This is a genomic window from Streptomyces mayonensis (assembly GCF_018982965.1).
GTDB classification, from domain to species: Bacteria; Actinomycetota; Actinomycetes; order Streptomycetales; family Streptomycetaceae; genus Streptomyces; species Streptomyces mayonensis.
Genome location: NZ_JACBYP010000019.1, coordinates 1 through 56,629, shown reverse-complemented (window position 1 = coordinate 56,629; position 56,629 = coordinate 1). Strand labels below are relative to the sequence as shown.

The following is a 56,629-nucleotide window of genomic DNA, read 5'->3' as shown; positions in this document are numbered from 1 at the left end:
AAGAAGCCCGAAGGACGCACCTACACCTCCGCCGAGGCCCACCACGGCGTCGCCATCGAACTGAGCGACGGCCGGCTGCTCTCCACCCTCGGCAACGAGGAGAAGCGGACCGGCGCCCTGGTCCTGGACGAGGACGACAAGGAGATCGCCCGCAACGAGGACTGCCCCGGCGTGCACGGCGAGGCCACCGCGCAGGGCGAGGCGGTCGCGGTCGGCTGCGAGGACGGCGTCCTGATCTACAAGGACGGCAAGTTCACCAAGGTGGACGCGCCCGACGACTACGGCCGCATCGGCAACCAGTCCGGCAGCGAGGAGTCCCCGGTGCTGCTGGGCGACTACAAGACCGACCCGGACGCCGAACTGGAACGGCCGACCCGCGTCTCCCTGATCGACACCAGGACCGCGAAGCTGCGCCTGGTGGAGCTGGGCACCAGCTACTCCTTCCGCTCCCTCGCCCGGGGACCGCACGGTGAGGCACTCGTCCTCGGCACCGACGGCGCCATCCACGTCGTCGACCCGGACAAGGGCACCGTGGAGAAGAAGATCCCCGCCGTGGGCAAGTGGCAGGAGCCGCTCGACTGGCAGCAGCCCCGGCCCACCCTCTTCGTCCGCGACCACACCGCCTACGTCTCCGAGCCCGGCAAGAAGGCCCTGCACGCCATCGACCTGGAGTCCGGCGAGAAGACCAAGTCGGTGACCCTGCCGCAGGGCACCAACGAGCTGACCGGCACGGTCGCCGGCCACTGACCGGTCCGGCCGAGCGGCGCACGCGGCAGGGGCGGCCCGGGAACGCCGGGCGGCCCCTGCCGCGCCGTTTCCCCGTTCAGCCGCCGCCGGGGCCGGGGACCGCGGGCGCGCCCAGGACGGCGAGCAGGGCGTCCGCCGGGAGGGCCGGCACCGTCCGGCCGCCGAAACCGGTCGTCGTGGTCGCCGCGAGCAGGGAGTTGAGCACCGCCTCCTCGACCCCGTCGAGCACCGCCTCGAACAGCGGGCCGAGGTCGGCGTCCGCCACCAGGGCTCCCGGATCCGGGCGGGTGGAGAAGGCGACGGCGTAGTCGCCGCTGCCGTGGCTGTACGCCGCGCCCGTGCGGGCCAGCGCGAACACCGCGCGCCGCGCCATCCGGGTGAGCCGGCGCCCGTCCAGCGGGGCATCGGTGGCCACCACGATCACGCAGGAACCGGCGTCCGCCGCCGTTCCCGGGCCTCCCGCCCCGACGCCCACGGACTCCGGCGGGACCGCCCGGCCGAGCACCCGCAGCGTGCCCCCGAAGTTGGCCTGCACCAGGACGCCGACCGTGAACCGCCTGCCGCCCGCCTCCGGGACACGGGACGCCGTCCCGACGCCCGCCTTGAAGCCCAGCGCGACGGTGCCGGTGCCCGCTCCCACGCACCCCTCGGCCACGGGCCCTGCGGAGGCCGTCTCCAGGGCCTCCCGTACGTGCTCCTCGCGCACGGGACGGGAGCGGATGTCGGAGAGCAGGCCGTCGTTGCACTCGCCCACCACGGGATTGAGGCTCCGCACCTCCTCGCAGCCGGGCCGCCCGAGCATCCAGCCGACCAGGGCGTCCGCGACCCGGAAGGCCGACAGGGTGGAGGTCAGCAGCACCGGGGTCTCCAGCGCGCCCAGTTCGGCCAGCTGGGTGGTGCCGACCAGCTTGCCGTAGCCGTTGCCCGTGAACACCCCGGCCGGCAGCGGACGGTGCGGGCCGACGGCGCCGGGCACGACGGCGGTGACCCCGCTGTGCACGTCGGGCGTCCGGCGCACGGTGGTGTGACCGACCCGGACACCCGGCACGTCGGTGATCGCGTTCAGGGGCCCGGGGGCACCGGACCCGACGACGATCCCGAGCTCACGCGCCCGGGGCCGGGGGCTGCCGGACGGGGGCGTCGGAGGAGAAAGTGGTTCCATACGGCCGGACGGTACGCGCCCGGTCGGGCGCCGCGAGCAGGGGTGCCGTGACGGTGGACGGGGTGGAGGCGGCGGGCGGGGCGGCGGCGGACGGCGGCGCGGCCGCCGAGCGCGCGAGGTCGTGTTCAAGGTCGTCCAGGGACCGCCGGACCGCCTCGATGCGCCGGAGCAGCAACGGGTGCTCCACCGAGGGCGGCCCGGGGCGCGGGGGAGCGTCCGGCGGCTGCTCCCCGTCCAGCTCCCGCGCCTCGTCCAGGGAGGTGAGGACGACACCGATGAGCACGTTGACGAGGACGAAGGACGCGAGGAGGACGTAGGAGGCGTAATAGAGCAGGCTCCAACGGGAGATGCCCAGGCCCGCGTGGACCGCGTCGCCGATGCCGTCCAGGGTCATCAGCAGGAAGAGGGTGAGCACCGCGCGCCCGAGGGAACCGTAGTGTTCGGGGTCCTGCCGGCCGAAGAAGACCCAGCCCACCATCGCGTACACGTACAGCAGCAGCGCGCCGACCAGCAGGAAGCTCAGCGTGCCCGGCAGGCTGCGGACCACCGCGAGCAGCACGATGCGCAACTGCGGCAGGAAACGCGCCGTGCGCAGCACCCGGGCCAGCCGCAGCAGCCGCAGGACCGTGGTGTTCTCGCGCACCACCGGCAGGAACGCGCACAGGACCACGGCCAGGTCGAACATGTTCCACGGGTCCCGGAAGAAGTCGCGGGGCCGGTCCGCGTGCGCCCCCAGCCGCAGCAGGATCTCCACGGTGAACGCGGCGAGGCAGACGTGCTCGGCCAGGCGTAACCAGTGGTGCCACGCGGCGACCAGTCCGGAGTACGTCTCCACCCCCAGCAGTGCCGCGTTGACGAGGATCAGCGCGAACACGGCGACGGCGAACCACCGCGCGTCGACGACGGCCCCGCACCGCCGGGCCAGGGCCCGGCGGCGGGCGTTGACTTGCTCTTCGGGCATCGTGCTGCCTCGTCTCCCTCACGTGCGCGGCACGCCCCCGACCTGCCCGGTCGAGCGGCCGGCCTGCCGACGATCATGTCCAGGAGGCATTTTCTACAGCACTGTAGTTTCCGCCGTGAGGCCAGGTGGTCAGGTCGTGGCCGCCTCCCGGCGCTCCGCGCGGCGCAGCGCCGCGAGGTCCGGATCCAGCGCGGGCACGGCGGCCAGCAGCTGCCTGGTGTACGGGTCGCTCGGGGACTCGTAGATCTCGTCGGCCGGGCCGTACTCCACCACCCTGCCGTGCCGCATCACCGCCAGCCGGTCGCTGACGCGGCGTACCACGGCCAGGTCGTGGGCGATGAACACCAGGGCGAGACCCAGCTCGCGCCGCAGTTCGTCGAGCAGTTCCACCACCTGTGCCTGCGTCGTCACGTCGAGCGCGGAGACCGGTTCGTCGCACACCAGGACGCGCGGCCCGGCGGCCAGCGCGCGGGCGATGCCGACCCGTTGCCGCTGGCCCCCGCTGAACTCGTGGGGATAGCGGTCGTGGTGGGCCGGGTCCAGACCGACCCGCTCCAGCAGCCCGGCGACCCGGGCACGGACGGCCGGGCCCCGTTCGCCGCGCGCCCGCAGCGGGTCGGCGACCGACTCACCCACGCTGCGGCGGGGGTTGAGCGAGGAGACGGGGTCCTGGAAGATCATCTGGACGTCCGGGCGCACCCCGGACACGGCCACCCCCTCGTGGCGGACCAGACCCGCGGTCGGCTCGAGCAGTCCCACCAGCATGCGGCCGAGCGTGGTCTTGCCGCTGCCGCTCTCCCCGACGACGCCCAGGGCCTCGCCGCGGCGCACCTCGAGCGACACGTCGTCGACCGCCGTGAACGCCTTCGCCCCGCGGCCGAAGACCCGGCGCAGCCCGGTGGCCTCCAGGACCGCTGCGCCGGACGCCGGCCCCGCCGGCCCCGCCGACCCCGACGGCGCCGTCCCGGCCAGGGCGGCGGGCCGGGGCACGTCCACCCGGGGCACGGACTTGAGCAGCGCCCGGGTGTACGCCGCGGCCGGGGAGCCCAGGACGGAGCCGACGGGGCCGTGCTCGACGGCGCGGCCGTGCCGCATGACCAGCACCTCGTCGACGTTCTCCGCGGCGACCCCCACGTCGTGCGTGACGAGCAGCAGCCCCATGCCCGTCTCCTCGCGCAGCGTGTGCAGCAGGTCGAGGATCTGGGCCTGGACGGTGACGTCGAGCGCGGTGGTGGGCTCGTCGGCGACGAGGAGGTCCGGCCCGCAGGCCAGGGCCATGGCGATCAGGGCCCGCTGGCGCATGCCGCCGCTGAACTCGTGCGGGCGAGCCCGCGACCGGCGCCCGGCGTCGGGGATGCCGACCCGGTCCAGGACCTCCACCGCGCGCGCCCGGGCCGCCCGGCGCGACGCAGGGTGGTGCACGCGGTACACCTCGGCGATCTGGTCGCCGACCGCGTAGTACGGGTCGAGGGACGACAGCGGGTCCTGGAACACCATCGCGGCCCTCGCGCCGCGCAGGCCCCGCAGCTCCCGTTCGGACGCCGAGCTCACGTCCACCCCGGCGACCCGGACCGTGCCGTCGACGACGGCACCCGTGTCCCGGTGCAGGCCGAGGAGCGCGGACGCCACCGTGGACTTGCCGGAGCCCGACTCGCCGACCAGACCGAGCGCCGCGCCCTTCTCCAGCCGGAAGGACAGGTCCTCGACGGCCCGTACGGACCCGAACGCGACCGACAGACCGGTGACTTCGACCAGACTCACGACAGCACCGTCCTCCGGTCGGCCACCGCGAACAGCACGTCCGCGACGGCGTTGGCGAGTACCACGAAGAAGCCGGTCAGCAGGACCATGCCGACGACGACCGGCAGGTCCACCACGTTCACGGCGTGCACCAGCTCCCGCCCGATGCCCGGCAGCCCGAACAGCGACTCGGTGAGCACGGCCCCGCCGAACAGCGAGCCCAGGTCGTTTGCGTTCAGCGCGATCAGCGGCCCGACCGCGCCGCGCAGCGCATGCCGGCCCACGATCCTGCGCTCCCCGACGCCGTAGGCACGGAAGGTGCGCACATGGTCCTCCGCCAGTGTCTCCAGCATGGCCGACCGGGTCAGCCGGGCGTACTTGGCGGCCTCGATGAGGGCCAGCGACAGCCAGGGCAGCAGCAGGTTCCACGCCCACTGCTCGGGATCCTCGGTGAACGGCACGTACTGCGGGAACGGCAGCAGCTCCAACTGGCCGCAGACCACGATCATCAGCAGCAGGCCGATGACGAACACGGGCGTGGCCCAGCCGGCCAGCGTGACGCCCGTCAGGATCCGCTCGTCCAGCCGTCCGCGCCGCCAGGCGGCGAGAACTCCGGTGCCCACCCCCAGCAGCAGCCACAGCACCATCGCCCCGAGCGCCAGCGAACCGGTGACCGGCAGCTTGGCCCAGATCAGCTGCGTGACCTGCTGGTCGCTCTGGTACGACAGGCCCAGGCACGGCGCGGAGCAGTGCTCCACGGAGGTGCCGGTCGAGTAGTCGTGGCCGACGAACAGGCCCTGGAGGAAGTGCAGGTAGCGGACGTACAGCGGGTCGTCGAGCCGCAGTTGCTCGGTCACCTGCCGCACCTGGGCGGGCGAGCAGCGCGGCCCGCAGGTGATCTGGGCGACGTCGCCGGGAGCGGCGTAGAAGACGACGTACACGATGACCGAGATCGCGAGCAGCGTGACGACGGCGCCGAGGGTGCGGCGCAGCGTGAAGCCGAGGAAGCCGTGCAGGACGCTCATGCCCGCGCCTCCTTTCGGCGGCCGGTGCCCACGGCGAGCCGGGATGCCGCCCGCGGGTCCAGGGCGCGGCGCACACCGTCGCCGAGGACGGTCAGGGCGAGCACGGTGACGAACAACAGGCCCGCGGGCAGCAGCAGATACTGCGGCGCCGCCTGGTACCAGACGTTCGCCGACGTGAGCATCTGCCCCCACGACGGCGTCGGAGGCTTCACTCCGGCGCCGAGGAAGCTCAGCGCGGCCTCGGCGCTGATGTTGACCGGTACCAGGAGCGCGGCGTAGGTGATGACCGGCGCGGCGAGCGCGGGCAGCAGCTCGCGGCGCGCGATGTGCCAGGAACCCCACCCGCTGAGCCGGGCCGCGGCCACGTGGTCGAGCTGCTTGAGCGTCAGCGTCCCCGCCCGCACGATCTTGGCGACGGAACCCCATCCGATCAGCCCGATCACGCCCGCGACCAGCACCGGACGCGGGAAGCCGCCGGGCACGACCGCGAGCAGCGCCAGGGACATCACCATCAGCGGCAGCGCCACCACCACGTCGGTGAACCGGCTGAGCGCCTGGTCCACCCACCGGTTGCCGAGCCCCGCCGCGATGCCCACGACGACGCCGACGGCCACCTGCACGAGCGTCGCAGCCAGCGCCACGCCGAGCGAGACCCGGGCTCCGTGCACGAGCCGGGCGAACAGGTCCCGGCCGGTCTGCGGTTCGACGCCGAGCCAGTGCTCGCCGCTCATGCCGCCGAGCGCGCCGACGGGCACCCCGCCGCGCGCGGAGTCGACGAGGCCGGGGTGGTACGTGGTCGGGTTCTGCCCCTCCAGCGCGGTGAGCAGCGGAGCGGCGAGCGCGACCAGGACGAGCAGCGCGACGACCGACGCCGCCACGAGGGCGGCCCGCTGCGCGCGCAGCCGCCGCCAGAACTGTCGGGCCCCCGAGGCGGGGGCGAGCACCATGCCGGTACCCGCCCGCGCGCCCTCGGAGACCACTTGGGCCTCGCTCATGGGACTACTTCACCGCGACCTGGGAGACGTCCAGCACACCGGTCCAGTCGCTGATCACGACGTTCTTGACGTCCTTGCCGTACAGCCGCTTGTACACGGGGTGGAACAGCGGCACCGTCAGCGCCCGCTCACCGATCCTCTTGTCCAGGGCGCCCCAGCGCTTCGCCGCCTCGTCGAGGTCGGTGAGCTTGTTGATGGCGTCGATCTCGTCGTTGACCGACTTGTCGTCCAGGAAACCGGTGTTGAAGTTGGCGCCGTCCCGCACGATCTGCCGGCCGTCGAAGATGGGGGCCAGGAACGGCCCGCCGGACGGCCAGTCGGCACCCCAGTGGGCCAGGAAGAACCCGGGCTCGGTCTTGCTGCCGTGGATGGTGTCCTTGTAGTCGTTGTCCTCCAGGCCCTCCAGCTGCACCGTGATGCCGGCCTTCTTCAGCGCGTCCTGGAGGGCGGTGGCGATCTCCGGGCTGGTCTCGAAGTCCTTGGCGTTGGAGTGGGTGAGCGTCACCGTGAGACCGTCGGCGTGACCGGCCTCCTTCAGCAGCTCCTTCGCCTTGGCCGGGTTGCCCGACTCGCCGGCCGGGAAGTGGTCGTAGGCCGTGTACCCGAAGGACTTCTGGTTCGGCAGGTAGGTGGTCGCGGGCTCGGCGAGCGAGGAACCGCCGGCCGCGTTGATCACGGAGGTGCGGTCGACGGCGTAGGCGATCGCCTGGCGCACCTTCGGGTCGTCGAAGGGCTTCACCTTCGGGTTGAAGGCGATGTAGTTGGTGTAGCCGAAGTGACCGGTGCCCACCCGGGCCGCCAGCTCCTTGTCGCCGCTGACCTTGGCGAGTTCGGCCGGCCCCAGATTGGTGTCGGTGGTGACGGCGGCCGCGTCGGCGCCCTGGGAGGCGGACAGCCGCTGGTTGATGACCGAGGAGTCCAGACCCGAGCGGACGTCGATGCGGTCCGGATAGGCCTTGCGCTCCGCGTCGGTCTTCTCGGACCAGTGCTCGTTGCGCTCCAGGACCAGCCGCTCGCCGTCGTTCTCGTTCCGGACGACCTTGTACGGCCCGGAGGAGACCGGGTGCTCCTCGTACTTGGTGCCCTTGTCGGCGGACTTCGGCACCGGCGTGAACTGTGTCTGGGTGGCCAGGAAGGGGAACTCGCCCTCGGGCTTGTTCAGGTGGAAGACGATGGTGCGCTCGTCCGGCGTCTCGATCGAGTCGAGGCCCTTGCCCTTGTCCTTGTAAGGCCCCTGGTAGTCGGCCCCGCCGATCAGCCAGTCCCGCAGGTAGGGGGCGCCGCCGGACAGCTCGGCGGCGAAGGAGCGCTCGATGCCGTACTTGACGTCGGCCGAGGTGATCTTCGTGCCGTCCTCGTACTTCAGGCCCTCCTTGAGGGTGTACGTCCACACGGTGGCGTCCTTGTTGGGACGGCCGGTGTCCGTGGCGAGGTCGGGCACGACCTCGGTGCCCTTGGCGCCGTCCTCGCGGTTGCGGGTGGTGAGCGTGCGGAAGACGAGCGAGGGGACGTTGCCGCCGCCGGACGTGTACAGGCGCGCGGGGTCGAAGTCCACCTGCGGCTGGGCGTTGAGGACGGTCAGGGTGCCGCCCTTCTGCGGATCGCCGTCGGCGCCGCCGGTCTTGGCATCGTTGTCCTCGGGCCCGCAGGCGGCCGCACCGGCCGTCACGATCAGGCTCACGGTCAACGCGGCGGCGGCGCGGCGCGTTCTGCGGGACGGATGACGCATCGGAAGACGACCTCTCGGAAGAACCGTCCCGGATCGCGGGACGACGGTGACACGGGGAAGGAGTTGTCGGAGGAATCCGCCCCGGCACGGGCACGCGGACCGCCGGACACCGACCGCCCCACGGCACAGGCGCGGGAGGCACGGGAAGGCGGGGTCGTGAGGTCGAGGAACGCGACGTACGCGCCGGAGGCGGACGTCAGCGACAGATGATGTCGGCCACGCAGAGCGGGGTCACGCCGATCAGCGCCAGCTCGATGGCGGCGCGTGCGGAGGCGTGGGCAGACGACATGACTAGGAATATGAACGAACCGGCGAAGGATGTCAAAGCAGGGAACGGCCGCCCCGTCTCCGGCGCGGCTCACGCGGCACCGGTGCACCGAGCCGTGGCGCCCTTGGCGCACCGCCGCGCAAAGGGCCGGGCCCCCTCCGTTCCGCGGAGCGCGCTCGTTCCGTACGATGTCGCCATGATCCGCAGCCTGTGCCGCCTCGCCGCCCCGCGGTTCCGCGCGCCCCTGCCGTACGGCTGTTGTTGATCCCCACCGCCTGACCGCCCCTGCACCGGGCCCTGTTGACCGGTTGACTGCTCGTCCCGGTCGTCGCTGTCCCGCCCGCACACCCTCACCCCGGCGCGCCCTCCGGCGGGGACGGGCACTTCCTCCACTCGCGCAGAACCGCTCCTGTGCGCCCCTCCTGCGAAAGGCAGGCCGTCATGCGTACGTCCGAATCCGCCTACGACCGCCGCAGACTCCGCCAGTGGCTGGCCGGCGAGGCGCGGGCCGACGGCGTCTCACGGCGCGACATGCTCCGGCTCCTGGCCGCAGCGGGCCTCGCCGGTGCCGCCCCCGTCGCGCTCGGCACACCGGCGGCCGCCGCCGCGCCCGGCATCGTCAAGCCCCTGCCCGACGACCGGTTCACCGTCCGCGGCACGAACGCCGAGACCCGGTTCGCCGCACTGGCGGGGACCGGCTACCACACGCCCAACGACCGCTTCTTCGTCCGCAACCACACCGCGACCCCCACCCTGTCGGCGTCGGACTGGGCCCTCACCGTCCACGGCGACGGCCTCACCCGTGACCGCACCGTCGACTTCACCCTGGCCGACCTCAGGAAGCTGCCGTCCGTCACGCACAGCGCGTTCGTCGAGTGCGCCGGGAACGGCCGCAGCTTCTTCACCAGTCAGCAGCGGCAGCCCGTCAGCGGCACCGCCTGGACCCTCGGCGCGATCGGCGTCGCCCGCTGGCGCGGGGTCCGGCTGGCCGACGTCCTCGGGCGGGCCGGGCTGAGCAGGCGGGCCGTGGACGTCCTGCCCCGCGGCCTCGACGCCGACTACGTCACCGACGACGGCACCAACCTGGGCCGGGTCCGCCGGCCGCTGCCCCTGTCCAAGGCCCTCGACGACGTGCTGCTCGCCTACGAAATGAACGGCGAACCCCTGCCGCCCGACCACGGCCACCCCGTACGCGTCCTGGTCCCCTCCTGGATCGGCATCGCGTCGGTCAAGTGGGTGGGCGACATCGAGGTCTCCGCCGAGCCGCTGTACTCGCCGTGGAACACCGACTTCTACCGCCTGTTCGGCGACGCGTACCCCGACGAGGGGAGTGCGCCGCTGACCCGGCAGACGATCAAGAGCGCCTGGGAGCTGGACGGGCAGGCCGACCTGAGGGCCGGTGTCGCCCACCGCCTCACCGGCCGCTCCTGGTCTGGCGCGGGCGGCGTCGTACGCGTCGAGGTCAGCACCGACTCGGGCACCACCTGGCGCGCGGCCCGGCTGCACGACGCACCCCGGCGCGACGGCTGGGTCCGCTGGTCCACCCACTGGCGGCCGCCGGCGCCCGGACCGTACACCCTGCTGGCGCGCGCGACGGACACCACGGGCCGTACGCAGCCGGAGGCCACCGTCCACAACACACAGGGCTATCTGTTCGACGCGGTCGTGCGGCACCCGGTGAACGCGGTCTGACACCACCGGCACGCCGTGGGACGGGCCCTCGCCGGCGCCCCGCCTCACGGCGCCCGGAACGGCCCGCGGCACCGCGCGCGCTCCATGTCCACCCGCGCACCGTGCATCGGTGTGCCCTCGCCTCTGAGCAGCTCCGGTGCCCGGCCGCCGTGGCAGGAGGCGGGCGTCCCGTCCGCGTACACCACCCGCCACCACGGCACGTTCTCGTCCAGCAGCGACATGGCCCGGCCCACCTGCCGCGGTCCGGCACCGATCCACTCACCGATGTCGCCGTACGAGGCGACGGACCCGGCCGGGATGCAGGCCACGGCCTCCCGCACGTCCTCGACGATCCCCTGCGCCGTCACGGCCCCGGCCTCCTTCCCACCTGCCGGCTCACGCCTCCGCCCTGCCAGGATCGCACCCGGGGCCGGGCGGCGCCGAGCGACCAGGGCGGGGGCCGGCCGGTGACGCATCCGGCCGTGCGACGCCGTCGGCAGTGAGCCCGCCGACGCGCACCCGGCCGCGGTCGGCGAGCATCCGTCGGCGGATGCGCAGGACCTCCGGGCCGACCGGACGCCGGTCCACGCTCCGCCGGCGGAGCAGGCGTGCCGCGATCGCGAACCGCTCGTCCCACGACCCGGCGGTCCGCAACTCGTCCTCGGCCTGCTGGGCCTCTGAGGCCGAGCAGCTTCATGCCGTCGAGGACGAGGAACCCCACGTGTGCAGGTCCACTGTCATGACTTCCTCCGCGAGTTGATCGGCACAGGCGGAAATGAGGTATGTCCGACACCGGCGTAAGGTGACTGGCGGGGCCAGGACCAGCTTCGACCGCACGTACGGGAGGACCAGGCATGGGTACGGTCACCACCACCGACGGCACGACCATCTTCTACAAGGACTGGGGTCCCCGCGACGGACAGCCGATCGTGTTCCACCACGGCTGGCCGCTGACCGCCGACGACTGGGACACGCAGATGCTGTTCTTCCTCTCCCACGGCTATCGCGTGATCGCCCACGACCGCCGCGGCCACGGCCGTTCCGGCCAGCCGTCGGGCGGCCACGACATGGACACCTACGCCGCCGACGTCGCGGCCGTGACCGACGCGCTGGACCTGCGGGACGCGGTCCACATCGGCCACTCGACCGGTGGCGGCGAGGTCGCGCGCTACGTGGCGCGCGCCGGCGCCGGCCGGGTGGCGAAGGCCGTGCTCGTGGGTGCCGTGCCCCCGGTCATGGTCAAGTCCGAGTCCAACCCCGGCGGCACGCCGATCGAGGTCTTCGACGGGTTCCGCGCGGCGCTCGCCGCCAACCGCGCGCAGTTCTACATCGACGTGCCGTCCGGTCCGTTCTACGGCTTCAACCGCGAGGGCGCACAGGTGTCGCAGGGCCTCGTCGACAAGTGGTGGCTGCAGGGCATGACGGGCGCGGCGAACGCCCACTACGAGTGCATCAAGGCGTTCTCCGAGACCGACTTCACCGAGGACCTCAAGCGGATCGACGTCCCGGTCCTCGTCGCACACGGCACGGACGACCAGGTCGTGCCGTACTCCGACTCGGCGCCGCTGTCGGTCGAACTCCTGCGGAACGGCACGCTGAAGTCGTACGAGGGCTTCCCGCACGGCATGCTGTCGACCCACCCGGACGTGCTCAACCCCGACCTCCTGGCCTTCGTGAAGGCGTAGCCCGGCCGCCGTGAGGGAACTGCCCGGGGCGGCACCGGGCGCGGCGGGTGCCGGGTCAGAGGGCGGCCCGGGCGAGGAAGCCGCGGATGAGGTCGGCGATCTCCTCCAGATGGGTTTCCAGGGCGAAGTGCCCGGTGTCGAGGAGGTGGATCTCCGCGTCCGGCAGGTCGCGCCGGAAGGCCCGCGCGCCGTCGGGTCCGAAGATCTCGTCGCCGGCTCCCCACACCGCCAGGAGCGGTACCCGGCTCTCCCGGAAGTACTGCTGGAGCCGGGGGTACAGGGCGACGTTGGACGGGTAGTCGCGGAACAGCGCCAGCTGGACCGCGTCGTTGCCGGGGCGGGCCAGCATGGCCTGGTCGAGGGCCCAGGTGTCGGGGCTGACGAGACTCGGGTCGGCGACCCCGTTGACGTACTGCCAGCGGATCATCTCGGGGCTCAGCGCCTCCCGGACGACGGCCTCGGTCTGGGGGTCCGGGTTGTCCGCGTAGGCGAACAGTCCGTCCCAGAAGTCCTTGACGAAGCCGTCGGTGTAGGCGTTGCCGTTCTGCGTGACGATCGCGGTGATGCGGTGCGGGGAACGGGTGGCGATCCGCCACGCGACCGGCGCTCCGTAGTCCTGCACGTAGACCGCGAACCGCTCCACGCCGAGGTCGTCCAGGAGGCTCAGGGTCACGTCGGTGAGGGAGTCGAAGCCGTAGTCGAAGTCGCCGGTGGAGGGCGCGGCCGAGTGGCCGAAGCCGATCATGTCGGGGGCGATCACGTGGTACTCGTCGGCGAGCCTCGGAATCAGGTTCCGGAACATGTGCGAGCCCGTCGGGAAGCCGTGCAGCAGCACGACGGCCGGGGCCTGCGGGTCTCCGGCCTCACGGTAGAAGACGTCCAGGCCGTCGACGGTGGCGGTCCGGTGATGCACGGTGGCACTCATGGCAACCCCTTAGGAGGCGTTTAGTGGTTAGGTTGAGTGCAGCACTCCCGCAGTAACCTGTCAAGTGATGGTTAGGGGTTAGGTTTGTTGGCTGGGTCTGATGTAACCTGCCAATGCCGGGCAAAGGGTTAGGAGGCAGGTGGTGAACGCCGACAGGGCCGGGGAGGACGCCCTCCTGGAGCTGCTCAACACGACGCCCGTGGTGGAGGGGGCGGTGCGCGACGCCCTGGGTGGGCCCGCCGACGGCCGCGCCTGGGCGCGTGAGCACGGCGGCACCGGGGCGGACGAGGAGGTCGCCCTGCTGGTGGCCGCGCGGGACGCCCTCCAGGACGTCGTCCGGGGGCGGCGCGATCCGGAGTGCCTGAACGAGTTCCTGGCGGGTGTCGGCAGTGTGCCGCACATCGCGGGCGGCGGGCTGGAGTGGGTGCTTCAGGTGCCCGACGCACGCCGGCTCACGGTGGAGCTGGTCCTGACCTGGGCGCGCGTCGAGGAAAGCCGGCCGGGGCGGCTCAAGCCGTGCGGCAACCCGGAGTGCCGGCGCTTCCTGCTGGACCGCAGCAAGCCCAACAGCGCCCGCTGGTGCTCGATGGCCGAGTGCGGGAACAGGATGAAGGCCCGCCGGCACTACCGGCGGGCCAGGGAGGCCGGAGCCCGGTAGGTCAGGCCGCGGCCGCCCTCTCGTGCTTCTCGTGTTTCTCGTGCTTCCAGAACCCCGAGAAGGTGATGCGCTCCTTCGGCAGGCCCAGGCGGTGCAGGTGCCTGCGGCCCTCGGTGGCCAGGGACGACTCGCCGACGACGAAGGCATACCCCGTCGCCGCCGCCCGGGTCAGGCGCCGGAGTTCACGCAGTGCGGCGGCCCCGGGCACCGCGGAGCTGTCGCGGCGCACCACCCAGGAGACGGTCACGCCGGGCGGCGCGTGCAGTTCGCGGCGGTCGGCCTCCGTCGGGATCTCCTGGATGAGCCGGCCCACCGTGTCGCCGGGGAGCGAGCGCAGGATGCCCGCGGTGGCTGGCAGTCCCGTCTCGTCGGCGACGACGGTGACCTCGGAGGCGTCCTGCGGGCAGTCGAAGAGGATGCCCTGGTCGAGCACGGCGAGCGCGTCGCCGGGCCGGGCGTTGCAGGCCCAGATCGCGGCCCTGCCCTCGATCTCGCCCGTGGGGCCGCGGTGCACGACGAAGTCGATGTCCAGCTCGGCCGTCTCCCGGCGGAAGCCGGCCACGGAGTAGTTGGCACAGTGCGGACGCTCGTCCTCGGGGATGGCCAGGTACGGCTGCCACCACTGCGCGCCCGTGAACTCCGGCAGCCGCAGTTCCCGTTGGTGGGGGAGTTGGAGGAAGAGCCGGAACCAGTGGTCGTACCCGAGCCACGGAAAACCGCCGAGCCCCGGTCCGGTGACCGTGACGCGGTGCATGGACGGGGAGACCCGCTCGGTCCGCACGACACGGGCACGGAACATCTCGGGCTGCTGGGGCGTGAGCCGACGAACCTTCGCCATGCAGGCAAGGCTAGCCTAAGTTTCACGCGGTGCCGAGTCCGGCTCCGAGTCCGGCTCCGAGTCCGGCTCCGAGTCCGGCTCCGAGTCCGGCTCCTGGCCCGGCGCCAAGTCCGGTCCCGGGTCCGGCGCCAAGTCCGGATCCGTGCCGGACTCCGAGTGCGTGATCTCCAGACGCGCCGCCCGGGTGCGGTCGGACGCGGGGCCCGTCTCCAGTTCGACGACGCCCGGCTCGACGGCGGGGCGCAGGTCGCGTCCCACCGAGGCCAGCGTGGCGGCGTCCACCTCGAAGACCGCCTCGGCCTCGTCCCCGGGCGCGACACGGAGCCGGACAAAACCCCGCAACTCCCGGACCCGCGGCCAGGACGTGCCGCCCGAGAGGCGGCGCACGTAGAGCTGCACCGTCTCGTCGGCCGGCCGCGTCCCGGTGTTGCGCACGGCGACCCGGCAGACCAGGTCGGGTGCGCCCGGGGCGACGCGGGCACGCGACAGGCGCGGGGCCCCGTAGACGACCGTCGTGTACGACAGGCCGTGCCCGAAGGCGTGACGCGGACCGGCGCTCTGGTCGGCGTAGCCGCGGTAGCGGTGGTCCTTGCCGTTGTAGTGGACGGGCAGTTGGGCAGCCGAACGCGGCACGGAGACCGGCAGCCGCCCGCGCGGCTCGGCGTCGCCGAACAGCACCTCGGCCACGGCCCGCCCGCCCCGCGGACCCGGATACCAGGCGCTCACCACCGCGTGCACCGGCGCCTCCAGTTCGGGCAGGGCGTGCGGGCGGCCCTGGACCAGCACCACGACGACCGGCGTTCCGGTCGCCGACACCGCGTCCAGCAGGGCGCGTTGGGCCGGCGGCAGCGAGAGGTCCGCCAGGTCCACGCCCTCTCCGCAGGTCATGCCGGCCGGGGCACCGGAACCGGTGACGGCCGCCCCGTTCGCCTCGAACGCGGTGTCGGCGGAGCGGGCACTGGACCCGCCGAGCACCAGCACGGCCACGTCCGAGGCGGCCGCCGACGCGGCCGCCGACGGCACCAGCGACACGTCGTCCCCGACCAGGGCGCACCCCGGCGCCGTCACCACGTCGACGCCGGGCCCGGCCGCCGCGCGTATGCCCTCCAGGACGGTCACGCCGTCGCCGGGCCGCTGCGGCGCCGTGTAGTCGCCGATCTGGTGCGGCAGGCAGTCCGCGTTGGGCCCGACGACCGCGATGCGCCGCAGCGTGCGGGGCAGCGGAAGCACACCGCCCTCGTGCGCGAGCAGGGTCACCGAGGCACGGGCGAGACGCTCGCCCAGCTCGGCGGCCTCCGCGCGGTCGGGAGCGTCCGGCCCGGCCGACGGCACCGGCTGCTCGAACAGGCCGAGGCGGAACTTGAGCGTGAGGACCCGCTCCACCGCGGCGTCCAGGGCCCGCACCGACACCAGACCGCGCTCCACGGCCTCGCCCAGCCGCGTGAACGAGTCGTCCCACAGGCTGAGATCGCACCCCGCGTCCAGTGCCAGCGCCGCCGCCCGGACCGGGTCGCCGGTCAGCCGCAGCAGCCGGTCGACGGCGGTCCCGTCCGCCATCACGAGCCCGTCGAACCCCCACTCGTCGCGCAGCACGTCCGTGAGCAGGTACCGGTTGGCGACGCACGGCAGACCGTCGAACTCGTTGTAGGCGGCCATCACCCCGGCCGCGCCCGCCGCCACCCCGGCCCGCGCGGCGGCGAGATGGACCTCGTGCAGTTCGCGCACTCCCAGCTCCGTGGCCGGGCTGTTGCGTCCGCCGACCGTCGCGCCCTGGCCCGCGAAGTGCTTCAGCACGACGGCCACACCCGCCCGCCGCGCCCCCTCGACCAGGGCCTCGGTCATCCGCGCGGCGAGGTACGGATCCTCGCCGAAACACTCCTCGCTGCGCCCCCAGCGCGGATCGCGCACCAGGTCCAGGGCGGACACCAGCGCGATGTGCGCGCCCCGCGCCCGCAGTTCGGCGGCCGCCGCGGCCACCGCATCGGCGTACAGCTCGGGGTCCCAGGTGGCGCCGGCGGCCAGGTTGACGGGCAGGACCGTGCCGTCCAGGGCCTGGTGGCCGTGCGGCATCTCCTCCACCAGCAGCACCGGGATGCCGAGCCGGGTGTGGTCCACGACGTGCTGCTGGACGGCCGCCGCGGTCCGCGCCCCGTCCCGCGCGTCGAGACCGTCCTCGAACCCGACGCCCGACCAGGGATCGGCCCGCTGCAGTCCGTAGAGCGCGCCCATGCCGTCGAAGGCGGCAACCTCCTTGCGGAACGCGTCCGTGAGACGGTGGCCGCCAGGGGTGCGCTCGTAGGCGTGCCAGCCGTACATGCGCTGGTTGACCTGGCCCACCTTCTCCGCCGGCGTCATCCGGCCCAGGAGGTCACGGACGCGCTCGGGCACCGCGGCCGCGGGGTCGCGGTAGAGCGGGACCGTCATCGCAGCTCCAGGACGGCGACCCCGTACGCGTCGAGCCGTACGTCTCCGACCGGTTCGCCGTCGGCCAGAGCGTGCAGCGTTCCCGCGGCCGCCGGGCGGACCACGAGCGGCTCCGGGCTCTGGCTGACCAGCCACACGAACCGGCGGCCGTCGGCGTGCACGAGTACGTCCGCCGACACGTGCGGATCGGCGACCGTCACCGGCCGGCGCACGCCCGCCACCTCGGCGAGCGCCGCGTACAGGCGGTGCGTGACGTCCGGGTTGACGCGCGCCGTACGGGCGGCCATGTGCTCCAGCGGATAGGTGGCCAGCACCGTGCGGCCCGCCCCCGTCTCGTGCACCACCAGCGCCGGACGCCCGTGGGCGTCCACGGCCACCACCCGGCCCGCCCGGGGCAGCACGGGCAGGTAGGCGCGGCTGTCCTCGTTCCCGGCGACCGGGAAGCGCAGCACCTCGCCGGCCTGCAGGCCGCCGAAGTCCTCGGTGAACGTCATCTCCAGCACGTCGTCCGCGATCGGCTCCGCCACGCCGTACGACAACTGCAGCTCGACGCCGAAGAACCCGTCCAGGTCGTCGAACCAGGGGCCGCGGGTGGCCGGGTGCTCGCCGGAGCAGAAGGACAGGTACACCGTGGCGCCCCCGGCGGCGCGGCGCGCCAGCTCGCGGCGGGTGCGGGTGGTGAACTGGCGGGTCGCCGGCAGCAGGTACAGCGACGCCTCGCCGGGCAGCCCGTCGGCCTCCCGGGTGAAGGCCACCGGCAGGTCGGCGGCGCGTGCGGTGACGTAACCCTGGTGCAGGGAGGTGAAGATGAGCGGCCGGTCGGCGGGGCGGCTGTAGGGGTAGCCGCGTTCGAGGAAGGCCGGCACCACCAGCGCGGCGTCGGCGTCCGACCGGGAGCAGCGCGGAAGGTCCACGGCCTTCAGCACGTCGGCGAAGGCCGCCAGTTCACGCAGCGGCTCCTTCGGGGCGCCGGTGGAGTCGGTGATGCCGAAGTGCATCTCGAAGGGGTGGTGGTCGTAGGGGGACTGCTCCCACAGGTCGTCGTAGTCGGTGTTGTTCCAGGCCATCCAGCCGGTCGCCCCGCCCAGCAGGGAGTTGTGGAGGGTCTGGCGGTAGTAGACCCCGGCGTTGGCGGCCGAGACGGTGTCGGTGGAGAGGCCGAACTCCTCGAGCACCACGGGCTGTCCGGTCACCGCGGCCAGCTCGCACTCGAAGGCCGCACGGTAGTGCTGGCGCGGCCGGTCGGTGTCGGAGCGGTACACGTGCGGGCCCACGAAGTCGACGTACTCGGCCGTCTCCCGCAGCGAGAAGCCGTTGTCGCGACCGGTGACCTCGATGCCCCACGCGCCGTCGCCGAGCGACACGGGCTGTGTCGCGCCCGTCGCGCGGACCGCGTTGCACATGGCCTGCGCCCAGGCCGTGACGACGTCGGCGGACGGCGGGTCGACCTGGTGGATCCGCCCGTAGCCGGGCATCTCGTTGGTGATCAGCCAGCCGGTGACCGCGGGGTGGTCCTTGAAGCGGCGCGCCATCTGCGAGACGAACCACGCCTGGCGGCCCACCATCCACACGTCCTCGTACAGGTCGCGGTCGCCGCGCCAGACCGGGTCCCAGTTCTCACCGGACATGTGCCCGACGATGAAGGTCGGCACGGTGCCCATGCCCGCCTCGCGGTGGGCGTCGAGGAAGTCCGCGAACCGTTCGCACAGTTCCTCGTCGACACGGCCCGGCTCCGGATGGAAGTCCGGCCAGTAGAAGAAGGAACGGGTCATGTTCAGGCCGTGGTCGTTCAGTACGCGCAGTTCCGCACGCACGGTCCGGGGGTCGTAGTTCCGCCACATCAGCGGACCGCCGGTACGGGACCAGAAGTTGGCGCCGAGCCAGGGCAGGACGTCGGGCTGGTGGGTGAGCTGGGCGCTGTGGCGTCGCATGGTCCTTCTCGGGTGGTGGGGGTGCGGTGTCGGGATGCAGGGAGGGACGGTGGGGTGCCGCGGCGCGGCGCGGACTTCTGCGGGATCAGCCCGGGGCGGGCCCCGTGGACTCGCGGACGACCAGCCGGGGCCGCCCGGTCGGGGCGCTCTCCTCGACCGGCTCGCCGCACAGGGACAGCAGCATGCGCGCGGCGGCCGCGCCGACCCGCTGCACCTGCTGGTCGACCGTGGTCAGCCGGGGATGGAGCCAGCTGCCGAGCGGCAGGTTGTCGTAGCCGACCACGGACACGTCACGGGCCACGGCCAGACCGGCGCGCTGCGCGGTGCCGATGCCGCAGACCGCCATCGAGTCGTTGGCGTACACGATCGCCGTGGGCCGCTCGGCCGCGTCGAGCAGGGCCTCGGTGGCGCCCACGGCGCGGCGTTCGCTGAAGTCGGTGGGCAGCACCGCGAAGGGACGCAGCCCGGCCTCGCGCAGGGCGTCCTCGAAGGCCGCCCGGCGCACCCGGGTGTGCTGCAGCTCGGGCGGCCCGCTGACGTAGGCGACACGCCGGTGGCCGAGGGCCAGCAGGTGCGCGACGGCCTCGCTGATGCCGGCACCCTGCTCACGCAGCCCGACCCGCGGCACGACGGCCGTGTCGTCCGGCGAGCCGAGCAGCACCGCGGGCAGCCCGAGACGGGCCAGCAGCGCGGGCCGCCCGTCGTCGTCGCGGGCGTCCGTGAGCACGGCGCCGTCCACCCGGCCCTCGGCGGCGAGGCGCTCGTACAGGCCGTTCTCCTCGCGGTCACCGCTGACCAGGTGCAGCAGCAGACCGTAGCCGCGCGGCGCCAACTCGCCCTCTATGCCGGTGATCAGCTCGCTGAAGTGCGGGTCGGAGCCCAGCACGTCCGTGGGCCGCCGGACCACCAGGGCCAGGCTGCGGGTACGGGCGTTGCGCAGCGCCGCCGCCGGGGCGCTGGGGCTCCAGCCCAGCTCCAGCGCGGCGTCCAGGATCCGCCGCCGGGTCGCCTCGGAGAGCCGGCCCTTGTTGTTGAAGGCCTGGGAGACCGCGGCGGTCGACACCCCGGCCGCGGCGGCGACCTCCTTGATCGTCGGCCGCCTGCCCGGCCGTTCGCTGGTGACGTTCACATCTTCACCGCCCCGCTGACCAGGGCCTGCTGCATGCGCTTCTGGAGCACCGTGTAGACGATCCACACCGGCACCAGGGTCAGCACCGTGCCCGCCGTCAGCACGCCGTAGTCCGTCCCGGTGATCGACTTCAGCGTGGGCAGCGCCACCTGCACCGTGCGCTGCGCCGGGTCGGGGCCGATGATGACCAGCGAGTACAGGTACTCGTTCCAGAAGGTCAGGAAGTTGAGCAGCAGCACGGTGGCGATGCCCGGCAGGCACATCGGGGTGTAGACGTGCCGCAGCACCGCGAAGGTGGACGCCCCGTCCAGGCGCGCGGCCTCCTCCATCTCCGGCGGGATCGTGCGCATGAACTGCACCAGGATCACCACCGACAGCGGCAGCGCCGTCGCGGGCAGGAACAGCACCATGAAGATCCGGGTGTGGAACAGCCCGGTGGCCGCCGCCAGCAGGAACGTCGGGAAGAGCGCAGCGAACGTCGGGATCAGGAAGCCCAGCGAGAAGACCTTCTCGACCACGCCCGCCAGCCGCCCGGTCGAGCGGGCCAGCGCGAACGCGGCCGGAATCGCCAGCAGCAGGGTGAGCGCCAGCGAGAACACCGTCACCAGCGCGGAGTTGACGACCGCGAGCCCGAGGTCCGCGCTGTCGAACGCGGTCCGGAAGTTGCCCAGCCCCAGGGAGGAGGGCGGGGCGAAGGGGTGCGCGAAGATCTCGTCGTTCGACTTGAAGGCCGAGGCGAGGAAGTAGTACAGCGGGACGACGAGCAGCACCGCGTACGTCCACACCAGGATGTGGGCCGGGAGCCAGCGCTTGCCGAGCTTCATCTGTGCTGCTCCGATCAGTAGTTCTGGCGGAAGACGCGGCGGATCGTCAGCAGCCCGACGAGACCGAGGAGGAAGAGGAGGACGCCGACGGTCTGGCTGTAGCCGAGGTCGGCGGCGATGAACGCCTTCTGGTACACGAGGAACGACAGCGTGGTCGACGACGTCCCCGGACCCCCCTGCGTCAGCAGCAGCACGTGCTGCGCGGATCCGAACAGCGTCCACAGGAACTGGAGCATCGTCACCACGCCGACGTAGTCGCGGATCACGGCGAAGTGCACCGACCACATGGTCCGCCAGTGCCCCGCCCCGTCCAGCTGGGCGGCCTCCCCGAGTTCGTCCGGCACACTGCCCAGCCGGGCCGCGAACAGTACGGCGGTGAAGCCGATGCCGGCCCAGACGTCCAGGGCGATCAGCGCCGCCAGCGCCGTCGAGGGCGAGGCCAGCCAGGCGTCGGTGAGCGAGCCCAGGCCCACGCCCTCCAGCGCCCCGTTGAGCAGTCCGTCCGGTGACAGCGCGGCGTAGAAGACCATCGCCTTCGCCGGTGTCGAGATCAGCCCCGGGACGAAGAGCAGATACCGGATGACCCGGTGGCCGGGCGGGCGCTGGGCCACGTAGTAGCCCACCATGTACGCGCACACGATCATCACGGGCAGGGCGACGGCCAGCTGGACGGCGGTGTTGCGGACCGCGTCCCAGAACACCGGGTCGTCCAGCACCACCCGGACGTTGTCGAGGCCCGCGAAGGACACCGGCTGGAGCATGCCCGGCCAGTGCAGGGCCGCGATCACGAAGATCGCCAGCAGCGGCCCGACCATGAACACCAGGTACCAGACCAGCGCGGGCACTGCGAGGACGGTACCGCCCTGCCGGGGGCCGCGGCGTGCGGCGGCGGGGGAGGCCGGCGGGTCGGAGCGACGGGCCGCGCTGCCGTCCGGCGTCGTGGTGAGGGTCGTCATGCGGTGACTCCCGGAGAACGGGTGGCGGAAACGGAGGGGGACCGGGCGACGGACACCGACGGGTGCCCGGCGGAGGGGCCGCGGAAGTGCCGGGCGGGGGCGGGGCCGGACTCGGTCGTGCGGCTCATGCCGAGCGGTACGCGGACTCGAGCGCGGCCCGCACCCGGGCCGCGCTGGTGCCCCGGGTGAAGGACGTACTGGTCGCCGTGATCAGCGGCTGTGCGGCGGCCGGCGGCACGTACACGTCGGGCAGCAGCACCTGGCTCACCTCGGGACCGAGCCGCTGGGCCGCCCCCACCAGCGGGAAGCCGGTGCTGACGGCGTCCGTGCGCAGGGCCATGTCCCGGCCGCTCTCCGTCACGAACCGGGCCACGATCTCGGGCCTGTACATGAACCGCAGGAACTTCTCCACCTGCTCGATCTTGCGGACGCCGTTGGGACTGATCCAGAAGCCGATCAGGGTGTAGGCCCGGATGACGGTCGGACCGTCGTGTGCGGCGCCGTCGGCCAGCGGCCAGCCGCCCACCTCGGTGTGCCGGGCCACCTCGTCGGGCACCTTGGCCAGGGCCGAGGACATCGCCGACTGGATGGCCGCCTCCTCGGTGTTGAACTGCGTCGCCATCGAGTCGGACGTGAGCCCCTGCGCCTTGTCGGCGAACACGCCGGCGTCACGCAGGTGCGTGAAGTACTCGATGCCCCGGCGTGCGCCGCGTCCGCCGAAGTCGCCGGTGGTGTAGACGTGCCGGGCCTCCTCCTGGGACAGGAAGGTCTGGATGATCTGCGCCATCAGCTTCTGACCGGTCCAGTCGTTGCCGCCCACGGTCACGGGGGCGAGCCCCTTGGCGCGCAGTCTGCGGGCCGCGGCGATCAGCTGGTCGCCCGTGGTGGGGATCGCGTCGACACCGGCCCGGTCGAGCAGGGCGCGGTTGTAGGCGACGGGCCAGTTCGTGGCGAAGTAGGGGAACGCCCTGACCCGGCCCTCGTCGTCGGTCCAGTCCGCGAGGGCGGCCGGCAGGACCCGGTCGCGCAGCCCCCACGCGTCGAGGTAGGGGCCGACGTCGACGGTCGCGTCGACGTCCGTCCAGGCCAGCGTCTTGTCGTAGAGGTTGACCATCACGACGTCGGCCTCCTTGCGGGCCAGTCGCGAGGTCTCGTAGACCTGGGCGAGGTCGTCGCCGTTGACCAGGTTCTTGACCCCGACCCCCGGATTCTCCTCGCGGAAGAGGTCGACGGCCGCGAGATAGGTGGGGGAGCCCGGCGCGGTCGTGCCGAGCTGGGTGTGGACGACGAGGGTGTCCGGGTCGGAGTCCGCCGACGCCAACGACGAACACCCGGACAGAGCGGGCAGGGCAGCGGCCGCGGCCAGGCCGGAACCGGCGGCGAGCAGGTCGCGCCGAGTCAGCGATGAGCGCACAGGGGTGGTCTCCAACCAAGCGGTTAACGATTGGTTAATCGATGTACCTCGTGAGGTGCGAGGACTGTATGGAGTGGAGACACCGCGGTCAAGGGGGTGGCGCGGGGAAGTTCGCGTCCGGGCCGTCCGGGCCGTCCGGGGCGGGCCGGCCGTCGCCGGGGTAGCGTCAGGCCGGCGCGGCGTCCTGCACGGGCACGCCCAGCCGGCCGGCCAGTGTGGTCAGGGCAGCGCCGAGCGGGAGGGCGACCCGTACGAGGGCCTCCCGGTCGCCGCGGGTCGGGTCCCGGTTGACGATCAGCACCGGCTTCCCCTCCCGGGCCGCCTGCCGCACGAAGCGCAGCCCGGACATCACCGTCAGCGAGGACCCGAGGACCAGCACCGAGGCCGCTTCGCGGACCAGCGCGCGGCAGTGCTCGACACGCGGCGGCGGCACCGCCTCGCCGAAGAACACCACGTCCGGCTTGAGGACGCCGCCGCAGACCGCGCAGGGCACCACGCGGAAGTCGCCGACCTGCTCGTCACTGAGGTCGGCGTCGCCGTCCGGGTTGATCCCGGCCGCCACCGGCGAGAACCCGGCGTTGGCCTCCTCCAGGCGCAGCGCGAGTTCGCGGCGCGGACTGAACGCCCCGCAGGACAGGCAGACGACCCGCGACAGGCTGCCGTGCAGCTCCACGGCGTCCTCGCTGCCGGCCGCCTGGTGCAGTCCGTCCACGTTCTGGGTGATCACACCCGTGAGCAGGCCGCGGCGTCCGAACGCCGCCACGGACCGGTGCCCCGCGTTGGGGCGGGCACCGCCGAAGGTGCGCCAGCCGAGGTGGCTGCGGGCCCAGTACCTGCGCCGTGCCCGGGGACTGCCGGTGAAGTCCTGGTAGGTCATCGGCGTGTGCCTGCTCAGGCTCCCGCCCTCGCCCCGGTAGTCCGGGATGCCCGACTCGGTGGAGATGCCCGCGCCGCTGAGCACCAGGACCCGTCCGGCGCGCAGGGCGTCGGCGACCGGAGCCAGGTCGGTGGTGCCCGGCGGCAGGTCGGCGTCCGGGGTCCAGCTCAGAGTCGGCCGCATGCGCATGCGGCAAGGGTACGGAACGCGCCGTGGGTACGGGCGTGGTGGGAAGCACACCCGGCGCGCTCGTGCGGGCAGCGCGCCGCGGCACCCACGGAGATGCCCCTGCCGGAGCCGCGGCGTACCTCCTGCGGGGGCCACGGGAGCTGCGGGAGCCGGGGGAGCCACGGGAGCCGGGGGAGGCACGCCGCGGGGGTGCACCACGGGACGTGCCACGGAGGCACGGGGACCTGGAACACTCGGGGGCCGGGGAGGACCCCGGGAACCAGGGAGGGCCCCAGGGACCGGGAGCGCCCCGGGACCAGGGAGAGCCCAAGGACCCGGGAAGCCCCAGGGACACACGTCCCCATGGCGTGGGGCCCGTCTCCCTGCCGCCCGGACGGCGCCGCCCCGACGTGCCCGCCCGCGAGCCGGGTGACAGACTTGCACTGTCCGGGGCCGACGGATCCCGACGGGATTCCGGGGGCGGCCCGGACCGGGAGTGGTCGATGTTCCGCAAGAGTCCCGCACCCGACGGCGAAGCGCTGCTGGCCCGGCTGGCCTCGCTGACCACCCAGACACGGGAGCTGGCCGAACTGCGGCGCTCCCAGGTGGAGCTGGCGATCGCCCTCCAGCGCGACATGCTCCCCGCGGACCTGCCCATGGTCCCCGGCATCCACCTGGCCGCCTGCTACTCGCCCGCGTACGCCGGACTGAACGTCGGCGGCGACTGGTACGACGCCTTCACCCTTCCCGACGGCCGCATCGGCCTCTCCGTCGGGGACGTCCAGGGACACGCCGTCGACGCGGCGGCGTTCATGGGTCAGGTCCGCGTGGGCCTGCGGGCGCTCGCGTCCGTGACGAGCGAACCGGGCTCCCTGCTCGCCTGCACCAACGAACTGGTGATCTCCCTCAACAAGGATCTCTTCGCCACCTGCACCTTCCTGCGCTACGACCCGGCCACCGGCCTGCTGGAGAGCGCACGGGCCGGCCACGTCCCCTGCGTCCGGGCCACGGCGGACGGCAGGGCGGAGGTCTGCCGGGACGAGGGCGGACCGCCCCTCGGCGTCCTGGAGGGGAGCGAGTACCCGGTGACGCGCTACCGGCTTGCCACCGGTGGGGTGTTCGTCCTGGTCACCGACGGCGTGGTCGAGGGGCCCTCGCTGAGTCTCGACGACGGACTCGAACGAGTGGTGCGGCTGGCGGGCCTCGCCGCCGTCACCGGCATGGAGGCACACTCGCTGGCCGCCGCCGTACTCAGGAACGCCGAGCTGATCGGACACGAGGACGACGCGGCCGTGCTCGTCGTCGGCCACGACGGGCGCTCCGTTACGCCGTAGGGCCCCTTGCCGTGCCCCCTCGTCTCGCAGCAGCGGCGGCACCGGTGTCTGATGGCTCCTGTGCTGGGTGTCCGGGCATGGCCGCGACCGGTCCTCCTCGCCTGCGGAACGCTGCTGCTCGCCGGCTGCTACTACGCGGCGGGGCGGCTCGGGCTGTCGCAGCAGCTCGGCGCCGACGGCGCGGTCGTCACCCCCATCTGGCCGGCCAGCGGCGTCGCCGTGGCAGGCCTGCTGCTGTTCGGGCCCTGGTGCGTGCCGGGCATCGCCCTCGGCGTGCTGCTGGTCGTCCTCTGGCTGGGCAGCCCCGGGGCCGAGGCCGTCGGGATCGTGGCGGGCAACACCGCCGGCCCGGTCGTCGCCCACCTGCTGCTGCGCACGGCCGGGTTCCGCCTGAGCCTGAGCAGGCTGCGCGACGGACTGGCGCTGGTCTTCCTCGGGGCGCTGACCGCCATGCTGGTCAGCTCGGGAACGGGCGTCGGCATGCTGCTGTGGTCCGACAAGCTCCCGACGGACCACCTCGGGGTCGTCTGGCTGGCCTGGTGGGTCGGTGACGCCATGGGCGTCGTCCTCGTCACCCCGCTGCTGCTCCTGCTCCACCACGCCCGTCTGCCGCCGCTGTCGCTGCGCTGGGCCGAGGCGCTGGTGCTCGCCGTCGTCGTGTGCGTCCTGGTGCCGCTGATCACGTACAGCCCGGTCAGCGTGTTCTTCCTGGTGTACCCGCTGCTGATCTGGTCCGTGCTGCGCTTCCAGCTCGCGGGCGGCATGTCGTGTGCCCTCTTCGCCTCCGTGCTGGCGACCGTCGCGGCGGGGCAGGAGGCCGGGTCCTTCGGGAGGCTGACCGAGATCGAGACGTTGATGAAGCTCCAGGCGTTCAACGGGACCCTCGGGCTGACCGCGCTGCTGCTGTCCGCGGTGATCAGCGAGCAGCTCCACACCCGGCGGTCGGTGGAACGGGCCTGCCAGGAGCTGGTCGAGGCACTGCAGCACCTGAACGCCGGGGGACCGGGCGGCAACGCCGGAGGGCCGGGCGGCCCGGGGGCGTCCGGCGGAGACGTCCGGTGAGTGCGGCGGCCGGGGTCTGCCGCCGGCACGAGGACACCGGACGTCTCCCGCGGGGACCGGGACGAGTGCGGACGCCGCTCAGAAGTCGTACTTGTCGATGTTGTCGGCGTTGAAGACCGTCGGCTCGCCCAGCGTGATGACACCGTCCTGGCTGAGCTGGAACCAGCCCATGTCACCCGCCAGGAACATCTGCCCCTCGCGGCCGGTGACCTGCGCGGAGGCGAGAGCGACGGCGGCGTGCCCGGCCAGCTCCCCGAGCCTGGACGGGTCCCACAGCACGAACGCGTCCACCGTGCCGTCCTTGATGTACGGGCGCATGTCGTTGGGGGCGCCGAGACCGGTCAGCTTCACGTCGCCCTTGGACTCCGACTGCGACAGGTACTTCGCGGCTGCCTTGATGCCGTTGGTGGTGGGGGAGATGATGCCCTTCAGGTTCGGGTACTTGTCGAGCAGCTCCTCGGCCTTCTCGTAGGACTTCTCCGGCTCGTCGTCGCCGTAGACGACGTCGACGAGCCGCATGTCCTTGTACCGCGCGTCCTGGAGTTCCTTCTTGATGCTGGCGATCCAGGCGTTCTGGTTCGTGGCCGTCTCTCCGGCCGAGAGGATCGCGATGTCGCCCTGGTAGCCGGTCTGCTCGCCGAGAAGTTCCAGCTGCCGCACGGCGATGTCCTCGGAGCTCGCCGGGGAGACGAACGCGTAGCGGCACTCCGGCTTGGTGTCGGAGTCGTAGGTGACGACCTTGATCCCCGCGTCCATGGCCTTCTTGAGGGAGTCGCACAGCGCGTTGGGGTCCAGCGCCGAGACGGCGATCGCGTCGACCTTCTGCTCGGTGAGCTGGTTGATGTACGTCACCTGGTCGGCGGCGTCCGGGCTCTCCTCGGTGCCCACTTCCTTGAAGGTCGAGCCCAGGGCCTTGACCGCGCGCTCCCCGCCGGCGTCGGCCACGTCGAAGTACGGCGTGTTGACCTGCTTGGGCAGGAAGCCGATGGTCATGCCCGTGCGGGTCGGCGCGTTGGGGGACGCCTCGGCGTTCTTGCCGCTCGTCGCCGTGTCGCCGTCCGCGGAGCCGTCGTCGTCTCCGCAGCCGGCGGTCAGGAGACTGAGGGAGGACACGGCTGCGACGAGTACGGAGGCGCGGCGTGAGGGGGTTCTGTGCATGTGCTTCTTTCGGTGAGTCGACGTGCGGCGGCCGAAGACCGTTCACCAGGTGCTTTCAGCCATGGCGGTCTTGCGGAGCACAGACGTCGCAGGGGGCCGCCCGAGCGTGGGGCCAGGGCTGTGAAAGGTTTCATTGGCGCTTGACGGGACGTTAGGCAGAAACACCGTCCTGGTCAATGGACTTGAGGGAAGACTTCAGGGGACTGTGGCCCCTCGGTCCTGCCCCTCGGGCGATTGCGGAGCCCCGGCCCGGGGTGCGCGCCCCGCCCGCGCAGCAACAGGGAGGGGAGCGCCGCGGACGGCGACGGCGACGGCGACGTGTGACGGCGGCGTGCGACGGCCGCGGCGAGCGCCGGCCCACGCCCGGCGCGCGGTCCGCACCCGTGGCACGGCCCCCGGAGCAGGAGCAGACCGGCGTTCACGTCGCGATGTCCGGGTAGGGCAGGGCGAAGTGCGCCAGCCGCTCGGCGTACAGCTTCTGGTAGCCGAGACCTTCGTGGTCGCGTTCGAACAGGGCGATGAACAGTGTCAGGGTGAGGAACGGGTGGGCGCCGAGCGCGAAGAGCGCCGGGTGGTCGTGGGTCGCGAGGGCCTCGCGTTCGGCGTCCTCGAACCGGGTCCAGGTGGAGTCCTCCCCGCCGGCGCAGCCCAGGAGGACACCCGCCAGGCTCGCCTCCCACCAGGCGACGGTGGCGCGCGGGTCCTCGCGGTAGCGCTCCACCAGCTCCGGATCGCGGTCCACGGTGTACAGGAACTTGTTCACCAGGTACTTGCTCATGCGCCGGCTCCCTTCGGATACCAGGTGAAATAGGCCTCCATGGTGTGGAACAGGTCGAGCGTGCCGACGTGGTCGGCCCGGGCACCCTCGCCCGCGACGCCCATCATCAGCATGAAGTCCATGAAGCCGTGAGTGGCGTTGCCCGGTCGGTGCAGGCTGTCGAGCGTGACCTCGGCCAGGCAGCCCTCGATGTCGCCGTTCGCGATCCACTCGACGGCCCTGCGGTCGAACTCGGGGTCGGGACCGTGGTCCCCGAACTGCCGGGGCCCGCCCAGTTCGAGGGAGAGGTGACCGGTGCCGATGACCGCGACGCGCTGGTCGGACGGCCAGCTCTCGACCATCTCCCGAATGGCACGGCCCAGTTGGACGAATCGCCGGGGACGCGGCAGCGGGGGAGCGAAGATGTTGGTGTACACCGGCACGATCGGCAGGTCGGCCTCGGGCCGCAGCGTGATGATCGGACACGTGATCGAGTGGTCGATCCGCAGCTCGTTGCTGAAGGCCAGGTCGAAGCCGGCGTCCAGCCCCTGGCGCAGCACGTGGGCGGAGAGCTCCTCGTGCCCGGTGAGCAGCATGCGGGGCAGGCCGAACTCGCGTTCCTCGTTGTAGAAGTTGGCGTCGTAGAACGGGGCCTTCCCGACCAGGAACTGGGGCATGTTGTCCAGCCACAGCTGGTGGAAGTGGTCGGAGCCGACCATCACCAGGACGTCCGGGCGGGCCCGGGTCAGGGTCTCGCGGAACTGCTCGATCTCGGCCACCCAGGCGTCGGCGAACGGGGGCCGGTCCTCGCCGGTGGCCGTGCTCGCCCGGTAGTAGAAGGGGTGATGGGTCGAGGCGATGACCGCCACCAGCTCTGCCATGGTGTTTCCCTCGTCGGATGCAGGGGCTCGTCGGATGCACGGATCGGGATGGTGCGCGCGGGGCGCGAGTCGCGGGCCGCGGGCCGCGGGTACGGGCGGGGGTGGCGGTCCTGCCGGGTGAGGTGCAGGCGGGCGACCGCGGTCAGCCGTTCCCGGACGGGTCGACATACCGGGCGTTGCGGTCGACGGAGAGGTAGACGTCCATGCCCACGGGGGCGCGCTGTTCCTCCGCGAGGTGCCCGAGCAGGCCCGCTGTCCGGGCCAGCAGGGCGAAACCGCGCAGCAGCCCGACGGGCAGGTCCAGGTCCGCCAGGGCCGCGCCGCACACGCCCGCGCCGTTGAGCGGCAGGGTGCGGCCCAGCACCTGCGGGTGCACTCTGCCGACGGCTTCGAAGAGGCGCAGGTGCGGGCCCTTGCGACCGTTGTCCTCGGCGATCTGCAGCAGCACGGGCGTGCGGGGGTCCCGCACCTTGTGGACGGGGTGCCCGAGCCCCGGCACCCGCCGCCGCTGCGCATGGGCCACCCGCACCGTCTGGAGGGCCAGCCGGTCCCAGCCCGCCTCGTCCGCGTCGTCGGGCAGCCGCTCCGGGTGTGTGGCCACGATGTCGTGCAGGAAGGCACCGCAGTCCTCGGTGACGCCGAGGAACCGGGAACCCCCGCCCAGCAGTCCGGCGGCGAGGGCACCCTGCACGGAGTCGGGGGCGGACAGGTAGGTCAGCCGGGTCGCGATCGCGGTCGGGGTGAACCCGTGGTCGGCCAGAGCCACCAGCACGGCCTCGAAGACCCGGACGTCGCCCGGTTCCGGACGGCGCCGGGTGACGAGCCACAGGGCCAGTTCGCCGAACCCGACCTTGCCCATCAGCTCCCCGGCCAGGTCGTGGCCGAGCAGACGTATGCCGTCGGCGTCGGATGTGCCGAGCGACGTCGGGTACCGCGGCGGGCCGTCGTTCGCGGGTTCCTGCACGGTGGGGCTCCTCGGAAAGGGGGCGGTCCGCCGGGAGGGCGGGGCGGCTCGCGGTCGGCAGGGAACGGGATCGGGGTGACTCGCCGTCGGGCGGTGGCGGTGGCGGTGGCGGTGGCGGTGGCGGTGGCGGCCGGGACGGATCGCGGTCGGCCGGGGCCGGCGGGGCGGCCGCGCGGTCAGTTCCGCGGGCAGGCGAGCCAGGCGCGCAGTGCCGTGCCGTCGGCGTCCAGGGCGGGCGGGGGCAGTTCGTGGCGCGGCGGGGTCGCCGAGAAGGCGATCGGATGGCGCACGGTCGGCACCGCCGCGTCGCCCTCGCCCGTCGTGGCCACCGGGGAGAGCCCCACCTCCTCGGCGAACGCGACGCCCTCGGCGACGGTGTTGATGGGGGCGCAGGGCACGCCCGCCGCGAGCAGCCGGTGAAAGAGATCCTTCTTGGTGCGGGTCGCCAGCCGCTCCACGAGCAGCGGGCGCAGCACGTCGCGATGGGCGGTGCGGTCCTGGTTGCGGGCGAAGCGCGGGTCGGCCGCAAGGCCGGGCAGGTCGAGTACCTCGCACAACTTCGCGAACTGGCCGTCATTGCCCGCGATGACGACGAGCTCGCCGTCGGCGACGGGCAGCGGCTCGTAGGGGAACAGGCTCGGGTGGGCGTTGCCCATCCGGTGCGGGACCCCCCCGCCGGCCACGTAGGCGCTGGTGTGGTTGACCAGGCCGGACAGCGCCGACGAGAGGAGGTTGACCTCGAGGTGCTGTCCCTCACCCGTCCGGCCGCGGTGGTGCAGTGCCGCGAGGATGCCGATGGCGGCGTGCATCCCCGTCATCACGTCGAAGACCGAGATGCCGGCCCGGTAGGGCGGGCCGTGCGGGTCCCCCGTGAGGCTCATCAGCCCGGAGACGGCCTGGACCATCAGGTCGTAGCCGGGAAGGGACGGGTCTGCCTGTGATCCGAACCCGCTGATCGAGGCGTACACCACGCCTGGGTTGGACCGCCGGACGGCGACGTGGTCCAGGCCGAAGCGGGCCAGCCCGCCGGGCTTGAAGTTCTCGATCACGACGTCGGCGCGGGCGGCCAGTTCACGGGCCAGTCCGGCGTCGGTGTCGTCCTTGAGGTCGAGCGACAGCGAACGCTTGTTGCGGTTGACCGCCAGGTAGTACGTGGAGACTCCGTCGCGCGTCGGCGGGAGCCAGGTGCGGGTGTCGTCGCCCCCGGGGCTCTCCACCTTGATCACTTCGGCGCCCATGTCGGCGAGCAGCATGGTCGCGTACGGGCCGGCGAGGATGCGCGAGAAGTCGGCCACCAGCAGTCCGTCCAGCGGTCCGCGGGCGCCGCCGTCCTGCGTGGTGCCGGTGTCCGGGCCGTGGGACCGGGCCGTTGCCTCTGCCATGCCTCAGCGCTCCCGGTGTCCGATGTGCGGACGGGTGTCCGTGAACGGAGTCTTGAAGTGCCGGGGCGGCGGTGTCAAGACCCTGGAACCCGCCTCGTGTCATCCGGAGGTCTCCTTCAGGCCCCCTCGGAGCGTCCTTCACGTCATCGGTGTCCGCGGGAGCGCCCCGTAGCGTGCGAAGTCCGCGCTCGCTTCGCCCGCGGCGTGCAGCAGCAGCGGCAGGTACTCGTCGCGCAGGGTCTCGACCGAGGTCTCGGCCGCGTGGACGGTGACGTTCATCGCCGCGATCACCCGGCCCTCACCGTCGCGGACGGGCGCCGCCACCGAGCGGATGCCCGCGGCCAGTTCCTGGTCGGTCAGGGCCCAGCCCCGGGCGCGCACCTGCCGCAGCGTCTCGTCCAGCCCGGCCCGCTCCCACCGGTGGCGGGGCTCGGCGCCGGAACGGCTCGGCTCTGCCAGCGCCTTGTCCAGTTCGGCCGGCTCCAGGCCGGCGAGCAGCACCTTGCCGAGGGAGGTCTGCGGGGCGGGGAAGCGGGTGCCGATGCCCACCGCCAGTGCGATGATCTTGGGTACGGCGACCCTGGCCACGTAGACGATGTCGGAACCGTCCAACTGCGCGACGGACGTGGACTCGTGCGTGCGGGAGACCAGGCGCTCCATGTGCGGACGGGCCACCCCCCACAGCCCCAGCGACTGGACATGGGTCAGGCCGAGGTCGAGCACCCGGGCGGTGAGGGTGAAGCCGCTGCCGGGCAGGGAGCGCACGTACCCCAGGGTCTCCAGGGTCAGCAGGATCCGTCGTACCGTCGGCCGGGCCAGGCCGGTGGCGGTCGCCACCTCGCTCAGGGCCATGACGGGCGTGTGCGGGCCGAAGGCCTTGATCACGTCGAAGCCGCGGGCGATCGCCTCGATGAAGTTCGGGTCGTCGTCACGACGGGGCACGGGTGCTCCTGCTGCTCGGGGTCGAACGGGCACCACGGGGTGCCTCCGCCTCGAGACTAACCGCTCCGGTCGGCCCGTCCGCCTGACGGCGCCCCGCCCCGGGACGGCGCCGGAAGCGGTTCCCCGTTCCCCTTCGGCTCGGAGCCTTGACAGGGCCTCGGCTCCGGACACATCGTTACGCCTCAACCGGCGTACGACAGGCGGACAGTCGTCCGCAGAGGACGCCCTCCTCGTGCCACGGGTCGGAGGATCGAATGAATGCGGTCGGCAACTCGTCCGGACCCGGTGCGGGCACTCCCGGGGCGCCCGTGGTGTTCCGCGACGGCACCGTCCTCACCATGGACGACCGCGGAACGCTGCACCCCGCGGCCGACGTCCTGGTCGTCGGCGAGCGGATCGAGGCCGTGGGACCCTCCCTGGCCGTCCCCGAGGGCACCGTCGAGATCGACGCCACCGGCGGCATCGTGATGCCCGGCATGATCGACACGCACCGGCACATGTGGCAGACCGCGATGCGCGGTTACGGCGCCGACTGGACCCTCACCCAGTACTTCGTCTGGTACTACCTCGAGCACGGCACACACTTCCGGCCCGAGGACGTCTACGCCGGCAACCTGCTCGCGGCCGTCGAGGCGCTCGACTCCGGCGTCACCACGACCGTCGACTGGTCGCACGGGCTGCAGACCGTCGAGCACGCGGACGCCGCGCTCGACGCCCTGGAGGAGGTGCCGGGACGGTTCGTGCTCGCCTACGGCAACATCCAGGCGGCGCCCTGGGAGTGGACCGCCGCGCCGGAGTTCCGCGCCTTCGTCGACCGCAGGTTCGGCGGCGACCGGCTCGGCCTGCAACTGGCCTTCGACGTCACGGGCGACCCGGACTTTCCCGAGCAGGCGGCCTTCGAGGCGGCGCGGGAGCTGGGCGTGCCGGTGACCACGCACGCCGGCGTCTGGGGCGCCACCAACGACGACGGAATCCGGCTGATGCACGAACACGGCTTCATGACCCCGGAGACCGTGTACGTGCACGCCGCCACGCTCAGTGCCGACTCCTACCACCGGATCGCGGCCACGGGCGGCTCGGTGTCCGTGTCGACGGAGAGCGAGCAGAGCTGCGGTCAGGGCTATCCGCCCACCTGGGCCCTGCGCGCCCACGACATCCCCGTCTCGCTGTCGATGGACACCAGCGTGTGGTGGAGCGGCGACCTCTTCTCCGCCATGCGGGCCACGCTCGGCGCCGACCGCGCCCGCGAGCACCTGGAGGCGCACGCGGGCGGCGAGACCGTCACCCACTCCCACCTGCGGGCCGAGCAGGTCGTGGGCTGGGCGACCCGCGGCGGGGCGAGGGCCCTCGGGCTCGACGACCGGGTGGGCAGCCTGGAGGCCGGGAAGAAGGCCGACGTGGTACTGATCAAGAACGACCGCTCCCCGGCGATGTTCCCGCTCCTCAACCCCTACGGGCACGTCGCTCTCCAGGCCCAGCGCGGGGACGTGCACACCGTCGTGGCCGGCGGCCGCATCGTCAAGCACGAGCACCGGCTGGTCGGCACAGACCTCGCCAAGGTGCGCCGGACCGTCGAGTCCACGGTCGGGCACCTGCGGTCCCGGCTCGGCGACGAGGCCTGGGAGCAGGGGATGAACCCCGAGACACCCGAGACGAAAGTCCTCGACAACCCGTACACCTACACCGGCTACCGGACCGCGACCACCCACGGAGGCCGGCCCGGCGGCTGACCCGAAGCCCGCACGGCCGCGCCGCTGCCGCCCCGGCAGTTGTCCGGGTCGCCAACCTGTCCGAACGGCACACTCCTGTCCGAACGGCACACCCCTGTCCGGTCGCCACTCTCAGGTCGCCGCACGTGTGTCCGCCGCGGCCACGCGGCCGAGGGTGCGGTCGAAAAGGGTGAGCACCAGGTACAGCACACCGGCACCGAGCATCACCGCGGCGAGCCGGTGCAGCCCGCCGGTGTCGGCATGCTCCCCGAAGGAGGCGGCGGTGGCGGAGGAGGCGACCATCGAGCCGATGTAGGCGAAGGTGCGCAGCAGCCCGGCCGAGGAGGCGGTGCGCCCGGGGTCGGCCTGGAAGTAGACGGAGTTCTGCAGAGCCAGGTTGTTCAGCCCCTGCGGGACACCGAAGAGGAGCGCCACCAGGAGCAGCATCCACAGCGGACTGTCCCCGGAGAGGGTGAGGATCACCAGGCAGGCGGCTGTCTGCCCGGCCGCGCCGAGCAGCAGTTTCCCCCGTACGCCCCGGCGGCGGCCGGACACGACGGAGACGCCGACGGCCAGCAGGAACATCGGGATCTGCGCCAGTCCGGCGTGGAACGGCGTGAGCCCGAAGCCCTCCTCGGACCACTGGGTGAAGCCGTACAGGAACGCGTACGCGACGACGTAGGAGACCAGCGCCCGCCCGTACGTCGCCAGCAGCGGGGCGTTGCCGCCGAGGACCCGCAGGTCGATGAAGGGGGTGGCGGCCCGCAGTTCCCGGACCGCGAAGGCGGCGCCGGCCGCGGCGGAGAGGGCGAGCAGGTACCAGTCGCGCAGGTGCAGGTTCATCAGGAAGAGCAGCAGCGGGACGAGCACCGCGGCGAACAGCCCCATGCCCGGCAGGTCCAGGCGGGCGGCCGTGCTCGCGTGCCGCGCCGGGTCGCGTGCCGGTGCCGGGTCGGCCCGGGGCAGCCGCCGCAGTCCCAGGAGCACGGCCGCGACGGACAGGGGCACGTTCAGCGCGAAGGTGGTGCGCCAGCCGCCCACCGCGATCAGCAGACCGCCCAGCAGCGGGCCGACGACGGCGACGGTCTGGTTGGCGACCGCCAGCGCGGTGAGGACCCCGCCCGGACTGTCCCGCCCGGTGCGCTCGGCCTCGCTGCGCACCAGTGCCATCGCCGCGGGATAGCCGGCGCAGGTGCCGAACCCGAGCAGCACGCGCGCGCCGATCAGCACACCGAGGCCCGGGGCCAGGGTGCCCACGACACCTGCGGCGCCGACGAGGCCGGTACTGAGCAGGAAGACGCGGCGCGGCCCGAAGATGTCGATGAGCCGGCCCACGACCGGCTGCCCGAGCGAGGTGGCCAGATAGAGGGCCGAGACCAGCCAGGCGGTCTGCGAGGCGGGCGCGCCCAGGGCCCTGCCGATGGGGACGAGGGCCACCGCGACGATCGTCGAGTTGATCGGGTTCAGCACCGAACCCAGCAGCATCGGCGGCAGCAGCCTGCGGTCGAAGCCCGGCTTGCCGGTGCCGCGCACCGCGCCCGCCTGCGCGTCAGTCACGGGTCAGACGCTCCAGGACGGCCATGGTGGCGATCACGGACCGGCGCTCCTCCTCCGTGCACCTGTTCTGCAGCCGCTCGGCCAGCCACTCCGTCCGTGCCTGCCGCCCTTCCTCCACCCGGCGCCGGCCCCGCGCGGTCAGCGTGATCAGCAGGCGCCGCCCGTCGTCGAGGTCGGGGCGGCGCTCCACCAGGCCCAGCGAGACGAGCGCGGAGACCGTCGTCGTCATCGACTGGTGCCTGACCCCCTCGGTGGCGGCGAGTTCGCTGGCGGTGACGCCCCCCTTGTCGGACAGGCGGGCCAGCACCGAGGCCTGGCCCAGGGTGATGTCCTCGGCCTCGGAGGCCTTCAGGATGCGGCGGCGCAGCCGGCTGATGACCGCACGGACCTCGCGCGAGGCCTGGACCGCCGACGGCGAGGGGCTCCGGGTCCCACTCATGGGCCTCTGGCCCACGGGCTTCTCACTCATGGGCCCAGGCTAACTTCCACAGGCAGAGCTGTACAGCCTTAGCTGTGCATCTGGGTGTGTGGTGCGGCGCGCGGGACCGGGGTCAGGCCGAGGCCGGCACGTGTTCCCGCGCCCAGGTACGGAAGTCGGTGAGGGGTACGCCCAGCTCACGGGCGAACTCGGGCAGCGCGGGCTGGGGGTGCTCGTTGAGTGCCGACTGGCCGAACCCCATGTCGGGCATCCCGCCGGCGACCGCCTCCTCCTTGGTCATGTCCGGTGCCGTCAGGGTGGTGCCCAGGTGTTCGCCGAGGATCTCGGCGATCTCCCGCATCGTCAGGAGATCGCTCGCCAGTTCCAGTTCGACGCGGTCGAACCGCCCGGGTGCGGCCACGGCGGCAGCGGCGGCCGCACCGATGTCGTCGACGGCGACCAGGGCGAGCCGGGTCGCCGGCTTCAGGAGGGTCACCAGGCCGCCTTCCGTCCCGCGCGGGAACACGATGGCCTCCGAGGGGAGCAGGTTCTCCATGACGTAGCTCGGCTTGAGGAGTGTCCAGTGGGTGAAGCCCGCCTCGCGCACCCGGTCCTGGATCCCGGCCTTCGCCGTGTAGTAGGGCTCCATCCAGCCCCAGTCGCCCTTCACCCAGCTCGTGTGCTGTCCGGCGCCCGACACGGAGGTGTGCACGAACTGGGGCACCCCGGCGGTCCGGGCGGCTTCGATGAGGCGGGTGGCCTGCTCGACCTCCCCCTCGAAGCCGCGCCGGGCGAAGTCGGGCATCTGGACCGAGAAGACGGCGCGGGCTCCCTCGGCGGCCCGGACCAGTGAGTCCCGGTCGTCCAGGTCCCCGGTGACCAGTTCGGCGCCGAGGGCCGCCACCGCCGCGGCCCGGTCGGTCGAGGGGTCGCGGACCAGGGCCCTGACGGGGACGCCCGACTTCAGCAGGGCGCGGGCGGTGGCGCCGCCCTGCCGGCCGGTGGCACCGGTGACCAGGACGGGTGCGGAAGCTGTGGACATGGTGTCCTCCTGAGGGGTGAGGCCGAAAGGCCGGGTGAGTGTGGGATCTGAGGGCCGGGTGAGTGTGGGGCCGGCTGGTGCGGTGTTGCGGACACGGGGCGGTACGGGCTAAACGGCGGGGCCCGCCGTTTCGCTACCGGGTACGATACGGAGGACCCCGCCGTTTAGCAATCGTGAGAGGACGTCATGGCCGACCAGCAGCGCGCGGACGCACGGCGCAACTACGCGCGGATCCTCGCCGTCGCGGAGCAGGAGGTCGCCGCACACGGCGCCGACGCCTCCCTGGAGCGGATCGCCCGCGTCGCCGGTGTCGGCTCGGCGACCGTGCGCCGGCACTTCCCCGGCCGCCGGGCCCTGCTGGAGGCCGTGTTCAGGGAGCGCATCGAGTCCCTGTGCGCCCGCGCCGCCGCGTCGGCGGACGCGGCCGACGCCCGTGCCGCGCTCCTGGACTGGCTGGGCGGGCTGATCGAGTACGCCGCCTCGGGGCGCGGCATGGCCGAGGCACTGGCCCAGGACCGGCTCGTCGAACCGGACCAGGTGAGCGCCTGCGCGGTGAAGCTCGAGGCCGCGGTCGGTCCATTGCTGCGGCGCGCGGCGCAGCAGGGGGCGGTGGCGTCGGACGTGACCCCCGCCGACCTCGTCACGCTGGTCACCGGCATCGCCCTGGCCACGGAGCACCACGGCGACCCCGCCGCCGAGGGCCGCCGACTGCTGGACCTGACCGTCCGGGGCGTCAGCCCCACGGGATGAGCGGGGCGGCGCCCGCCGGGGGAGCCGGGGCGGCCGCTCCGGCTCCCCCGGCCGCCAGGCCCCAGGGGCCTGCTCGCCCGCCGGCCCCAGGGGCCTGATCACCTGCCGGGCCCAGGGACCTGATCACCTGTCAGGAACGGCGGACCGGCCGACCGTCAAGAATGACGGACCTGATTGCTTGTCAACAGCCACCGGCCGACTCCGCTCGGGTGGCGGAGCGGCCCCGACCGGCGCCCGTCCGCGTGGCCTGCCGGGTCCGCGAGGACCCCTTCGAGTACGACGGCTGCAGCGACGCCGCCCGGTCCGGTACCTGTCCGGCCGCGGCGCCCGCGTCCTGCACGGCTTCCTCGACCTCGACGACGCCCAGGCCCCCCAGGAGTGCCCGATGCCGACCCCTTCCCTTCCGCGCCGAAGTCCCGCCCCGCGCGGCGGACCGCGTACCGCCCGCGTGCTGCGGGCCGCGGCGTGCCCGCTCGCCCTCGCGGGCGCGGCCCTCACCGCGGTGCCCTGTCCGGCCGTCGCCGGACCGGCCGTTCCGCCCGCACCCGTGTCCTGGCAGGCGGACCTGTCCCGTACCGGCGCCGACGACGTCAACGTCCGGTACGGCTCGGGTGCTCTGCGCGTGCGGGACGGCTCGGTCAGCCCCGCCTCCCTGGGCCGGGACCGGGGCTACGCCTCCGCTCTGCTGGAGGCGCACCACGTGGACCGGCCCGTCGACCGGGTCACCGCGGCCCTCGACGCGACGGTGCCCGACGCCGCGAACGTCGAGGTCGACGTGCGCGGCCGCACGGCCGGCGGAACCTGGACCGAGTGGCGGCGGGCGGAAAGCGGCACCCCGGCCGAACTGCCGCGCCAGGTCGTCGACGTACAGGCCCGCCTCACCCTGTGGAACGCCAAGGGCGAACCCACGGCCGCCGTTCGGGCGCTGACCCTGACGGCGGACGACATGGGCGGCGCCCCCGCCGCCCCGGCATCGGTCGCCTTCTCGGCCCGCCTCTACGCCACCCGGGAGGGTCTCGTCGGACACACCACCGCCAACGGGCACGTCATCCGCGAGGACGACCACTTCGTGGCCCTTCCCTCCCGGCGGGCCCTGTCGCCGAAGGGCAGCGGTCAGTACTCGGTGCAGGTGTGCGGGCCCGCCCGCTGCGAGACGGCGCCGGTGTGGGACGTGGGGCCGTGGAACACGCACGACGACCACTGGAACCCCCCGGCGCAGCGCGAGCAGTGGAAGGACCTGCCGCAGGGCCTTCCCGAGGCGCAGGCCGCGTACGAGAGCGGATACAACGGCGGGCGCGACGAGTTCGGCCGGCAGGTCGCCAACCCGGCCGGCATCGACCTCGCCGACGGCACCTTCTACAACGTCGGCCTCTACGACAACGGCTGGGTGACCGTCACCTACCTGTGGACCGGCAGCACCGGCGACGCGGCGGCCCCGACGCCCTGACGCCACCGGCGGCCGCCGGAGTCACCCCGACGGCCGGAGGAAGGGCCGTGCCTCCGGCCGAGGGCCCGGCCCTCCACCGGTGGCCCGGTCCTCGGCCACGTCTTCGAGGCACCGGAGCCCTCCGGGCGGGCGGCCGTCGGTCGTCACCGGCCGGCGAGGGTGAAGCGCACCGGTGTCCCCGCCACTGCCTGGGCCGCCGCCGCGAGGGCCGGCTCCGGGACGACGGCGACGACCGGATAGCCGCCGGTCGTCGGGTGGTCGTGCAGGAAGACGACGGGACGCCCGTCCGGCGGGACCTGCACGGCGCCCAGAACCATGCCCTCGCTGGGCAGTTCCCCGTCCGACAGGCGCCGGAGCGGCGGTCCCTCCGTACGCAGGCCTATGCGGTTGCTGTGCGGGGACACGCGGTAGGCGGCCGAGGTGAGCGTGTGCAGGGCGGCCGGGGAGAACCAGTCGGCACGGGGACCCAGGCGCACCGGCAGGACCAGTTCGGCGACCGGTGCGGGCCAGGGGGCGGCGACGGGCAGGGCCACCGGGCGGGGGGCGGCGCCCACCGCGACGACGTCCCCGTCGCGCAGCGGGTCGGGTCCGAGCCCCGACAGCAGGTCCGTCGAGCGGCTGCCCAGAACGGGCTCGACGGCCACGCCGCCCGCGACGGCCACGTACGAGCGGACACCCGCCGTGGCCGTCCCCACGTCCAGGACGGCGCCGGCCGGCACCCGCACCGGAAGGCCCCACGCGGCGGGCCGGCCGCCGACGGTGACCGGGCAGGGGGCTCCGCCGACCACGACGGTGACGTCCCGGTCGGGCCGCAGGGCACAACCGGTCAGGGTGGTCTCCAGGACGGCGGCGTCCGGGTCGTTGCCGAGGAGCCGGTTGGCGAGCCGCACGGCGGGGGCGTCCAGCGCTCCGGAGCGGGGAACCCCCAGGTGGGCGTGGCCGGGACGGCCGGCGTCCTGCACGGTGGTGAGGGCTCCGGAACGGACGGTCGTCAGCTCGGCCGTCATGCGCCGGCCTCCGTGCCGGCGCCGGCCGCCGGGGCGGTGTCCGCCGGTGTGGCGTCCCGGGGGGCCCCGCCCGACGGCGCCGGGTCAGGGTCCTGCGGCCGGGCGTCCGCCGCGACGAACCGCACACGGGTCCCCGGCGTGAGCAGGGCCGCACGCTCCCGGGCCGGATCCCACAGCGGCCGCGGGTCCGGCATGGTGCCGATCAGCTGCCAGCCGCCCGGGGTGGCGCGCGGGTACACCGCGCTGTAGGGACCCGCGAGGGCGACCGCACCGGCCGGCACGCGGGTCCTGGGCGTGGACCGGCGGGGCACGTGCAGCCGAGGGGGCAGCCCCGTGAGGTAACCGAAGCCGGGTGCGAAACCGCAGAACGCGACCCGGTAGGTGTGGGCGCGGTGGCGGGAGCCGACCTCCTCGGGGGCGACGCCCCACAGGGCCGCCACGTCGGCCAGGTCCGGACCGTCGTAACGCACGGGGATCTCCACCACGTCCCCGTCGTCGGCGGGGACCGGCGGCACCTCCCAGCCGACCACCCCGCGGGCCAGCGCCTGCGGATCCGGTACGCCGTCCAGCAGGACGGTCCGTGCCCCCGGCACGACCTCCGCGACCGGCGGCAGCGTCCCGGCGGCACGCCGGCGCAGCACCTCGGCGTGGAAGGCCGCGGTGTGCTCGGCGTCGGACAGCTCGACGAGGAGTGCGTGGCGCCCGGCCGGCCGCGCGGTGAGGGACCGGCCGCTCGTCACGCGAACGCCCCGACGTCCGCCCCGGCCGCCTCCAGCGCCTCGCGGACCCGTGCCGCGATCCTGGCCGCGCCCGGCGTGTCGCCGTGCACGCACAGGGAGCGGGCGGCGACCGCGACGGCCGTACCGTCCACGCCCTGGACGGATCCGTCCAGGGCGAACGCCAGCGCACGGCGCACGACCTCGTCGCCGTCCGCCACCACGGACCCCGGCTCGCGGCGGGGGACCAGGGTGCCCCGGGGGGTGTAGGCACGGTCCGCGAAGGCCTCGGGGACGCCGGTGAGTCCGGCGTCCGCGGCGGCCGTGAGCAGTCGCGAGCCGGGCAGGCCGAGCACGGGCAGCGCGCCGCCCGCCAGCCGGACCCCGGCCACGACGGCGCTCGCCTGCTCGGCGTCGTGGACGGTGCGGTTGTACAGCGCGCCGTGCGGCTTGACGTACGCCACCTCGGCGCCCGCGGCCTCGGCGAACACCCGGAGAGCGCCGATCTGGTACGCCACCTCGGCCGCCAGCTCGTCCGCGGGCACGTCCATGGCACGCCGTCCGAAGCCCGCCAGGTCGCGGTAGGACACCTGCGCTCCGATCCGCACCCCGCGCTCGGCGGCCAGGCCGCAGACGCGGCGCATCACCGACGGGTCGCCCGCGTGGAAGCCGCAGGCGACGTTGGCGCTGGTGACGACGGAGAGCAGGGCGTCGTCGTCGGTGAGGGTCCAGCGGCCGAAGCCTTCACCGAGATCTGCGTTGAGGTCGATCACACCTCGAAACTAGACGATCGTTGAACGATCCGACAAGAGGTCGTTGATTCAGCCACCGTGTCCGCCGTGTCCGCCGTGTCCGCCGGGTCCGTCGGGATCACTGGGTCCACCGGGTCCACTGGGGTCGCCGGGGTCGCCGGGGTGGCCAGGGTTGCTCGGACTGTCCGGCCGCTCGGGGCGCTTCGGCCGATGAGGATTCACCTCTTGTTAGATCGTTGAACGATCGCTAGTGTCCGTGCATCTGCCACGTATCTGGAGCTATGGTCCGGGAGACCGATGAGGCCGCGCTCCGAAGCTTCCGGATCCGTGCCCTGCCCCCTCATGCCTGAAGTAGGCCACCGAATGATCGTTCTCCTCGGTGTGGTCGTGGTGATCCTCGGATTCGTCACGCGCCGCAACCCCGTCCTCGTGGTGGGCGTCGCCGGTATCGTCACCGGACTGCTCGGCAAGATGGACCCGCTGGAGGTCCTCGCGGCCTTCGGCCGGTCCTTCGCCGACAGCCGCTCGGTCACCGTCTACGCCATCGTGCTCCCGGTGATCGGGCTGCTCGAGCGCTACGGCCTGCGCGAGCAGGCCCGCAACCTCATCGGCCGCCTGGGCAAGCTCAGCGCCGGCCGGTTCCTCACCGTCTACCTGCTGGTCCGGCAGGTCACCGCGGCCTTCGGCCTGAACAGCATCGGCGGCCCGGCACAGACCGTCCGCCCGCTGGTGGCACCGATGGCCGAGGCCGCCGCCGAACGCTCCACCGGGGCGAAGCTGCCCGACCGGCTGCGTGAGAAGGTGCGCTCCTACTCCGCCTCGGCCGACACCGTGGGTGTCTTCTTCGGCGAGGACTGCTTCATCGCGATCGGCTCCATCCTGCTGATCACCGGCTTCGTCAACTCGACCTACCACCAGCACATCGAGCCGACCCAGCTCGCCCTCTGGGCGATCCCGCTCGCCGTCTGCGCCTTCCTCATCCACGGTGCCCGGCTGCTGCTCATGGACAGGCAGCTGGAGCGCGAGATGGCACTCGCGACCGCCGAGCACGACCTGCCGCTTCCCGAGGGGGCCGACAAGTGATCAAGGTCGAATGGCTCTACTGGCTGATAGGCCTCGTCTTCGTCGTCATGGCCGTGCAGATGGCCACCGACCGCAGCAACCCCAAGCGGTGGACCTCCGCGGCCTTCTGGGGACTGCTCGGACTCACCTTCCCCTACGGCACCGGCGTCGCCAACGCCACCGCGGGCAACGGCGGCTGGACCCTGCCCGCCGAACCGCTCGGGGCCGCCGTCCTCGCCCTGATCGTGCTGGCCGGCTTCAACTTCCTCGGCAAGGGCGTTCCGGTCACCACCACCGGCGAGCAGCGGGAGGCCGCCGCCGACCGGCTCGGCAGCAAGATCTTCATCCCCGCCCTGACCATCCCGCTCGTCGCCATCCTCTGCGCCGCCGTCCTCGACGAGTCCGGACTCTTCGAGTCGGGCCAGGCCACCCTCCTCGGACTCGGACTCGGCTGCGTCGTCGCGCTCGCCGTCGGCATGCTCGTCACCGGGGAGAAGAAGGTCTCCGTCCCGATCCACTCCGGCCGCTCCATGCTGGAGGCGATGGGTTCCGCCCTGCTGCTGCCCCAGCTCCTGGCCGTACTCGGCTCGATCTTCGCCGCCGCCGGGGTCGGCGACCAGGTCGGCGACATCATGAACAAGATCCTCCCCGACGACTCCAAGTACCTCGCCGTCGTCGCCTACTGCGTGGGCATGTTCCTGTTCACCGTCATCATGGGCAACGCCTTCGCGGCCTTCCCCGTGATGACGGCGGCGATCGGCTGGCCCGTGCTCATCCAGCAGATGCACGGCAACGAGCCCGCGGTGCTCGCGATCGGCATGCTCGCCGGCTTCGCCGGCACCCTGTGCACCCCGATGGCCGCCAACTTCAACATCGTCCCGGCCACCCTGCTCGAACTGAAGGACCAGTACGGGCCGATCAAGGCACAGCTGCCGACGGGCATCGCCCTGCTCGGCTGCTGCACGGTCATCATGGCGCTCTTCGCCTTCTGACCGGCCCGCCGCCCTCCCACCGCCGCCGCCCAACCGGCGCGCTCCGAGTGCCGTCCACCGGCCGTCGGCGCTGGCCCGCACCGGCACGCGCACGACCAGCAAGGCAAGGAAAGTCCATGACCCGAGTCCTCATCACCGGCTTCGCCCCCTTCGACGGCGAGCGCGTGAACCCGTCCTGGCAGGCCGCTTCCCTGGTGGCCGCCGAACCGCCGGCCGGGCTCACCGTCACCGCCGCGGAACTGCCCTGCGTCTTCGGCGAGTCCCTCGACGTGCTGCGCGACGCCGTCCGGGCCGGGGCGCCCGACCTGGTGCTCTGCCTGGGCCAGGCGGGCGGGCGCCCGGGCGTCACCGTCGAACGCGTCGCCGTCAACGTCGACGACGCCCGGATCCCCGACAACGCCGGCCGGCAGCCCGTCGACGAACCGGTGGTCCCGGACGGCCCCGCCGCCTACTTCTCCACCCTCCCCGTCAAGGCCTGCGTCGCCGCGATGCGCGAGGCCGGCGTCCCGGCCGCCGTCTCCAACACGGCCGGCACCTTCGTCTGCAACCACGTCGCGTACGGCCTCGGCCACCTCATCGCCACCGGCTTCCCGCACCTGCGGGGCGGGTTCGTGCACGTGCCCTGGGCGCCGGACCAGGTGCCCGACGGCACCGCGCCCTCCCTGCCGCCCGCCACCGTCGCCCACGGCCTGCGCGCCCTGCTGGTCACCGCCGCCCGCACGCCCGCCGGGCAGGACCTGAAGGTCACCGAAGGAGCCACCCACTGATGCCGCTCGGCGCCCACGCGGTGCCCTTCGCCCGGCTCGCCCTGGCGAACATCACCCGCGCGTACCCCAATTTCCCCGCCCACCTGGTCACCTCGCCCGACGAGCCCCTCGAACCCCGCTCGCTGCACCCGGCCTTCTACGGTGCCTACGACTGGCACTCCTCGGTGCACATGCACTGGCTGCTCGTCCGGCTGCTCCGCCGCCACGGCGGCACACCCGCGCTGCCGGACACCGAAGCGGCCGTCGCCGCGCTCGACTCGCACCTCACCCCGGACAACATCGCCGCCGAGGCCGCGTACCTGCGCGCCCGCCCCTCCTTCGAGCGTCCCTACGGCTGGGCCTGGCTGCTCGCGCTCGCCGCCGAGTGCCGGGCGCACCCGGGCGCGGAGGGCGCCCGTTGGGCCGACGCGCTGAAGGAGGGCGTCGACGCCGTCGACGGGCTGCTGGCCGACTGGCTGCCCAGGGCCACCTATCCCGTACGGCACGGCAACCACCCCAACAGCGCCTTCGCCCTGGGGGTCGCGCTCGACTCGGGCCAACTGTCCGCCGGTACCGAACGGGCCGTACGGGAACGGCTGCTGAGCTGGTTCGCCGAGGACCACGACGCGCCCGTCCACTGGGAACCCTCGGGCCAGGACTTCCTGTCCCCGGCGCTCACCGAGGCGGACGCGATGCGCAGGGTCCTGACGCCCGAGCGGTTCGCGGCGTGGCTCGACCGCTTCCTCCCCGGGCTCGGCGCAGGGGCGCCCTGTCCACTTCTGGAGGTACCGGTGGTCTCCGACCACGCCGACCCGCAGATCGGTCACCTGCTCGGCCTGGCGCTCAGCAGGGCCGCCGCACTGCGCTCCCTCGCGGACGCGCTGCCCGACGGACCGGTCCGTGCCCGGCTGGGCGCCGCGGCCGAGGCACACCTGGCGGCGGGCATGCCGGCCGTGGAGGGCGGCGACTTCACCACCGACCACTGGCTGGCGACCTTCGCGGCACTGGCCCTCGACCCGACACCGCCGCGCCGCTGACGCCGGGGCACCGCCCGGTCCCCGGACACCCGCGGTGCCCGGGCGCGTCGGTCCCACGGATGCCGTAAGCCGTATGCCGCGGCAGGAGGGCGACCAGGTGTCGGTGCCGGCGCCGTGCGGGACCCGCCCGGGCCCGCACCGGTCACCGCGCGTTCACTGCCGCCCGGCGTCGACGAGCCGTCGCAGCGCCCGCGTCAGCGCGTCGACACCCGCCCGTGCCTTCGACCGGGGGCACCCGACGTTGAGCCGTACCCGCCCCGGGGAGCCGTAGGCCGCCCCCGGCATGACGGCCACCTTCTCCACCTCGACCAGTTCGCGCTGCAGCGCCGCGTCGTCGACGCCGAGCGGGCGCAGGTCGATCCAGGCCAGGTAGCCCGCCTGCGGGGGCTCCCAGCCGAGCTCGGGAAACTCCTCGCGCAGCCGGCCCGCGACCATCGCCAGGTTGCCCGCGAGATACGACCGCAGGGCGTCCAGCCAGGGCGCCCCCTCGCGGTACGCGGCGATGTGCCCGACCAGCGACAGCACGGCGGGGGAGGAGAGCCCGTCCGCCTCCTTGAGCCGTCGCAGGTACGCCTCCTGCGAGTCGGGGTCCCCGATGATGCCGTAACTCCCCGTCAGAGCCGGGATGTTGAACGACTTGGAGGCCGAAGTCACCACCGCCCAACGGCCGTCGCCCGCGTGCCGGACCCAGGGGCGGTGGACGTGCGGGGCGTGCGCCAGGTCGGAGTGGATCTCGTCGCTGACGACCGCCACGCCGTAGCGTGCGCACAGCCCGGACATCCGGTCCAGTTCCTGTGCCGACCAGACGCGGCCCGTCGGGTTGTGCGGCGAACACAGCAGCAGCACGGACGTGTCGGGCAGCGCCAGCAGCCGCTCCAGCTCGGCCCAGTCGTCCAGGGGGCACTCGCGCAGCCGCCGGCCGTTCGCCGAGACGGTCTTGGGGAACGCGTCGTACATCGGCGTGTGCGCGACCACCCCGTCACCCGGCCGTGACCACATGCGCAGCAGCTGCGAGACCTGGTAGACGACGGACGGCGCGTAGACGACGGAGGCCGGGTCCACCTCCGTGCCGTGGCGTGTCGCGTACCAGTGGACGACCGCGGAGAGGAAGTCGTCCTGGCGCCAGCGCGAGTAGCCGAGCACGCCGTGGTCCAGGCGGGCGCGCAGCGCGGCCAGGACCTCCGGCGCCGTTTCGAAGTCCATGTCGGAGATCGTGAACGGCAGCAGGTCCGGCACGCCGAAACGGTCCTGGACGTAGTCCCACTGCGTGCACCAGGTGCCGCGCCGGTCCACCGGAGTGTCGAAGTCGTACCGCGGGGGTGGGGGCGGGGGTGTCGACGGCGTCACGGTCAGCCCACCGGGATCATCGTGGCGATGGCGTCCTTCACCGACTGGACCTGCGGGCCGATGATGACCTGCACGTTGTGCCCGTCGAGCTTGATGACGCCCACGGCACCCAGCTTCTTCAGACGTGCCTCGTCGACCTGCGCGGCGTCGGCGACCGTCATGCGCAGGCGGGTGATGCAGTTGTCCAGGGACTGGATGTTGCCGGCGCCGCCGATCGCGTCGAGCATGGCGACGGCGTCGTACTTGCCCGCGACCAGCTCGCGCGCGGGCTCCGGAGCCTTGCCGTCCCGCTCGTCGGCACCCTCCTCGGCGCCCCCCTCCGCGCTCGGCGCGGCGCCCTTCTCCCCGCCCCGAGCGTCGTCCTGGGCGTCGTCGTCCTGCGGCGGGTCCTCGCGGCCGGGCGTCTTCAGGTTGAAGCGGGTGATGGCCCAGCGGAAGAGGAAGTAGTACACGGTGAACCAGACCGCCGCGATCACCGGCACCAGGTACCACTTGGTCGTCGAGCCCTGCAGCACACCGAAGACGAGCCAGTCGATGACATTGCCGTCGGTGTTGCCGATGAAGACGCCGAGCACCGCCGCCGTGAGGAAGCCGAGGCCGACGAGCACCGCGTGGATGGCGTACAGCCACGGGGCGACGAACAGGAACAGGAACTCCAGCGGCTCCGTGATGCCGCCGACCACGCAGGCCACCACGCCGGACACGAGCAGGGCCTTGATCTCCGGGCGCATGCGACGGTTCGCGCAGTGGTACATGGCGAGCGCGGCACCCGGGAGGCCGCCGAGGTAGGCCGCCATCTTGCCCTGGGAGAGGAAGTGCGTCGCGTCGGTGACGGCGGAGTTGGGCGGGGCCGAGCAGTCGAGCTGGGCGTAGAACAGGTTCAGCGCGCCGGAGACCTGATCGCCGCAGACGGCCCCCGAGCCGCCGACGTCCGTGAAGCGGAACATGGCGACGAGAATGTGGTGCAGGCCGATCGGGCGCAGCAGCACCTCGCCCATGCCGAAGAAGAACGGTCCGAAGACGCCCGTGTGCCCGATGCCGCGGCCCACGGCGTTGATCCAGCCGTTGAAGGTCGGCCACAGAAGCGGAATCAGCAGTCCCAGCACGCTCAGGACCAGGGCCGACACGATCGGCACGAAGCGCAGCCCGCCGAAGAAGGCCAGCGCGTCGGGCATCCGCTGGGTGCGGAAACGCCGGTGCAGCAGACTGACCACGATGCCGACGGCCACGGCGCCGAGCAGACCCGTGTCGATGGACGGCACGCCCAGCACGTCGGCGATGCCGTAGTGCTCGATCGCCTTCTCGTCCTCGAAGTCGACACCCTTGGCGGTGAGGTAGAAGTTCACCGCGAGGTTCATGGCGGCGTAGCCGACGAAGCCCGAGAAGGCCGCCACTCCCTTGTCCTCGCGGGCGAGACCGAGCGGGATCGCCATGGCGAAGAGGACGGGCAGGAAGGTGAAGGCCACCAGACCCGTGTTGGCCATCCAGGTGAAGACGAGGTGGAAGCCCTCGCCCTTCAGGAAGGCAACGTTGTCAGTGACGGCGTCGCTGGACAGGGAGGAGCCGATGCCCAGCATGATGCCGCAGAACGCGAGCAGCGCCACCGGGAGCATGAACGTCTTGCCGAGTCCCTGGAGGAACTCCCAGAGTGCGGCCTTGGTCTTCTGCATGTGAAGGGAACTTTCGAGCCTGGGGGACGGACCGTCCGCTCGCAGTGGCGACGCGGGATGTGGGATCCACGGGCGGATCGGGCGGCGGAGGGCAGGACACGGAGCCGGGCCTTCCGCCGCAGGGGGGATCACATCACAGCCGGTCCGCGGCTGTCCATGGACTCATCGGTCGCCGTCCGGGCCCCCGACCCGTACGCCGCGTCCACGGCGTCCCGCAGCGACCGCCAGCGGGCGTGGATCCGGGCGTACCGTGCCGCACGCGCCGGATCGGGGTCCACCCTGCGCAGCCCGCCGACGAGACGGGAGCGCAGCGCGTCCAGGTCGGTGACCTCTCCCGCGCCGAGCAGCGCCAGTGCCGCCGCGCCGAGCAGTGTGACGTCCGGCTGCGGCGAGAGCAGCAGCGGCCGGTCGAGGACGTCGGCGCGCAGCTGCACCACGTGGGCGCTGCGCGAGGAGCCGCCCGCGAACGCCACCGGCAGCGCACCCGTGGGGTCGAGCCGGTCCAGGGCCTCGCGGACGGTGAAGGACGCGGCCTCCTGGGCCGCCCGCAGCAGATGCGCGGCCCCGTGCTCCGGGCGCTGGCCCACCACCCCGCCGCGGGCACCGGGCCGCCAGTCCGGGAAGCGCGCACCCGTCATGCCGGGCAGTACCACGAGCCCGTCCGCACCCGGCGGCACCGCCGCGAGCCGCTCCTCCTCGACCGTGCCGACCAGGGAGCGCCAGTGGGCGACGGCGCCCCCGGTGAGACCGGTCGCCCCGCCCGCGACGAAGCGGCCGGGCAGCACGGAGGGGTTGAGGACCGCGCCGTCCGGCAGGTCGCCCGGCCCCGGAAGGAGCCGGCCGACGACGTCCGTGGTGCCCGCGACGTCGGCGACGACGTCCTCGGCCGTGCCCAGCAGCAGCCCCATGCCGACCGAGCCGTCCGGGCCGCCCGAGACGACCGGCAGCCCGGCGGGCAGGCCGGTGGCCGACGCGGCCTCCCGGGTGAGCGTGCCCACCACCGAGGAGGGCTCGGACTGGGGCGGGAAGAGCGCGGGGTCCACCCCCGTCTCGCGGAGCAGCTCCACGTTCCAGGCGCGGCGGCGGACGTCGGACGCCAGGGTGTAGGCGGCACTGACGGTGTCCGTGGTCAGACGGCCGGTGAGCCGGGCGACGAGGAAGTCCTTCGGCGAGAGCACGGCGTGCAGCCGCTCCCGGTCGGCCGCCTCCGTGTCCAGGAGGGCGGCCAGGGCCCCGCCCGCCGGACTCGGCCGGCCCGCCGCGGCCAGCAGCCGCCCCAGCGCCGCCCCGCCGAGCGCGGCCAGCCGCGGCACGCCGCGCGAGTCGGCCCAGCCGCTGCCCGGGCCGACGGGCCGCAGAGCGGAGTCGACGGCGACGGTGCCGATGTGCGCGGCGACGGCCAGGGCCGCCGGGGCCGGGCCGTCGGACACGCCGGCCAGGGCCGCCCGCACGTCCCGGTCCAGGGCGTCGGCGTCGAAGGTGTCGCCGCCGAGCCCGGAGGCGCGGGCGATGCGTCGCTGGGCGAGGATCCGGCCGTCGGCGTCCAGCGCGGCGGCGCGCACGGCGGACGTGCCCACGTCCACCGCGATGACATGTGCGTTCATTCGGCGTCGATCCGCATCAGGAAGGGGAACTCGGGCAACGTCCAGCTGGTGGTGTACTCCACGACCTCGCCCCGGGCCCCGAAGGTGGTGCGCCGGACCTCGAGGACGGCGCCCCCGGCCCGCACTCCGAGCAGGCCGGCCTGCCCGGCGTCGAGCAGGGCCGCCGCCATGGACTGGTCGGCGTGGCGCAGTTCGACGCCGAAACGCTCGGTCAGCGTCCGGTAGAGGGAGTCGTCGAGCAGCGGTTCACGGCACAGCGAGGGCGCCACGGAGTACGGGACCCAGGCGTCCTGGAGGGCGGCGGGCACCCCGCCGATCAGCCGCACACGGGTGAGCCGGTTGGCCGTGTCGCCCTCCGCGGTGCCGAAGACCGCGGCGACCTCGGCGGTGGCCGGCGCGGTCTCGCAGCGCACCGTCCGCGAGGTCGCCCGCCCGCCGGTGTCCGCGATCTCGTCGGCGAAGGAGCGCAGCCGGTTGAGCCGCCGGCCGCGCTCGGTGTGATCGCTGACGAAGGTGCCGCTGCCCTGACGGCGTACGACGAAGTGCTCCGACTCCAGCAGGTCCAGGGCCTGGCGCACCGTCATGCGGCTGACGCCGTACTGCCGGGCGAGTTCCGTCTCGCCGGGCAGCCGGGCCGCCTGGCCGAGGACGCCGGAGCGGATCTGGGAGACGAGATCGTCGTAGATCACCTGGTACCGGGGTGCGCGCGACATGCCTCAGATCGCTCCCGACTCGCGCAGACGGGCCGTCTCCTGCGCGGACAGTCCCAGGATGCCCTGGTAGACGTGGGCGTTGTCCTCGCCGACCCGAGGCGGTGCCTTGCGGACCATGGGCGGAGTCTTCTCCATCTTGATGGGATTGCCGGGCATCCGGATGGTACCGAGTTCGGGGTGCTCCGACTCCACGATCATGTCGCGTGCGGCGATCTGCGGGGAGGCCGCCACCTCCGCGACCGAGGCGACCTTGGCGTAGGGGACGCCCGCCTCGTCGAGGACCCTGGCGATCTCGGCGGTGGACCGGCCGGCCGCCCAGGCGCCGATCTCGCCCTCCAGGAACTCCTGGTGCGCCATCCGCCCTTCGACGTCGGCGAAGCGCGCATCGCCCGCCAGGTCCGGCCGCTCCATCACGGCGCACAGCTTCGGGAACAGTGACGCCGTGCCCGCCTGGATGTAGATGGGCCCGTCCTGCGCCTCGTAGACGTTGACCGGTGCCGTCAGCAGGTCGCGCGAGCCGCTGCGCGGCATGTCCTGACCGAGCATCAGGTGCGAGATGAGGCGCACCCCCAGCGCGGAGAACATCGTGTCGAAGGACGCGACGTCCACCAGCTGGCCCTCGCCGGTGCGTTCGCGGTGCAGGATCGCCATCAGCGCCCCGATCGCCGCCTGGTAGCCGGTGGTGTAGTCCGCGATGTAGGTGCCGCTGAGCGTGGGCTTGCCGTCGGGTTCGCCGGTCATGCTCATCAGGCCGGACGACGCCTGGGAGATCGCGTCGAACAGGGCGCGGCGCGAGTCGGGGCCGGTCTGGCCGAAACCCGAGACGGAGACCAGGACGACGTCCGGGTTCAGCTCCTTCATCCGCTCGTAGCCGATGCCCATCTTCTCCAGGGTGCCGGGGCGGTAGTTCTCGACCACCACGTCCGCCCACTCGACGAGCCGTTCCAGGATGCCGAGCGCCTCGGGGTGCCGCGTGTCCAGGGAGGCGTCGTACTTGTTCCGGTGGTAGAGGAACATGTAGATGCTCTCGTCCCGGTGGTACGGGCCGTGGTGCCGGGAGTCCTCGCCGTTCGGGCGCTCGACCTTGACCACCTCGGCGCCGAAGTCGGCCAGGATCTGCGCGCAGAGCGGTCCCGCGATGAACCGCGAGAGGTCGAGCACCTTCACCCCGTCCAGCGGTGCGGGGGCGGTGGCGTCGGGTGGCGTCGTCCTTGTCACCTGCTTGCTCCTTCGTCTCGGTGCGGGCCCGCGCGTCGCGGTGCGTGACGCGGCGCGGGGCCCGCGCATCGGCTGCTGCGGCCTACTTCTTCGGTGCCACGAACGACGGGAACGTCCACGCGTTGACCTCGCGGTCGATCGGCACGTCCAGCACCACGGGAGAACCCGCCGCGAAGGCGCCGGCCACCCGCTCCTGCAGGGTGGCCAGGTCGGTGACGACCTCACCGGCCACGCCCAGCGCACGGGCCGCCATGCCGAAGTCGACCGTCTTGAAGTCCACGCCGGTCGTGCGGCCGTCGAAGTGCAGCTCCTGCTCCTGGCGGATGTTGCCGTAGCTGGAGTCGTTGAGGACGACGACGCAGACGTTGCCGCCGACCCGGGCCAGCGTCTCGATCTCGCCGAGGCTCATCCCGAGCGAGCCGTCGCCGATCAGCGCCAGCACCGGGCGGCGCGGGTCGATCAGCGAGGCCGCGATCGCCGAGGGCAGCGCGAATCCCATGTTCCCGAACCCGACGGGCTTGATGTAGGTGCCCGGCTGCTGGATCTCCCACAGGAAGGACCACACGCCCGGGTTACCGGCGTCCGGGATGAGCAGGGTGTCCTCGGGGGCCACGTCGCGCAGCGTGCGGACGATGTCGGCGGGGGAGAGCGGCCCCTCGGCTGCGGTGTCGGCCACCGCGGAGCCCTGCCACCACTCGGCGCGCGCCTTGCCCAGGTCGGCGATCCAGTCGGCACGGCCGGCCTTCGCGTCCTCGGCCTTCCCGGCGGTCGCGGTGACCAGGTCCCGTGCGAAGGACCCGAGGTCGCTCACCACACCCTGGGTGATCTCGGAGTAGTAGCGTCCGATCATCGTCGGGTCCACGTCGACCTGCACGATCTCCGGCAGGGCGCGCCGCCAGCGGGTGGTGGAGACGGCGTTGAGGCTGTTGCCGAGCGCGAGGACCAGGTCGGCGTCGTCGACGACCCGGCCGGAGAGGGTGGTGCCCATGCGGCTGACCGCGCCGAAGACCAGCGGGTGCGTGGTGGGGACCGCACCGATGCCGTTGAAGGTCGTGACGACCGGGATGTCCAGCGCCTCGGCCAGCGCCAGCACGTCCGCACTGGCCCGGGCCCGGTTGCCGCCGTTGCCGAGCCAGATCACCGGCCGCTCGGCCGCCAGGAGCCGCTCGGCGACCCGGGCCAGGGCGACGGGGTTGGCGGACGGGCGCTCGGTCACCCAGCTGCGGCTCGGGTGCACCTCGGGCACCACCGGCGGGTTCTCCACCTGCCCCTCTATGGTGTCGCGGGCGAAGTCCAGGTGCACGGGCCCGGGGTTGCCGGTCAGCGCGTTGACGTAGGCCTCCTCCATCGCCTGCTTGATGGACGAGCCGTGCGCCACCAGACGGGAGTACTTCACCAGCGGCTTGACCAGTTCCACGTGGTCGGCGTTCTGCGCGTCGTCCTTGTGGATGTTCTCACCGTTGTTGTTGCAGGTGATGACGAAGCCGGGGCTGGAGTCGCGGTAGGCGCCGCCGACTCCGGTGAGCAGGTTGGTCGCGCCGGGGCCGGTCGTGGAGATGCACGCGGCGGGCCTGCCGGTGAGCCGGCCGTAGGCGTCCATCATCACGGCCGCGGCGTTCTCGTGCCGGGTGTGGACCAGTTGGATGCCGGGGGTGTCGATGATGGCGTCGGTGATGGCGAGGGTCTGGCCGCCGACCACACCGAAGACGTACTCGACGCCCAGCGAGGTCAGCATGTCGACGACGACCTGGCCGCCGGTCCTGGAAGTGCTCATCTGCGAAGTTCCGCTTTCTGTGTGCGTGCGGCCGGTCAGGCCGCGGGGACGGTCACGGCGGCCCAGCCGGCCGTGATCAGACGGTCGTCGGAGCCGCGCCGCGCCCAGACCTCCAGATCGACGCGGAGGCCGTCGTCGACGGGGGTGACCTCGGTGACGACGCCGGTCAGGGTGAAGGGCTCGAACACCTCCAGCGGGGCCAGGAACTTGACCCGCAGCCACCCCGAGGTGAGGAAGGAGGGCCCGGAGCGCAGGGTGAGGAGCTGGGCCAGCAGTCCGAACTGCTGCTGACCCTGCACGATCGGCACCCTGAGGCCGCCCGCGCGTGCCACGTCGATGTCGTTGTGGATGTTGCGCACGTACTCGCCGATCCGGCTGAAGACGGCCGCCTGCTCGGCGGTCACCGTCTTGTGCAGCGGGGCGAGCACGTCACCGGCGCGCACGTCCGGACCCAGGGCCTCGACGACCCGTGCGTCCGGCGGCACTTCGCCGGTGACGCGCCGTTCGGGAGCGGCCGAGCCGCGTCCGCCGATGGCGCCGGGCACGGTCTTGAGGATCTCCACGCCGCGGTGGCGCACGACGCTGCGGCCGTCCTCACCCGTGGCCGTGGCGTCCATGACGACGTAGCCCTCGCCGCGGCGCCGGTAGGCCTCGGTGTAGGTGCCGTGCAGCGTGACGACCTCGTCCAGGTGGGCCGGGCTGTCGAACCACATCTGCTCCTCGGTGTGGTAGCCGACGACCCGGCTGCCCGCGTAGACGAGGGTGAACAGCTGCACGAGGTCGTTGCCCAGCAGCCCCGCGTGACCGACGCGCCGGCCGTCGAAGGGGCCCCGGTCCAGGTGCCACGGGTGGTGGTCGTCGTGCGTGAAGGCGTACCGCTTGATCTTGTGGTCGTCGACCACGACGTCGACGGTGCCGAGTTCCTCCGGGATCTCCAGGTTCTCGAACTCGGGCTCCTTCAGGCCCGCTTCGAGGTCGTCGACGTCACGGGCCCGGCGGGGGTCGGTGAGGTCGCGCCAGGGGCGGTCGGACGGCTCCGTCATCCTGCCTCCTTCGTCTCTTCGCCGACACGGGTCATGTCGGTCCTGTTGGTCTCGGGTGCCAGCAGCGCGCACACCAGTCCGATGAGCAGACACGCGATGGTGATCAGGGCGATCGGCCAGGGATCGCCGTCGGTGGCGGCCAGCAGGGCGGTCGAGGCGAGCGGCCACAGGCCGATGAGGATGCTCGGGATCTGCGCCGACAGCGACAGGCCCGTGTAGCGCACCTTCGTGCTGAACAGCTCGGCGAAGAAAGCCGGTTCGACGCCGTAGACGGCGCCGACGCCTATCGCGTAGGCCACGGTGTAGATCACGTAGGTGAGCACCAGGGCGTCGGCGTCGAGGATCCAGAAGAACGGGAAGGTGACGATGATGCCGACGACCGAGCCGATGACGAACACCGCGCGCCGGCCGATGCGGTCCGACAGCTGCCCGAACCAGTAGTACGTGAAGATGGCGGCCGCGGCGGCGACGCTGCTCGCGACGAGGACGTGCGTGCGCGGGATGTCGGTGTAGTTCTCGGCGAAGGTCAGGCCGATGGTCAGGATGATGTAGCCGAAGACCGCCTCGCCGAGGCGCATGCCCATGGCCAGCAGCAGAGGCCGCTTGAACCGCCGGAACAGCTCGGCGACCGGCATCTTCTCCTCGGCCTTCTCCTGCGCGGACTTCTCCTCCAGTTCGTCCTGGGCGGCCTGGAAGGTGGGTGTCTCGGTGAGCCGGAACCGGATGAACAGACCGACCGCGATGAGTACGGCGCTCAGCAGGAACGGCAGTCGCCAGCCCCAGCTGAACAACTGGTCGTCGGGCAGCATCGAGACCAGGGCGAAGACGGCCGTGGACAGGACGAGCCCCACGGCGTTGCCGATCTGCGGGAAGCTGCCGTACGCCCCCCGTTTGTCCGCCGGGGCGTACTCGACGGCCACCAGCGAGGCTCCGCCCCACTCGCCGCCGACGCCGAAGCCCTGGACGAGTCTGAGCAGTACGAGCAGGGCGGGGGCCCAGAGGCCGATGTGGTCGGTGGTGGGCAGCAGCCCGATCAGGAAGGTCGAACCGCCCATCAGCATGAGGGTGGTGACCAGGGCGGCCTTGCGGCCGAACTTGTCGCCGAAGTGGCCGAAGACGACGCCGCCGACCGGGCGGGCGAAGAAGCCGACACCGAAGACGGCGAAGGCCGACAGGGTGCCGATGATCGGGTCGTCCTCGTTGGGGAAGAAGAGGTCGCCGAAGACCAGGGCCGAGGCGGTGCCGAAGATGAAGTAGTCGTACCACTCGACGGCCGTGCCGACGAGACTGGCGACGGCGGCCCGTTTGGCGAGCGCGGTGCGCTCCTGCTCGCCGGCGGGCGGAGCAGTGGCTGGTGGCGCCATGGATGACTCCGTTGTCGATCGCAATTGCCGGAAAGGGCGGGGGAGGGGGAGAGG

General features: G+C 73.0%; 50 protein-coding genes (1 of these 50 cut by a window edge). 13 read left to right on the top strand and 37 right to left on the bottom strand.

The window, feature by feature from the left end; all coding sequences use genetic code 11:
• Positions 1 to 747, top strand: partial view of a zinc metallochaperone AztD gene (aztD, locus tag HZS56_RS10265; protein ID WP_216720417.1) — the 3' portion only. 465 nt of this gene lie to the left of the window's left edge; 747 of the gene's 1,212 nt are visible here — the last part of the coding sequence; its start codon lies off the left edge, out of view; the stop codon is at positions 745 to 747.
• Positions 748 to 823: 76 nt separating this feature from the next.
• On the opposite strand, the gene HZS56_RS10260 is transcribed toward aztD, so the two are convergent.
• The 7 genes from HZS56_RS10260 to HZS56_RS39060 form a co-directional block, all read right to left on the bottom strand.
• A complete protein-coding gene (locus HZS56_RS10260) occupies positions 824 to 1,909 on the bottom strand; it encodes a P1 family peptidase (RefSeq protein ID WP_216720416.1) in 1,086 nt (361 codons plus the stop codon).
• Positions 1,851 to 2,870, bottom strand: coding sequence for an ion transporter (locus tag HZS56_RS10255; protein WP_216720415.1), 1,020 nt, complete (start codon positions 2,868 to 2,870; stop codon positions 1,851 to 1,853). Before HZS56_RS10255 ends, HZS56_RS10260 begins: the two co-directional genes overlap by 59 nt.
• Before the next feature lie 129 nt (positions 2,871 to 2,999).
• On the bottom strand, positions 3,000 to 4,631 hold the full coding sequence (locus tag HZS56_RS10250; protein ID WP_216720414.1) for a dipeptide ABC transporter ATP-binding protein: 1,632 nt from the start codon (positions 4,629 to 4,631) through the stop codon (positions 3,000 to 3,002).
• Entirely contained in the window at positions 4,628 to 5,635 is a 1,008-nt protein-coding gene (locus tag HZS56_RS10245; protein ID WP_216720413.1) for an ABC transporter permease, read from the bottom strand. Before HZS56_RS10245 ends, HZS56_RS10250 begins: the two co-directional genes overlap by 4 nt.
• Positions 5,632 to 6,630 (bottom strand): ABC transporter permease, encoded by a 999-nt coding sequence (locus tag HZS56_RS10240; protein WP_216720412.1) that lies wholly within the window; start codon positions 6,628 to 6,630, stop codon positions 5,632 to 5,634. Before HZS56_RS10240 ends, HZS56_RS10245 begins: the two co-directional genes overlap by 4 nt.
• A 4-nt stretch (positions 6,631 to 6,634) precedes the next feature.
• Positions 6,635 to 8,359 carry an ABC transporter substrate-binding protein gene (locus tag HZS56_RS10235; protein ID WP_216720411.1) on the bottom strand — a complete coding sequence of 575 codons (1,725 nt, stop codon included), beginning with the start codon at positions 8,357 to 8,359 and terminating at the stop codon, positions 6,635 to 6,637.
• Positions 8,360 to 8,555: 196 nt separating this feature from the next.
• Positions 8,556 to 8,648, bottom strand: coding sequence for an Ms4533A family Cys-rich leader peptide (locus HZS56_RS39060; RefSeq protein WP_372476960.1), 93 nt, complete (start codon positions 8,646 to 8,648; stop codon positions 8,556 to 8,558).
• 420 nt (positions 8,649 to 9,068) lie between these two features.
• On the opposite strand from HZS56_RS39060, the gene HZS56_RS10230 reads away from it, so the two are divergent.
• A complete protein-coding gene (locus tag HZS56_RS10230; protein WP_216720410.1) occupies positions 9,069 to 10,319 on the top strand; it encodes a sulfite oxidase in 1,251 nt (416 codons plus the stop codon).
• A 44-nt stretch (positions 10,320 to 10,363) separates the two neighbouring features.
• Here HZS56_RS10230 and HZS56_RS10225 read toward each other — a convergent pair whose 3' ends face one another.
• Positions 10,364 to 10,666, bottom strand: a complete 303-nt coding sequence (locus tag HZS56_RS10225; RefSeq protein WP_308408045.1) for an MGMT family protein — start codon at positions 10,664 to 10,666, stop codon at positions 10,364 to 10,366.
• A gap of 486 nt (positions 10,667 to 11,152) precedes the next feature.
• On the opposite strand from HZS56_RS10225, the gene HZS56_RS10220 reads away from it, so the two are divergent.
• Positions 11,153 to 11,983, top strand: coding sequence for an alpha/beta fold hydrolase (locus HZS56_RS10220; protein ID WP_216720408.1), 831 nt, complete (start codon positions 11,153 to 11,155; stop codon positions 11,981 to 11,983).
• Positions 11,984 to 12,038: 55 nt separating this feature from the next.
• On the opposite strand, the gene HZS56_RS10215 is transcribed toward HZS56_RS10220, so the two are convergent.
• Positions 12,039 to 12,908 (bottom strand): alpha/beta fold hydrolase, encoded by an 870-nt coding sequence (locus tag HZS56_RS10215; protein ID WP_216720407.1) that lies wholly within the window; start codon positions 12,906 to 12,908, stop codon positions 12,039 to 12,041.
• Between the two features lie 142 nt (positions 12,909 to 13,050).
• On the opposite strand from HZS56_RS10215, the gene HZS56_RS10210 reads away from it, so the two are divergent.
• Positions 13,051 to 13,566: a CGNR zinc finger domain-containing protein gene (locus HZS56_RS10210; protein ID WP_216720406.1), complete on the top strand. Its 516-nt coding sequence runs from the start codon at positions 13,051 to 13,053 to the stop codon at positions 13,564 to 13,566.
• A 1-nt stretch (position 13,567) separates the two neighbouring features.
• Here HZS56_RS10210 and HZS56_RS10205 read toward each other — a convergent pair whose 3' ends face one another.
• The 8 genes from HZS56_RS10205 to HZS56_RS10170 form a co-directional block, all read right to left on the bottom strand.
• Positions 13,568 to 14,404: a siderophore-interacting protein gene (locus HZS56_RS10205; protein WP_216720405.1), complete on the bottom strand. Its 837-nt coding sequence runs from the start codon at positions 14,402 to 14,404 to the stop codon at positions 13,568 to 13,570.
• A gap of 15 nt (positions 14,405 to 14,419) precedes the next feature.
• A complete protein-coding gene (locus HZS56_RS10200; RefSeq protein WP_216720404.1) occupies positions 14,420 to 16,828 on the bottom strand; it encodes a glycoside hydrolase family 3 N-terminal domain-containing protein in 2,409 nt (802 codons plus the stop codon).
• A complete protein-coding gene (locus tag HZS56_RS10195) occupies positions 16,825 to 18,759 on the bottom strand; it encodes a cellulase family glycosylhydrolase (protein ID WP_216720403.1) in 1,935 nt (644 codons plus the stop codon). Before HZS56_RS10195 ends, HZS56_RS10200 begins: the two co-directional genes overlap by 4 nt.
• A gap of 85 nt (positions 18,760 to 18,844) precedes the next feature.
• Positions 18,845 to 19,888: a LacI family DNA-binding transcriptional regulator gene (locus tag HZS56_RS10190; protein ID WP_216720402.1), complete on the bottom strand. Its 1,044-nt coding sequence runs from the start codon at positions 19,886 to 19,888 to the stop codon at positions 18,845 to 18,847.
• Complete coding sequence (locus tag HZS56_RS10185; protein ID WP_216720401.1) at positions 19,885 to 20,712, bottom strand: carbohydrate ABC transporter permease; 828 nt, start codon at positions 20,710 to 20,712, stop codon at positions 19,885 to 19,887. Before HZS56_RS10185 ends, HZS56_RS10190 begins: the two co-directional genes overlap by 4 nt.
• 14 nt (positions 20,713 to 20,726) lie before the next feature.
• On the bottom strand, positions 20,727 to 21,668 hold the full coding sequence (locus HZS56_RS10180) for a carbohydrate ABC transporter permease (protein ID WP_216720400.1): 942 nt from the start codon (positions 21,666 to 21,668) through the stop codon (positions 20,727 to 20,729).
• 124 nt (positions 21,669 to 21,792) lie between these two features.
• A complete protein-coding gene (locus tag HZS56_RS10175) occupies positions 21,793 to 23,082 on the bottom strand; it encodes an ABC transporter substrate-binding protein (protein WP_216720399.1) in 1,290 nt (429 codons plus the stop codon).
• Positions 23,083 to 23,248: 166 nt separating this feature from the next.
• A complete protein-coding gene (locus tag HZS56_RS10170) occupies positions 23,249 to 24,148 on the bottom strand; it encodes an NAD-dependent protein deacetylase (RefSeq protein ID WP_216720398.1) in 900 nt (299 codons plus the stop codon).
• Positions 24,149 to 24,630: 482 nt separating this feature from the next.
• Between HZS56_RS10170 and HZS56_RS10165 the strand changes: the two genes are divergently transcribed.
• On the top strand, positions 24,631 to 25,461 hold the full coding sequence (locus HZS56_RS10165) for a PP2C family protein-serine/threonine phosphatase (protein ID WP_216720397.1): 831 nt from the start codon (positions 24,631 to 24,633) through the stop codon (positions 25,459 to 25,461).
• Between the two features lie 51 nt (positions 25,462 to 25,512).
• Positions 25,513 to 26,523, top strand: coding sequence for an MASE1 domain-containing protein (locus HZS56_RS10160; RefSeq protein ID WP_216720396.1), 1,011 nt, complete (start codon positions 25,513 to 25,515; stop codon positions 26,521 to 26,523).
• Positions 26,524 to 26,601: 78 nt separating this feature from the next.
• Here HZS56_RS10160 and rhaS read toward each other — a convergent pair whose 3' ends face one another.
• The 6 genes from rhaS to HZS56_RS10130 form a co-directional block, all read right to left on the bottom strand.
• Entirely contained in the window at positions 26,602 to 27,681 is a 1,080-nt protein-coding gene (rhaS, locus tag HZS56_RS10155) for a rhamnose ABC transporter substrate-binding protein (RefSeq protein WP_216720395.1), read from the bottom strand.
• 418 nt (positions 27,682 to 28,099) lie between these two features.
• Entirely contained in the window at positions 28,100 to 28,459 is a 360-nt protein-coding gene (locus HZS56_RS10150) for a hypothetical protein (RefSeq protein WP_216720394.1), read from the bottom strand.
• Positions 28,456 to 29,319: a DODA-type extradiol aromatic ring-opening family dioxygenase gene (locus HZS56_RS10145; RefSeq protein WP_216720393.1), complete on the bottom strand. Its 864-nt coding sequence runs from the start codon at positions 29,317 to 29,319 to the stop codon at positions 28,456 to 28,458. The genes HZS56_RS10150 and HZS56_RS10145 overlap by 4 nt, the downstream gene beginning before the upstream one ends.
• 142 nt (positions 29,320 to 29,461) lie before the next feature.
• Positions 29,462 to 30,283, bottom strand: coding sequence for a citryl-CoA lyase (locus HZS56_RS10140; RefSeq protein WP_216720392.1), 822 nt, complete (start codon positions 30,281 to 30,283; stop codon positions 29,462 to 29,464).
• Between the two features lie 176 nt (positions 30,284 to 30,459).
• Entirely contained in the window at positions 30,460 to 31,665 is a 1,206-nt protein-coding gene (locus HZS56_RS10135; RefSeq protein ID WP_216720391.1) for a CaiB/BaiF CoA transferase family protein, read from the bottom strand.
• 138 nt (positions 31,666 to 31,803) lie between these two features.
• Positions 31,804 to 32,607 (bottom strand): IclR family transcriptional regulator domain-containing protein, encoded by an 804-nt coding sequence (locus HZS56_RS10130; protein ID WP_308408044.1) that lies wholly within the window; start codon positions 32,605 to 32,607, stop codon positions 31,804 to 31,806.
• 254 nt (positions 32,608 to 32,861) lie between these two features.
• Between HZS56_RS10130 and HZS56_RS10125 the strand changes: the two genes are divergently transcribed.
• Positions 32,862 to 34,337, top strand: a complete 1,476-nt coding sequence (locus HZS56_RS10125) for an amidohydrolase family protein (RefSeq protein WP_216720390.1) — start codon at positions 32,862 to 32,864, stop codon at positions 34,335 to 34,337.
• Between the two features lie 111 nt (positions 34,338 to 34,448).
• Here HZS56_RS10125 and HZS56_RS10120 read toward each other — a convergent pair whose 3' ends face one another.
• The 3 genes from HZS56_RS10120 to HZS56_RS10110 all read right to left on the bottom strand — a co-directional run bounded on the left by HZS56_RS10120 (position 34,449) and on the right by HZS56_RS10110 (position 37,333).
• Complete coding sequence (locus tag HZS56_RS10120) at positions 34,449 to 35,873, bottom strand: MFS transporter (protein ID WP_216720389.1); 1,425 nt, start codon at positions 35,871 to 35,873, stop codon at positions 34,449 to 34,451.
• Positions 35,866 to 36,312, bottom strand: coding sequence for a MarR family winged helix-turn-helix transcriptional regulator (locus HZS56_RS10115; protein ID WP_216720440.1), 447 nt, complete (start codon positions 36,310 to 36,312; stop codon positions 35,866 to 35,868). The genes HZS56_RS10120 and HZS56_RS10115 overlap by 8 nt, the downstream gene beginning before the upstream one ends.
• A gap of 112 nt (positions 36,313 to 36,424) precedes the next feature.
• Positions 36,425 to 37,333: an NmrA family NAD(P)-binding protein gene (locus tag HZS56_RS10110; protein ID WP_216720388.1), complete on the bottom strand. Its 909-nt coding sequence runs from the start codon at positions 37,331 to 37,333 to the stop codon at positions 36,425 to 36,427.
• A gap of 186 nt (positions 37,334 to 37,519) precedes the next feature.
• On the opposite strand from HZS56_RS10110, the gene HZS56_RS10105 reads away from it, so the two are divergent.
• Together HZS56_RS10105 and HZS56_RS10100 are read left to right on the top strand one after the other, a co-directional pair.
• Positions 37,520 to 38,083, top strand: a complete 564-nt coding sequence (locus HZS56_RS10105; protein ID WP_216720387.1) for a TetR/AcrR family transcriptional regulator — start codon at positions 37,520 to 37,522, stop codon at positions 38,081 to 38,083.
• Between the two features lie 385 nt (positions 38,084 to 38,468).
• A complete protein-coding gene (locus HZS56_RS10100; protein WP_253914027.1) occupies positions 38,469 to 39,530 on the top strand; it encodes a DUF8814 domain-containing protein in 1,062 nt (353 codons plus the stop codon).
• A 143-nt stretch (positions 39,531 to 39,673) separates the two neighbouring features.
• Here HZS56_RS10100 and HZS56_RS10095 read toward each other — a convergent pair whose 3' ends face one another.
• The 3 genes from HZS56_RS10095 to HZS56_RS10085 are packed head-to-tail and all read right to left on the bottom strand — an operon-like array spanning position 39,674 to position 42,026.
• The gene (locus HZS56_RS10095; RefSeq protein ID WP_216720386.1) at positions 39,674 to 40,537 is read right to left on the bottom strand and encodes a 5-oxoprolinase subunit C family protein; all 864 of its coding nucleotides are present in this window, start codon (positions 40,535 to 40,537) and stop codon (positions 39,674 to 39,676) included.
• Complete coding sequence (locus HZS56_RS10090) at positions 40,534 to 41,277, bottom strand: 5-oxoprolinase subunit B family protein (RefSeq protein ID WP_308408043.1); 744 nt, start codon at positions 41,275 to 41,277, stop codon at positions 40,534 to 40,536. The genes HZS56_RS10095 and HZS56_RS10090 overlap by 4 nt, the downstream gene beginning before the upstream one ends.
• A complete protein-coding gene (locus HZS56_RS10085) occupies positions 41,274 to 42,026 on the bottom strand; it encodes a LamB/YcsF family protein (RefSeq protein WP_216720385.1) in 753 nt (250 codons plus the stop codon). The genes HZS56_RS10090 and HZS56_RS10085 overlap by 4 nt, the downstream gene beginning before the upstream one ends.
• Positions 42,027 to 42,368: 342 nt before the next feature.
• Between HZS56_RS10085 and HZS56_RS10080 the strand changes: the two genes are divergently transcribed.
• From HZS56_RS10080 to HZS56_RS10065, 4 genes are all read left to right on the top strand, one after another.
• A complete protein-coding gene (locus HZS56_RS10080; RefSeq protein WP_216720384.1) occupies positions 42,369 to 43,088 on the top strand; it encodes a DUF969 domain-containing protein in 720 nt (239 codons plus the stop codon).
• Positions 43,085 to 44,059, top strand: coding sequence for a DUF979 domain-containing protein (locus tag HZS56_RS10075; RefSeq protein WP_216720383.1), 975 nt, complete (start codon positions 43,085 to 43,087; stop codon positions 44,057 to 44,059). Before HZS56_RS10080 ends, HZS56_RS10075 begins: the two co-directional genes overlap by 4 nt.
• Positions 44,060 to 44,175: 116 nt before the next feature.
• The gene (gene pcp / locus HZS56_RS10070; RefSeq protein ID WP_216720382.1) at positions 44,176 to 44,826 is read left to right on the top strand and encodes a pyroglutamyl-peptidase I; all 651 of its coding nucleotides are present in this window, start codon (positions 44,176 to 44,178) and stop codon (positions 44,824 to 44,826) included.
• Complete coding sequence (locus HZS56_RS10065; protein ID WP_216720381.1) at positions 44,826 to 45,842, top strand: DUF2891 domain-containing protein; 1,017 nt, start codon at positions 44,826 to 44,828, stop codon at positions 45,840 to 45,842. The genes pcp and HZS56_RS10065 overlap by 1 nt, the downstream gene beginning before the upstream one ends.
• 153 nt (positions 45,843 to 45,995) lie before the next feature.
• Here the strand turns inward: HZS56_RS10065 and HZS56_RS10060 are convergent, their stop codons facing one another.
• The 8 genes from HZS56_RS10060 to HZS56_RS10025 all read right to left on the bottom strand — a co-directional run bounded on the left by HZS56_RS10060 (position 45,996) and on the right by HZS56_RS10025 (position 56,575).
• The gene (locus HZS56_RS10060; protein ID WP_216720380.1) at positions 45,996 to 47,189 is read right to left on the bottom strand and encodes a MalY/PatB family protein; all 1,194 of its coding nucleotides are present in this window, start codon (positions 47,187 to 47,189) and stop codon (positions 45,996 to 45,998) included.
• A gap of 2 nt (positions 47,190 to 47,191) precedes the next feature.
• A complete protein-coding gene (gene malX, locus HZS56_RS10055) occupies positions 47,192 to 48,859 on the bottom strand; it encodes a maltose/glucose-specific PTS transporter subunit IIBC (RefSeq protein ID WP_216720379.1) in 1,668 nt (555 codons plus the stop codon).
• 128 nt (positions 48,860 to 48,987) lie between these two features.
• Entirely contained in the window at positions 48,988 to 50,463 is a 1,476-nt protein-coding gene (locus tag HZS56_RS10050) for a xylulokinase (RefSeq protein ID WP_216720378.1), read from the bottom strand.
• A complete protein-coding gene (locus HZS56_RS10045; protein ID WP_253914026.1) occupies positions 50,460 to 51,176 on the bottom strand; it encodes a GntR family transcriptional regulator in 717 nt (238 codons plus the stop codon). The genes HZS56_RS10050 and HZS56_RS10045 overlap by 4 nt, the downstream gene beginning before the upstream one ends.
• Before the next feature lie 3 nt (positions 51,177 to 51,179).
• Positions 51,180 to 52,394, bottom strand: a complete 1,215-nt coding sequence (locus HZS56_RS10040; protein WP_308408042.1) for a CaiB/BaiF CoA transferase family protein — start codon at positions 52,392 to 52,394, stop codon at positions 51,180 to 51,182.
• Between the two features lie 82 nt (positions 52,395 to 52,476).
• A complete protein-coding gene (locus HZS56_RS10035; RefSeq protein WP_216720376.1) occupies positions 52,477 to 54,168 on the bottom strand; it encodes a thiamine pyrophosphate-binding protein in 1,692 nt (563 codons plus the stop codon).
• Positions 54,169 to 54,203: 35 nt separating this feature from the next.
• The gene (locus tag HZS56_RS10030; RefSeq protein ID WP_216720375.1) at positions 54,204 to 55,211 is read right to left on the bottom strand and encodes a hotdog family protein; all 1,008 of its coding nucleotides are present in this window, start codon (positions 55,209 to 55,211) and stop codon (positions 54,204 to 54,206) included.
• Entirely contained in the window at positions 55,208 to 56,575 is a 1,368-nt protein-coding gene (locus HZS56_RS10025; RefSeq protein ID WP_216720374.1) for an MFS transporter, read from the bottom strand. Before HZS56_RS10025 ends, HZS56_RS10030 begins: the two co-directional genes overlap by 4 nt.
• Between the last annotated feature and the right edge of the window lie 54 nt (positions 56,576 to 56,629).

Excerpts from the sequence above, each read along its gene's own strand:
- HZS56_RS10230 (WP_216720410.1), top strand. The coding sequence starts at position 9,069 with ATGCGTACGTCCGAATCCGCCTACGACCGCCGCAGACTCCGCCAGTGG.
- HZS56_RS10065 (WP_216720381.1), top strand. The coding sequence starts at position 44,826 with ATGCCGCTCGGCGCCCACGCGGTGCCCTTCGCCCGGCTCGCCCTGGCG.
- HZS56_RS10150 (WP_216720394.1), bottom strand. The coding sequence starts at position 28,459 with ATGAGCAAGTACCTGGTGAACAAGTTCCTGTACACCGTGGACCGCGAT.
- malX (WP_216720379.1), bottom strand. The coding sequence starts at position 48,859 with ATGCAGAAGACCAAGGCCGCACTCTGGGAGTTCCTCCAGGGACTCGGC.
- HZS56_RS10035 (WP_216720376.1), bottom strand. The coding sequence starts at position 54,168 with ATGAGCACTTCCAGGACCGGCGGCCAGGTCGTCGTCGACATGCTGACC.
- HZS56_RS10100 (WP_253914027.1), top strand. The coding sequence starts at position 38,469 with ATGCCGACCCCTTCCCTTCCGCGCCGAAGTCCCGCCCCGCGCGGCGGA.
- HZS56_RS10135 (WP_216720391.1), bottom strand. The coding sequence starts at position 31,665 with ATGGCAGAGGCAACGGCCCGGTCCCACGGCCCGGACACCGGCACCACG.
- HZS56_RS10235 (WP_216720411.1), bottom strand. The coding sequence starts at position 8,359 with ATGCGTCATCCGTCCCGCAGAACGCGCCGCGCCGCCGCCGCGTTGACC.
- HZS56_RS10200 (WP_216720404.1), bottom strand. The coding sequence starts at position 16,828 with ATGACGGTCCCGCTCTACCGCGACCCCGCGGCCGCGGTGCCCGAGCGC.
- HZS56_RS10080 (WP_216720384.1), top strand. The coding sequence starts at position 42,369 with ATGATCGTTCTCCTCGGTGTGGTCGTGGTGATCCTCGGATTCGTCACG.
- HZS56_RS10170 (WP_216720398.1), bottom strand. The coding sequence starts at position 24,148 with ATGCGCATGCGGCCGACTCTGAGCTGGACCCCGGACGCCGACCTGCCG.
- pcp (WP_216720382.1), top strand. The coding sequence starts at position 44,176 with ATGACCCGAGTCCTCATCACCGGCTTCGCCCCCTTCGACGGCGAGCGC.
- HZS56_RS10215 (WP_216720407.1), bottom strand. The coding sequence starts at position 12,908 with ATGAGTGCCACCGTGCATCACCGGACCGCCACCGTCGACGGCCTGGAC.
- HZS56_RS10045 (WP_253914026.1), bottom strand. The coding sequence starts at position 51,176 with ATGTCGCGCGCACCCCGGTACCAGGTGATCTACGACGATCTCGTCTCC.
- HZS56_RS10030 (WP_216720375.1), bottom strand. The coding sequence starts at position 55,211 with ATGACGGAGCCGTCCGACCGCCCCTGGCGCGACCTCACCGACCCCCGC.
- rhaS (WP_216720395.1), bottom strand. The coding sequence starts at position 27,681 with ATGCACAGAACCCCCTCACGCCGCGCCTCCGTACTCGTCGCAGCCGTG.
- HZS56_RS10105 (WP_216720387.1), top strand. The coding sequence starts at position 37,520 with ATGGCCGACCAGCAGCGCGCGGACGCACGGCGCAACTACGCGCGGATC.
- HZS56_RS10110 (WP_216720388.1), bottom strand. The coding sequence starts at position 37,333 with ATGTCCACAGCTTCCGCACCCGTCCTGGTCACCGGTGCCACCGGCCGG.
- HZS56_RS39060 (WP_372476960.1), bottom strand. The coding sequence starts at position 8,648 with ATGTCGTCTGCCCACGCCTCCGCACGCGCCGCCATCGAGCTGGCGCTG.
- HZS56_RS10125 (WP_216720390.1), top strand. The coding sequence starts at position 32,862 with ATGAATGCGGTCGGCAACTCGTCCGGACCCGGTGCGGGCACTCCCGGG.
- HZS56_RS10160 (WP_216720396.1), top strand. The coding sequence starts at position 25,513 with ATGGCTCCTGTGCTGGGTGTCCGGGCATGGCCGCGACCGGTCCTCCTC.
- HZS56_RS10240 (WP_216720412.1), bottom strand. The coding sequence starts at position 6,630 with ATGAGCGAGGCCCAAGTGGTCTCCGAGGGCGCGCGGGCGGGTACCGGC.
- HZS56_RS10050 (WP_216720378.1), bottom strand. The coding sequence starts at position 50,463 with ATGAACGCACATGTCATCGCGGTGGACGTGGGCACGTCCGCCGTGCGC.
- HZS56_RS10220 (WP_216720408.1), top strand. The coding sequence starts at position 11,153 with ATGGGTACGGTCACCACCACCGACGGCACGACCATCTTCTACAAGGAC.
- HZS56_RS10115 (WP_216720440.1), bottom strand. The coding sequence starts at position 36,312 with ATGAGTGGGACCCGGAGCCCCTCGCCGTCGGCGGTCCAGGCCTCGCGC.
- HZS56_RS10260 (WP_216720416.1), bottom strand. The coding sequence starts at position 1,909 with ATGGAACCACTTTCTCCTCCGACGCCCCCGTCCGGCAGCCCCCGGCCC.
- HZS56_RS10185 (WP_216720401.1), bottom strand. The coding sequence starts at position 20,712 with ATGAAGCTCGGCAAGCGCTGGCTCCCGGCCCACATCCTGGTGTGGACG.
- HZS56_RS10180 (WP_216720400.1), bottom strand. The coding sequence starts at position 21,668 with ATGACGACCCTCACCACGACGCCGGACGGCAGCGCGGCCCGTCGCTCC.
- HZS56_RS10195 (WP_216720403.1), bottom strand. The coding sequence starts at position 18,759 with ATGCGACGCCACAGCGCCCAGCTCACCCACCAGCCCGACGTCCTGCCC.
- HZS56_RS10255 (WP_216720415.1), bottom strand. The coding sequence starts at position 2,870 with ATGCCCGAAGAGCAAGTCAACGCCCGCCGCCGGGCCCTGGCCCGGCGG.
- HZS56_RS10095 (WP_216720386.1), bottom strand. The coding sequence starts at position 40,537 with ATGACGGCCGAGCTGACGACCGTCCGTTCCGGAGCCCTCACCACCGTG.
- HZS56_RS10145 (WP_216720393.1), bottom strand. The coding sequence starts at position 29,319 with ATGGCAGAGCTGGTGGCGGTCATCGCCTCGACCCATCACCCCTTCTAC.
- HZS56_RS10245 (WP_216720413.1), bottom strand. The coding sequence starts at position 5,635 with ATGAGCGTCCTGCACGGCTTCCTCGGCTTCACGCTGCGCCGCACCCTC.
- HZS56_RS10165 (WP_216720397.1), top strand. The coding sequence starts at position 24,631 with ATGTTCCGCAAGAGTCCCGCACCCGACGGCGAAGCGCTGCTGGCCCGG.
- HZS56_RS10025 (WP_216720374.1), bottom strand. The coding sequence starts at position 56,575 with ATGGCGCCACCAGCCACTGCTCCGCCCGCCGGCGAGCAGGAGCGCACC.
- HZS56_RS10205 (WP_216720405.1), bottom strand. The coding sequence starts at position 14,404 with ATGGCGAAGGTTCGTCGGCTCACGCCCCAGCAGCCCGAGATGTTCCGT.